The sequence below is a fragment of the Priestia sp. YIM B13486 genome (assembly GCF_042787865.1).
Lineage (GTDB): Bacteria > Bacillota > Bacilli > Bacillales > Bacillaceae_H > Priestia > Priestia megaterium.
In genome coordinates this window covers 172,241-229,095 of record NZ_JBHZOZ010000006.1, presented here as the reverse complement: position 1 = coordinate 229,095, position 56,855 = coordinate 172,241, and the positions used below count along the sequence as shown (strand labels likewise).

Below are 56,855 nucleotides of genomic sequence, written 5' to 3'. Positions count from 1 at the left end.
TACCAGCTCTCCAATGAAGTCCCACTGAGAGCTTTTAAAAGCAATATTAGGTGTAAATCCATTTTTTAAACATTCGTTATAGACCATTTCATGCATGGTGAAGTCTTCATGAAAGGAAATAAGCGTTTCGTCTTTTAACTCTTTTAATGAAATCGTAGAATGCTGAGCCAACGGATGAGATTTATGAACAACAAGCTGTAGTGTTTCTCGGGCTAAAGGAGTCGTAAAAAACATGTTTTCATCAACTGGAAGTAAAACTACGCCCACATCCACTTCTCCTTGTTCCACAAATTTTTGCATTCTTTTAGCGCCATATTCCACTAATTGAATATGAATTTCAGGATATTGCTCTCGAAATGCTTTAATAATAGTAGGAAAAAACAATGTACCAACAATAGGGGGAATGCCTATTTTGATGGTTCCTCTTTTTAAATGCATTAAATCATAGAGGGAATCCGATAAATCTCGGAGAGAAGATAAAATACTTTCTGCTTGCTCGTACACAATTATTCCTGCATCGGTAAGCTGAACTTGTTTGCCAGCGCGATCAAACAAAGGTGTGCCGAGCTCTTCTTCTAATGATTTAACCATTTTACTGAGAGAAGGTTGCGAAATATGCAGCGCTTCAGAAGCTCTTGTGAAATTTTTATGTTTAGCCACTTCTGTTAAGTAATGCAAATGGCGAACATCCATTTTGTATACCTCCGTGTTCATACATGCTAATTAATAAGATACACACATTCTACCACATTCACAATCAGCTCTATACCTTTCTTTCCTATCAAATAAAATGATCAGTAGAAGAGGCAGTGAATACAAAAGAAATTGCCAACAATATATATTTACACATTGTTTATTTTAGAAGTATAATATATAAATCAGTAGAACGGTTACATATCGATCACAGAATCAATCAATAAGGTGGTTAGAACGGTTGAGTAAAGCAGATGAAATAAGAGATATCGTTTATATTAATGGCCATGTAAATAAAAAATGCTTTATTACATATGGAATTGAATTTAAAGAGTTTTATCATTCCCTTCCTACGCCGCTTGCAAATATATTATTGTTAAAGCACGGTTTTGAAGACAGTGATTACCATTACCAAACCCATATGGACTACGTAGAAGAAGAACAAATTCATCTTTTAGCAGAAGATGATGTTTATAATTATGGTGATTTTTGTTGGATTGATTTTGAGGATGTATCTTCGTTAGATTTGTTAGAACCTCAAGATATTGCAGCGCTGCTGTATTTAGGTCATTTAAAAAAACCGCTCAATTCGCCATTTAATAATAAACTCGGTAATCAATTTGTTTATTTAGCTCATGATGATGGATTTTATAACAAAATCTATTTTCGAGACGTATATGATATGAAGCATATTTTAAGCCGAATCATTCCGTTGAAAATGTCAGAAATTAAGCAAAAAAGATTTGTATTTAGAAGGAAGAAGTTAGAATATCCAATATTGCCGCTCGTGTTAGCAAATACGCTTCTTACTTTAACGAATGACGGTTTGTTTATTGATTTTGAACACATGGTGCAATCGCGTAGAGATATTAAAATTCCTTTGTATACAATCGGTGACTTTGACGACATGAATGAAATGTATAATGATCGGTTTGAGCACAAAGAGATGAGTAAATTGCAGGCGCATCTTGTTCTCACTCATAAAGAGCTAGAGTGGAGCATTGAAGAAGTTCAATAATCTAAAAAGAGGTTGAGACATAACTAAATGAATTCAACCTAAAGACGAACACATAAGATAGATGAGCTGGACTGCTAAAAGGAACGAAACAGATAAAACTATATTCACCATCACAAAAAAACGAACCACTAATCAAACGTGTTGATTAATGGTTCGTTTTTCACTTGGGCTAAAATATTTTTGTCCCAGCCTCTTTTTGAATAGCCGTATAAAATGGATTTTTCCATTCCATTAGTACAGCGTAGTTGTGTGAATCTTCATCTTCAATATAGTTTGCTGCGAGACCAATAGGCGATCTGCCACAGCGCATTAAAAAGGTCATAACCGGGTCGTAGAGAGTTCCGGCTGATACAAGGTTCATGTATTCAACGGGCGTGTACAAGGAAGACACTGATACGTATCCAGGGATGCGGCACCCGCCAAGCAGCCTTTCTAACTTGTAATGAATCACAACTTCATATAAAGACTGCAAAAGCAGCTTTCCAAGCCCCATCGATCGATGCGAAGGAGTGACGCATACGTCCACTACATAAAGCGTATTACCAGAAGGGTCGTGCGTATGAATATATCCGCTTCCTGTTACTTCATCCCATGTGTGAGCCTCATTTCCTTCCACTGAAACAATCGCGCTTGTGATAGATCCGCATATTGTCCCGTCTATCTCCACGCATAGCGCTCCATCCGGAAAAAGGGACACATGGTTATTTAACTGATCTTTGCTCCATAATAATTCAGAAGGGAAAGGAGGGGGAAAGCTTTCTTCTTGAATCCGAATCAACTCATCGAAGTCATTTGATGTATAGGATCGTACCGTACATGTTACAGGCTTATTTTGATGAAAGACAAAGCATTGCTTTTTATACACTGCTTTTTTGCCTCCTTTAAGTAATAATTTTCAGATAATTAAGTATACCATATGGAAAAAAGAAATTATTTCATATTTATTGAAGAATTTGACGAGAACGTGATAAAGTTAAAAAGATTCGAACTATTAGACGAGGTGAAAGAAATGGATGTTGAATTAAAAGGAAAAACAGCGCTTGTATTTGCGGCGAGCCAAGGGCTTGGCAAAGCGATTGCTGCCAGGCTCGCAGAAGAAGGCGCAAACGTTATGATTGCAAGTCGTTCAGAAGAGAAACTAATCCAAGTAGCGGAAGAGATTTCATACCTTGGAAGCGGACAAGTGTTACATAAAACGGCAGATGTCACGAAAACTCAAGATATTCAAGATGTTATTCAATATACAGTAGATACGTTTGGAACCATTGATATTTTAATTAATAATACAGGAGGTCCTAAAGCAGGGAACTTCCTTTCGTTAACAGATGATGATTGGAAGCATGCATTTGAGTTAAATCTCCTCAGTTATATTCGTATCATTCGTGAGGTAGTGCCCGTTATGAAAAAGAGCGGAGGACGTATTGTCAATATTGCTTCTTCTTCCATTAAAGAGCCAATTGCTGGACTTATTCTGTCAAATACCTTCCGTACAGGAATCGTGGGGCTTACCAAAACACTTGCTTCAGAACTAGCAGAGGACGGTATCTTAATTAACACGGTTGCGCCAGGAAGAATTGCAACAGACCGAGTGAAAGAGCTAGATACTACTCGTGCTGAAAAACTGGGAGTAGACGTTTCAGAAATTGAAGAAGAGATGAGAAACCAAATTCCTCTTAAACGCTACGGTCAGCCTGAAGAGTTTGCAAAAGCCGTTGCTTTCTTTGTCTCGGGAGCGAATTCATATATGACAGGCCAGTCGTTTCTAATCGACGGAGGCATGGTGAAATCCATTTAGTTACATAGAAAAACCCTGCAGCCGCAGGGTTTTTTGTTAAATCCAAGTTGTAACTTGATCCAATGGTAAACGGTCGCTAGCGTGTGCTTCTTTAGCCGCTTTTCCAACTGAGATAAGCATAACCGGAATGTATCGATCCTCAATTTTAAATTCTTCTACAAATTTTTGAGCGTTAAATCCGCCCATTGAGCAAGTGTCTAATCCTTTTGCTTTTGCTGCAAGCATGAATGTCATAGATGCAAGAGAAGCATTCGTAAACGCTGCATCGCGGGCGAAAGCACCGTTTTTATAAGCGCCGTTAATTTGTCCTGACAAAATATTTTTTACGTCTTCTGTCATGTGACCTGCTTCGACTAGTGGGTTGTACACGTCATCTACATTTTTATTGGCTTCTAAATCACCTAAGACAGCTACTACAGCGCCTGCTTCTGTAATTTGTTTTTGGTTGTAAGCAATTGGAAGTAGACGTTCTTTCGCATCTTGGTCTGTAATAACAACGAAATGCCAGTGCTGTAAGTTCCAAGCTGATGGTGACTTCACTGTTGCTTCTAAAAGTTCCGTTAATTCTTCTTTGCTTAATTTAGCTGAAGAGTCATATTCTCGAATCGATGTACGTTCATTTACCACATCAAAAAAATCTTTTGTCATAATAAAAACCTCCGTTAAAAGTATGTATTTCTTTAGTGAATCGATGCACATTTTATAATGATACACTATTGAAGTCAATTTATATGCTTCTAGTATACCCGCTCTTATGTGCTGTCACTCACAAAAAAATGCATACACTTCTTACCATCGGCTTAGCGTGATTGACGAGATGTAAGATAAGCTTCAATTCGATCACAGGCTTCACGCAGCGTGTTCATGGAATACGCATACGACAGGCGTACATATCCTTCACCGTGGGAAGAAAAAGCGCTGCCGGGTACTAGTGCAACACCTGCTTCTTTTACCAACTCCAGGGCAAAATCAAATGAATTGCTGTGGAAGTTCTGAATAGAAGGGAAGATATAAAAAGCACCCGTCGGCTTTTCTACGTCAAATCCCATGTTTACTAATCGGTCATACACATAATTCAACCTTTGTTCGTATTCTTTTTTCATATCCACCGCATCGTTTTTACCTGCTGTCAGTGCCTCGAGTGCAGCTGCTTGAGAGACAGAAGAAGCACAGCTCACGTTGTATTGATGAACTTTTAAAATATGTTTGGCTAAATAAGAAGGAGCAAATAAAAGGCCAATTCGCCAGCCTGTCATAGAATGAGACTTTGATACTCCGTTAATAACAATTGTTTTCTCTCTCATAGAGGAAATAGAGGCAATGGACTGATGTTTTTTATCAAAAACGAGCTCGCTGTATATTTCATCAGATAGTACAAAAATATTTTTATCGCTTAAAAGAGCGGCAATTTCTTCTAATTCTTGCTGTGACAACGTCACGCCTGTAGGGTTAGACGGATAAGGTAAGATGACGCATCTTGTTTTAGACGTCAGATGTTGTTGGATTAAATCCGCTGTTAGTCGAAATCCTGTTGCGGTTGTATCAATATGTACAGGTTTAGCGCCGTTTAACCGGATAAGCGGTTCGTACCCTGGGTAAACAGGTCCAGGTAAAATAACTTCAGAATCTTCTTCTAAAATGGTGCGAAGAGCAATGTCAATTGCTTGACTAGCTCCAATGGTCACAATCACTTCATCCGCTGGGTTATAGTGCAAGTCATATTTTTCTTTGACAAATTGAGCTGCTGCCTCGCGCAGTTCTATTGTTCCAGCATTGTGGGTATAAGAAGTTTGGTTACCATCAATTGCAGATTTTGCCGCTTCTTTTACATGCTGTGGTGTTAAGAAGTCAGGTTGTCCAATTGTGAGGGATAAAACATCTTGGTATTGTGAGACCATATTATAAAATGTACGTATTCCTGATAGTTCAATTTCTTTGACACGTTTATTGATTAAGTGCTCCATGGTTTCAAATCCTTCCGCGTATTTTCAACTCATTTTATCACAATGAAAATAGGTAAAAAACCACTATTTGCGCATTTTGCAAATAGTGGTTTTAAGTTAGGCGTTATATAGCTTATTATAAGCAGTTGTTAGTTCATAAAATTGTTCTTCGTCTCTGTTATCTAACGCATCGTCGATAAGAGATTTCAAATGCTGTTTATTAAAGTTTGTACTCATAGTCGTTAAAATACGATCAGCTTCTTTCGCGTAATAGTGTTGGTAAGGTGTGTACTGAGATGAGTGAGGATAGTGATTCATATTTTTTCGATAAGAACTCATAACATAAACCTCCTTTTTTAAAATAAAACGCAGCTTCTATTACTTGAAATGTACCCTTTCTATATAGTTGTTAACCCTGTTTTTAGCTGCGAATGTGCTGAGGTATGTGTTAGGAAATCAGAGATTCCTCGCTTCACGTTCAATTCTAGATTCAAAATAATAAGCGCATAAAAAGACCTGCATATATATGCAGGTCTTGTATATTAGTCAGTGTGTATTTGGCCTTCACGCCAATAAACGGGGGAAACGTAGCCAAAATCAACTTCATGATCGTCCAATGTTACAACGCAGTGATCAGAGCCTTCTTGTTCTTTAATATCTTGATATACAGCTTCTTCTACGTTTTCAATAATGGTCATTTCATTATCGTCATTAAAAAGAATGACGGAGCCTTTCATATTACGAACACCTTCTTTTAAGATTATTCATTCACTTTGTGTAGTATAAACCGTTTTGGCTGTAGAGTCCACAGCTATCTTCGATTTCTTGTTAAAAATTTGTGAACAGGCTTTTAGGAATGAATAAGAAACCCTCTAAATAGAAGAGTAACCGACTTGTCTATTCTTTCTTGAAGGGTAGCAGAGTCGGGTTGGTTGGTACACCAGTAAAGAAGTGTGCCAAAAAAATTAAGTATAGCAATAGAAGCCATTTCTTCGGCAGGGATATCGACTATAAGTTCACCTCGGTCTTGTCCTGTTTGAAAAACTTTTGTAAAATGAGCACGCATTTTTTCAATTTGAAGAATTTCGGATTGTTGAAAGGAACTGTTGGTAATAGCAATATGAAACCAAGAACGGATTAGGTGAGGGTTCGCTTCTTCGTTTGATTGTGCTAGTAATAAAAACAGTTGTTTAACAATGGCAGCAGTTGGTTCTTCTGTTTGAAGGAGCTGTTCTAATTTGTAGGAGATACGGTTTGTAAAATTAATTCCAAGGTAGTGAAGAACTTCTTCTTTTGTTTTGAAGTAATTAAAAAATGTTCCCTTTGCTACACCCGCTTCATGGGTAATTTGAGACACAGTCGTTTTTTGATATCCCTGCTGTTGGAATAAAGAGATAGCGGCTTTTTGGATGCGTTTTTTTGTTTCTTCTTTTTGTAAGCCTCTGTTCATAAATTACACCTCGTTCGAATAGGAGTAGTCGTTTGACTCAAGTTCATAAGCTAGTATAGAGAAGTAAAGTAGAGCAATTAAAAAACTGAGCAGAGGATGAGACAAAAGGGATCGATGCTCATGTTTTTATATAGTATATAATATTCTGTTAATTCATAAAACAATATTTTATGTATATGTTTTAGGGAAAAAGGATAACAAAATAAGAAAATTTTTCTTTACGGATATAAGAGCCGGTCACTATAATGGGAAATATGGACTATTAGATAAGCAGGTGAGATGAGAGGAGTAAGTATATGAATCCAGATAAAGGAATACTGTTGGAAAGTGGTACAAACGAACTGGAAATTGTCGAATTTGAGATAGGAAATGTTTGGTTTGGCATTAATGTAGTAAAAGTTAGAGAGATTATTAATCCCGTATCTATTACACCTGTTCCCAATGCGCATTCTTACATAGAAGGTATTATAGAGCTAAGAGGGGAAGTACTTCCTGTTGTTGACATAGCAAAAGCGTTAAAAATGGAACCTTCAAATACGCCTGAAAAAGATAAGTTAATTGTTACAGAGTTCAATCAGCAAAAAATTGTCTTTCATACCCATGCAGTGACGCAAATTCACCGTATTTCTTGGAAAGAAATTGAGAAGCCTTCAGATTTGTATCAAGGTTTGGAAACGCAGATTACTGGAGTGGTAAAATTAAACGGTCAAATGATTCTGCTGTTAGACTTTGAAAAGCTGATTTCTGACGTGAACCCTGATGCGGGTATTAATCAGTCGAAAATCAAAAAGCTAGGGGCTAGGGAACGCTCTAATAAAAAGATTGTCGTGGCTGAAGACTCACCGCTGCTGCGCCGAATGATTGAAGATACTCTTGCACAAGCAGGTTATGAGAACACGGAATTTTTTGAGAACGGTGAGGAAGCGTGGAACTATCTGAGCTCAGTGATCGATGAAGGTGTGGAAATCAGTGATCAAGTCCAGCTGCTTATTACAGATATAGAAATGCCGCAAATGGATGGGCATCATTTAACTAAAAAAGTGAAAGAAAATCCTCAGCTTTCTATACTTCCAGTCATTATCTTCTCTTCTCTTATCACAGAAGATTTACGTCACAAGGGAAAGATGGTAGGAGCGGAAGGACAAGTAAGTAAGCCGGAAATCGGAGAGCTTGTTGAGTTGATCGATCTCTATATTTTGTAGGATCACAAAAAAGTGCCTGAAAGCAGATTGCTCCACTTCAGGCACTTTTTTAAAAATAACTTTTACCCAGCGGTTTAAACACAGGTGCTTGCCGTTTTCTTGGAGTCGAAACAGGGCTTTTAGCCGGCTGTACGAGATGACCCGTATATTTAGATAATAAGCGCTTCGCATAAGATAATGACATAGTCGTTTTGGGATTTCGATACTGATGGTTTAAATGGCCGAGGTGTGATAACTCTTTGAAGTCTTCTTTCTTTGGAGGCATATGGAAAAAGTAGTCTCCAACTGATACAAGTACATCTGATTTTTGTTGACTTTTACCAGGGTTTGGCGAAAAGTGAAGTCCTTCTTTTTTGGCTTTTCCTTCTAAAATTAGTTGATCTAATGCAATTTTCTTTAACGTATATAACTGCTTAGGATCAGGAGCAGCTTTTGCGTGACGATTTACAGTGAAAATAGCTTGTGCAATCTCAGATACAGACGGGGTCAAAGAGCCTTGTCCATTTGCTTGAGACATACGTTCACTCCCTTTCTATCATATCAGCTGTTCAACCTATAAGGTGAAAGCTGATACGTTCATTATAGCGTGTCTTGTCCCATTTGAAAATAATTACACGAAGAAGTATTTTGGTAATTAATGAAATTTCCTATGTATAGGGTTTGTTTTGTTACGCTTCCTTATACAAGTAAAGTGGAACAGCACGCCATACTTTTTATTTTAAAAAAAATGCTGTTCCCACAGTTAAACCATCATTGATTAGTAAATCCCGAACTATTGAGCCATTCGTCGAGAAGGTCGAATATAAACACCAGTCCCATTTGGCACAATTTGAGCTAGCTCATTTACTTGGGCATTATACATGCGAATGCATCCTTTGGATACGGCTTTTCCAATAGAACTTGGATCATTTGTTCCGTGAATGCCATATGACTTTTTAGACAAGCTTAGCCACATTGTGCCAAAAGGCCCCTCGGGGTTTGGCTCCCGGTTAACGATAACAAAGTCTCCAGTAGGGGTTGCGCTCAGCATTTTTCCTGCTGCAATGGGATAGACTTTTTGTATGATATTATTTCTTCGTAATTCAAGCTGCTTTTCAGCAATAAACACGTGGATCGTGTAAGGAATGAGCTCTTTATCAGGGAGGTTTGGAATGATGATTACTTGCCCAGGCTTCAGCGTACTATGGCTTACAAAAGGATTAGCCATCCACAGATCTTCAACCGGAGTCCGGTAGTCACCTGAAACGCTTTGCCAGGTTTCACCGCGCTTTACTATATATCTCATTAACTTCGCTCCTTTGATATATGACTATGTTGTAACAGTATACGGTTGAAAAAAGTAAAAGTGACTTTTGTGAGCATAAAGTTATTTTGAAAAAGGTGTTGAAATTACATTGACTTATAAACATGGACTGATTGATATAGGTTCAAATACGATACGCCTTGTTATTTATGAATACAAAAAAGGCAGAGGATTTAAGCAAATTGAAAACGTGAAAGTAGCTGCACGGCTTCGAAATTATTTAAGTAAAGAAGGAGTGTTAACGGCTAAAGGAATATATACCTTGCTTGATACGCTTAAAACATTTGGAGTTATTATCAAGCATCAGCAGCTGCCGCACGTTACCTGTGTGGCCACAGCTACCATCCGTCAAGCGGCTAATGCAAAAGAAGTTCTAGCGCTTGTAAAAAAAGAAACGGGCTTTTCTATTCAACTATTGTCTGAAGATGAAGAAGCGTATTACGGCTTTGTTGCCGTTATTCATTCCACTTCGATCGAAGAAGCCATTACAATTGACATTGGCGGGGGAAGTACGGAAGTTACGTATTTTCGCAATCGGGAGTTAGTGCAGTACCACAGCTTTCCGTTCGGTGCCTTATCTCTGCGTCTGCAGTTCGTCAAAGGCAATATTCCCACTGCAGAAGAAAAAGTAAAAATCCGCGATTTCGTGATCCGGCATTTCCATACTGTTCCGTGGATTTTAAATCGCCAAGTTCCGATTGTAGCAATTGGAGGAAGTGCAAGAGGTATGGTGCAGGTGCATCAAGGTTTTATCCACTATCCTCTCGCCGGGCTGCATCAATATGAAATGAACTTAGCTGATATATTGCATGTGAAATCTGCTATAGGCTCATTGTCTTATCACAATCTTCAAAAGCTAGACCGCTTGTCAAAAGATCGTGCGGATACAATTTTGCCAGCGATTGAAGTATTTCAATTATTATATGAAACAGTCAACGCGACTCGCTTCATCTTAAGCCGCAAAGGCTTAAGAGAAGGGGTGTTATTTAAGGAAGCGTCTGATGCTAATATCCAGCCAATGTACCCCGATGTCATACAGCAAAGTTTTCAAGAAATAATGGAAGAGTTTGAAGTAAATAAAGATTATGTCAAACAGCTTACCCGCACAGCTATTATGATGTTTCAGCATCTTAAGGAGCAGGGAACGGTTGATTTAAAAGAGGATGACTTAGCGCTTCTTATAAAAGCTGCGCAAGTGTATGATATAGGAGAGTATATTGATGCCGAATCAAGCAGCCAGCATACGTTTTATGTGCTTGCTAATCGTACAATCGATGGAATTTCACATAGAGAACGTTTAAAGCTGGCACTTGTTTCTTCATATAAAGGAAAGTCTTCTTTTAGGCAATATGTTGCTCCTTTTAAAAAGTGGTTAACAAAAGAAGAACAAAAAAAAGTCCAGCTGCTCGGTGCGGTTTTAAAAATAGCTGACGGTTTACATGCAACAAAGCGAAATGTTATTCAACATATTGACATGAAAAGCGATGAAAACACAGTTACGATTAAACTATTATGTACAAAAAACTTTCGTCCTGAACAATATCAGGCTGAAAAACAGAAAAAGCATCTAGAAAAAGTAGTGAAAAAAAATATTGTTCTTGAATTTGCTAAGCTTTAGAATAACGCTGAATCGGTTAGAATATTCAGTATAGCTAACTAGATTAAATCCATTATCCTGGAAGGTGAGGCTAATGTTAGAAAGTAATCGCACTTATAGGCAAACCATACAAGTGGCTGATTCAGCTTATTACAATAATCGTGAATTGAGCTGGCTGGCTTTTAACAAGCGGGTGCTGGAAGAAGCAGTAGATACGAAAAACCCTTTGCTTGAGCGGTTTAAATTTCTAGGAATTTTCAGTTCAAATTTAGATGAGTTTTTTATGATTCGGGTAGCCGGATTAAAAGATCAAGTGAAAGCTGGATTTAGCAAACCTGAAAACAAAGCAGGCTTAACTCCTAAACAGCAGCTATTTTCTATCTCTAAACAAAACCACGATCTAGTCAAGCAGCAGTATGATACGTATATTCATACACTTCTTCCCGAATTACAGAAATACGGCGTGGAAATCATTGCGGTTGAAAAGTTGGAGAAATCAAATCTAGATACGCTTGAACAGTATTTTGACGAGCAAATCTTTCCCGTATTAACTCCTATGGCTATTGATACCTACCGGCCGTTTCCTATGTTGATGAATAAAAGCTTGAACTTAGCAGTCGTCCTTTCAGAAAATTTAAATGATGAGCAGCAAATTGCTGAAATAAAAGGAAGGCTAGCTATCGTTCAAGTACCTTCGATGCTAATGCGCTACATTGAAATAGCCACATCAGATTCTACCCGTCTATTTGTATTGCTAGAGGATGTGATTGCCTATTTTATTAAGAAGTTGTTTAAGGGATATCGCGTTTCTTCCGTTTCTCAATTTCGAATTACCCGCAACGCAGATATGACTATTCACGAAGAAGACGCTCAAGATTTACTAAAAGAAATTGAAGAAGAGTTACAGAAGCGAAAATGGGGAGCGGCTGTTCGTCTTGAGATTAAGAGTCCATATGATCAGGGTGTACTAGCGTATTTAGAGTCAGTACTTGAAATTGACGATGAAGATGTGTATGAGATCGAAGGACAGCTGGATTTAACCAGTTTATTTTCGTTTTATAGATTACTTAAATCTACGCATGAAGAGTTGGCTGAAAAAGCCTTTATTCCTAAGCTTACAACAGAGTTACACCCGGATCAAAATATTTTCGATCAAATGATTCAAAGAGATATTTTGCTTCACCATCCTTATGAATCGTTTAAGCCGGTACTCGATTTTGTTAACGGTGCAGCAGCCGATGAAAATGTGCTTGCTATTAAGCAAACGTTATACAGGGTAAGCGGAGATTCTCCCGTTATTAAAGCATTAAAACGAGCGGCTGCAAAAGGTAAGCAAGTGACGGTACTAGTTGAACTAAAAGCGAGGTTTGATGAAGAGAATAATGTGCAATGGGCTAAAGAGCTAGAGCGGGCAGGGTGTCACGTGATATATGGAATGACGCATTTAAAAACGCATGGTAAAATTACGCTCGTGGTGAGAAGAGAAGGAGAGCATATTAAACGGTTTGTTCATCTTGGTACTGGGAATTACAACGATGCCACAGCAAAGATCTATACGGATATAAGTCTTTTTACTGTCAACCGAAACATCGGGATAGATGCGGCCAATTTTTTTAATTACTTAAGTGGCTATACGCAAAAACCAGTATATCATCATTTATCCGTTGCACCATTTGATATAAGAAATGATTTTTTGCATCTCATTGATCAGGAAATCCATTATCATAGACGGTATGGCAATGGAAAAATCATTGGGAAAATGAACTCATTGACGGATAAAATTTTAATTATGAAGCTATATGAAGCTTCTATAGCTGGTGTGACAATCGAACTCATTGTTAGAGGAGCGTGCTGCTTGCGCCCTCAAATTCAAGGCGTTAGCGAGAATATAAGAGTAAGAAGCATTGTCGGACGATTTTTAGAGCATAGCCGAATCTATTATTTTCATCATAATAAACAGGAAAAGTTTTTCTTTTCATCTGCAGATATGATGACAAGAAATATGGTGAAACGAGTAGAAATTTTATTTCCTATCTTGGATACATATTTGAAAAAAAAAGTGTGGAAGTGGCTTGAAGTTATGCTTGCTGATAATGTAAAAGCACGAGAACAAGACCAAGAAGGGAATTATCATTACGCCATAAAAAAAGACCATGAGCTCTCTATTAATAGTCAAGAGATTTTTTGTCAATATGCTCTTTGCGACAATCAAGAATAACATGACTAAAAAGCCGAGTGCTCGGCTTTTTAGTCATGTTATTATCTAGGAATGGGACCAACAGGACCGTATCCAGGTCCGTAGTATGTGTTATAAACAGGAGCACCGCCTCCATAGCCGGCACCAGGGAAGCCTCCTCCAGGAAATCCACCGCCGTAAAACGGAACTGGATAAGGATAAGGTGGTGGACAGCACCCAGGTCTGCCTCCAAAACCGCCAACAGCTAGTCCGCCAAGCAGCCCACCAGCTAAGCCAGCAACAAAAGGAAATCCAAAAAAGCGCTCGTCACCATTTGGAATATTACGATATCCTGTATAGGGATATTGATAGTACATAATTTAACCTCCTTGTCAGTTGTCTTTGTAGTGTATGGCTGAACGGAAGTTTTTGAGCCTGGTTTATTTCTTTAAGACTAGAATTAGGCGGTCATGATCAGCTAAAAAAAGACAATCAACATAAAAACGCCCCGTAAGGGCGTTTTTATGTTGATTGCAGGGTGAAAAGCGTAATTTCAGGCGTAGCTAAAAAACGAAAAGGAATGCGAGTGGTTCCTAAGCCTCTATTCACATAAAGCTTCATTTTAGAATCTCCAACTTCGTACATTCCTTCAGGGTAAACCGTCCCAAAGGGCGGTGTAATCAAAGGACCGTAAAAAGGAATTTGAATTTGGCCTCCATGACTATGGCCGGAGAGCTGAAGATCTACTGGAAAAGGAGCTGCTTTGACAGCAACGTCCGGTTCATGAATCATAGCAATAGAAAAAATATCCGGCTGTAATTGCCCTAGCGTTCCTTCATATTGTGGATTCCCAAGCATGATATCATCGAGTCCACAAATATGAATGTAGCTTTTATCAGGCATGGATACCGTGTCAACTTCATTTACTAAAAGTCTAAATCCTGCGTCTTCAATGGCTTGTTTATAGATATTTGTTCCATATCCTCCGTGATCATGGTTACCATATATAGCATATTTTCCAAGAGGAGCCTGAAGCCTCTGTAAAATCGGGGGAATTCTTTCTGGATGCGGGTATTCATTAGGTACATCCATTAAATCTCCGGTAAATAATATAATAGTAGGCTTCAAATTATTTATGGTCACCATAAGCTGTTCTAGTTGTAATAAATCATAAGAGAGTCCAAGATGAATATCACTAAATTGTAAAATTTTTATTCCGTTAAAGCTTTTCGGAATATTTTTAGAAGTAATTGTATGACGAACAATTTGCAGACGTCTAGGCTCAATATATTTGGCATATGTATACCCAAAAGACGTGGTGAGCAAAGACCCTAACGAAATAGACGCTAGTCCTTTCAAAAAAGATCGTCTTGTATACGTCTTTTTCATGCAAAATCAACCTATTCCTTATAGTTTTCAAGTTTTCATTATAGCATTGTTTTTTTTATCATCACAACGAGAAGCCTGCTTTTAAGTTAAATGGATAAAAATTTCACTTTATTCAGAAAAAATAGTAAAATGATAGTTGTAAAATACTTATGTTTTGGGGAGGAAGATACATTGAAGAACAAGGTCGTAATTGTTACTGGCGGTTCAAGTGGAATGGGAAAACATATGGCAAAGCGATTTGCAGAACAAGGTGCTCATGTGGTAATCACAGGTAGATCAGCCGATCGATTACAAGAGACAGAAAATGAAATTAAAACGTTTGATGGACAGGTACTTTCAGTGGTGATGGATGTACGCAATCCAGAAGATGTGGAACGAATGGTTCAAGAAACGGACAAGGCATTTGGCCAAATTGATTTTTTAGTTAATAATGCTGCAGGCAATTTTATATGTGCAGCTGAAGACTTATCCATTAACGGATGGAACAGCGTAATTAATATCGTATTAAATGGTACATTTTATTGCAGTTCCGCAGTAGGGAAATATTGGATCAATAAAGGCACAAAAGGGGCCATTACAAACATTGTGGCTACATATGCCTGGAACGCAGGAGCAGGTGTTATTCATTCAGCTTGTGCCAAGTCAGGAGTTTTAACCATGACGCGCACGCTCGCAGTAGAGTGGGGGAAGAAATATGGTATACGGGTAAATGCGATTGCACCAGGGCCGATCGAGCGAACAGGAGGAGCCGATAAATTATTTGAGTCAGAAAAAATGAAAGCGCGTACATTAAATTCTGTACCATTAGGACGCCTTGGAACTCCTGAGGAAATAGCAGGATTAGCTAGTTTCTTATTCTCCGATGAAGCGTCTTATATCAATGGGGAATGCATTACAATGGACGGGGGACAGTGGCTAAATCAGCATCCTTTTTAAGTTTGTATACGCACTAAAAAGTACAAAGCAATCCGAGAAGGACTAGCAAAATTATGCTATTCGTATTATACTAACGTAAAGTGAACAAGGAGAGGGGAGAGTTGAGTGGACCCGTTAGATGTATTAACAAACATAGAGAAAACTCTTCCGTATTATCAAGCAATTTTTAGTGCAGATGGACATAGAGTAATTGGCTATGAAGTGTTGGCGAGGTTTCAAAATGAAGGGGAAATTGAAAGTCTCGGCCCATTCTTTCATGATGATGCGATTCCGGATGAATATCGCATAGAAGTTGATTATGCTGTTTTAACACAAGCGCTCGAGCATATGTTGACCCAGGAAGAACAATTTTTAATTTTTATTAATCAGAACCCTAATTTATTAATGAACGATCATGGAGAATCCTTGCTAGAATTATTGCAACTTTTCGAAAATAAAGGATTATCGCTTGATCGAATTGTTCTCGAAATTACAGAACACAATTTTAGTGGAGATTTGGAATCACTTCAACACTTACTAAAGTATTATCAAACATATGGTATTAAGATTGCAATTGATAATATAGGAAAAGAAAGTAGTAATCTAGACAGGATTGGGTTGCTTTCACCAGATATCTTAAAAGTAGATTTACATATTCTGAGACAAACGGACATGGCGCAGTCGTATCAAGACGTATTGTATTCTTTATCTCTGTTAGCAAGAAAAATGGGTGCTACGCTTCTATACGAAGATATAGAAGCCTCCTATCAGCTGCAATATGCATGGAGAAACGGAGGCAGGTATTTTCAAGGTTATTATTTACATAAGCCGGCTGCTGAACTTGTCGATCCGAACATCTTAAAGGATAAACTAAAGGAACGTTTTGAAATGTATATCGCTCACGAAAAGAAAAAGCTGCTTGCTGTTTACCAGCTGACAGAACGCTTTCAAGATAAAATGCAGCAGGTAATGACAAAGTGCAGAAAGCTAGAAACGTATGACGATATGCTGCCTGTTATTGCAGAAGAACTATCCAACGTGTGTTTTCGCCTTTACATCTGCGATGAAAACGGATTTCAAAAGTCTTCTAACTATGTAAAGAAAAACGAGGATTGGATTCTTGAACCTGAATATGTAAAGAAAAATTGGAGCTGGCGCCCATATTTCCTTGAGAATATTATTCGAATGAGCTATGAAAAAAAAGGCATATTATCAGATTTGTATAATGATATTGAAACAGGTGAGAATATCCGGACTTTTTCGTATCCGATTGATAATATGCACTATATATTCCTTGATATTTCATATTCTTTTTTATACGAAAGAGACGTTTTGTAGAGAATAAATAAGTTGAAGTTAAACCGGCAACCAGCAAAAGTGGTTGCCGGTTTTTTATGTTTTTTTAGAGGAGAACGACAGTCGGTTGTAGGGATATGCATAGGCAGGGGAATTTTTGGAATTCTAATAAAAAAGAAGTTAAGGAGCTGATTTAATTTGAATAAAATATGCTTACTTGTCTTTTTGCTGATTGTCTTGTACTCAGGAAAATCTGTTCATGCAGAAGTATCAGGAGAGATTAGGCATGAAATCTTTATAAATTTGCAGGACGCTTATCAGGCTCAGCTAAGAGCTGCGTCTGCTCATACTAATCAAGACGCTGTTCGTGAGCTGAAATTGTTTTTAGATGATGAGTATGCATCTGTGTTTTTTAATGAGGCTCTCTTACAAAAAGCTCAAGGGTATGTCGGAGAGGGACCTGAATATTTAACACACTACATCCCTTTCTTTTCTTTTGATGAACAAACGAAGGTAGCTCTTCATTCCGACCAAAACAAAGCTTATGTCTATCAATTTTTTCCGGCTGTGCATAATGAACGGGTAAAATACCAAGATCATTACGAAATGATCACGTTAGTAAAAAAACAAGGGAAATGGAAAGTGCAAAAGTTTATATATAGTAAGTAACACTCAAAATAGCCGAGGAAAGCTTATTTTGAGTGTTTCTGTTACCCGATGTTAAGAAGCTTCTCAAGCGCTTGAAGGTCAAATCCTCTGATAATTTCCTGGTCAATACGAATGGTCGGAGTGGAATAAGACTCTAACTCAGTAGTCATTCGTTTTCGAGCAGAAGCATCTTTAGATACGTCAAATTCTTTATAGGAAACGTGATGATGCTGTAAAAACTGTTTAACAATTTCGCAAGGTGGGCAAGCTGGTTGTGTGTACAACTCTATAGATCTCAATGAAAGCACCTCCCTATATTAAAATGAATGGTGTTAAAGTAGAATGAAGTTTTGTATGATACATAGTATATCGCTATGTTATTATAATAAAAAACGACATATATCGCTATAATAAGGCATTTTCTTATGAAAAATCACGTAAAGTACTTGTGTTTTTTTAGTATGTGGCATATAGTGAAATGGTGTCTTTTAAGTATTAGTTTAGATAACGTATTTATTTGAATTGATATTGTAGAAAAGTCGAATGCGTAATGATGTAATAGGTGAAAGGAGAGATTATATGTCACAATTACAAGGTATTTTAACTCGTCTTGTGAATCTCCGTGAGCAAGCAAGTGGAAGTGAAGCGCCACAACGCTTCTTCGAAGTAGAGGGAAAAAGAATTTGCAGCGTGAAATATCATGCAAAAACTGAAACATACGAACTTGAAGTATATCAAGATGGTGAAAAGCCAGCCGTTTATCAATTTGATAACGTTGATATGATTGCAATTGAAATTTTTGAACTTATTCATTAAGGGATAAAGCAAAACGAATGCCGCAAAGGATTTTATACTTTGCGGTATTTTTTTGTTACTGCGTATGGAGTTTTTGCGGTGGCTTCCGCCCTATTTTCCCGAGAAATATCGACAAAGTGATAGCGGATTTTCTGATAAATAGAAGGAACGGGTCGAATGCTGTAAAAAAATCAAAATAAAAAATTCAGATAATTATGAACTTTCGTTGACACTTGTTTTAAAAAAATCTAGACTTAACATATAAGGGAGAACATCGAGTGTGTCTGCTTCTATTCCCTCTTAAAGGTTCGCATTTACGTAGCAAGCTATTTTCATTTTGTAGCTTGTTCTTTTTCTCTTTACACACGTGGAAGTTATGAGAAATGGAAGGAGAATGTATAAATGATTGATATTGATCACAATCAGTTAAATCAAATTGAACTTCGAGATTTGCTTGTCACTTCTGATAAAGTTGCTCATGTTCAAGTGGGAAATAATTTAGAACATGCTTTGCTTGTGTTAACAAAGACTGGCTATACGTCCATTCCCGTATTAAATCCAAGGTTTCAGCTGCAGGGGTTCGTGAGCATGACGCTTATTTTAGATTCGATTTTAGGATTAAAGCGCATTGAATTTGAGCGATTAGAAACCATGAAAGTAGAAGAAGTTATGAATCAAAATGTTCCTCGTGTCTCCATGAAAAAATCCGTATTAAAAGTCATAAATGCCATGATTAACCATCCTTTTTTGTGCGTAGAGAATGAAGATGGCATTTTTGAAGGGATTTTAACACGAAGAAATTTGTTAAAGTCATTAAGAAGGCAGTCCATCATTCTCCCGAAAGAGTCATTTCAATAATTTTTTTAAGAAATCGTGTTTCAGCCTATCTTTCTCCGTTTTTTTCTTATATGATAAAGGTAAAATGAAAGTAAAAAGAGGCTTGAAAGGAATAACTGAATGCAATTAATAGAATGTCGAATGCTCGTTGTATTAGCTCAAGAATTAAATATGAGAAAAGCTGCAGAGAGATTATTTGTATCGCAACCAGCTTTATCACAGAGGCTGCAAACCATTGAAAAAGCATGGGATACACAAATCTTCATTCGTTCGCAAAAAGGACTGTCATTAACGCCTGCTGGAGAAAAGATTGTTCAATTTGCAAAAGAAGTGGTAGAAAAAGAAGATCGGGTTCGTGAGGACCTGCATCATTTAGATAATGAAGTATATGGTACACTCAAATTAGCGGTGGCTTCGATTATTGGACAGCACTGGCTGCCGGCGGTTTTAAAACGCTATATGGATCGTTACCCACATGCTAAAATCTCTCTTGTAACCGGCTGGAGCAGTGAAATGCTTCGCTATCTGTACGAAGATGAGGTACATATTGGAATCATACGCGGAAATCCGGATTGGAAAGGTGTCAAAGAACATTTGTTTACAGATCCTCTTTACCTAGTCGATTCAGAAATTGAAAGGGCAGCGGAAGTAGTAAATACTCATCGACCATTTATTCAATTTAAAAGTGACTCAACGTATTATCAAGAAATTTTAGAATGGTGGCATCGAGAGTTTCATACTACACCGAAGCGTACGATTGTAGTGGATCAGATTGAGACGTGTAAGCAAATGGCTTTAAATGGTCTTGGCTTCGCTATTTTACCATCGATTGCTATTAAAGAAGCTGGAAGCCATATTCACCGGACGCCGCTTCTGAAAGCAAATGGAGAGCCAATTACGCGAGACACTTCTTTAGTTGGATACGAATCAGCGTTTAAACTGAAGCAAGTTCGAGCATTTGTTGATATTGTACGTGAATATGTAAGAGAAACGGTTTAAAGCGAGTCTAGATGCTCGCTTTTTTTATTTGCAATCGTTATCTTTTTATTAAAACGATAATGATGCTTGTCATTGTGAAAGCATTTTGTTACATTAAATGAGACATTGCTTACTTAGGAGGAATACATAATGAAAATGATGGATGCTAATGAGATTATCTCATTTATTCAAAACAGCACAAAATCAACACCGGTAAAAGTTTACGTAAAAGGTGAAGTAGAAGGAATTGACTTTGGTTCATCTTCTAAAACATTCGTAACGGGCAACACAGGTGTAGTATTTGGTGAATGGAAAGAAATCAAAGCTGCTATTGAAGCAAACGAAGGAAAAATTGAAGACTACGTAATTGAAAATGATCGCCGTAACTCTGCGATTCCTTTATTAGATATGAAAGGAATTAAAGCTCGTATTGAGCCAGGCGCTATTATTCGCGATCAAGTTGAAATCGGCGACAACGCTGTTATTATGATGGGTGCATCTATTAACATCGGCTCTGTGATCGGTGAAGGAACAATGATCGACATGAACGTAGTACTTGGTGGTCGTGCAACAGTAGGTAAAAACTGTCACATCGGCGCAGGTTCTGTATTAGCTGGTGTTATTGAGCCACCTTCTGCAAAACCAGTTGTAGTAGAAGATGATGTAGTAATCGGTGCTAATGCTGTTGTTCTTGAAGGTGTAACAGTAGGTAAAGGTGCCGTAGTTGCTGCAGGTGCAATTGTGGTAGAAGATGTAGCTCCTTACACAGTAGTAGCAGGTACGCCGGCTCGCGTTATTAAAGAAATTGACGAAAAAACAAAGTCTAAAACAGAAATCAAGCAAGAATTGCGTCAATTAAACGAAGAATAAGAAAAACGATCAGTTTGCGCTTTTTCTTTGTTGAATTAATAGGTTTTAGCGATTGGGATACTGAATCCTTGAACGTATCATATGGACAAGTTGGAAGCGTGGGCAACCACGCTTTCTTCTTTATTTCGTGAGGAGGACATACACATGGCTGAAAATGAATTTGTGAAAATAAGAAGAGAGCTACATAAAATTCCTGAATTAGGGTTTCAAGAGGTGAAAACACAGCGTTTTTTGCTTGATTATATTAACACTCTTCCGCAAGAGCGCTTAGAAGTAAAGACGTGGAAAACAGGACTCTTTGTTAAAGTACATGGTACAAATCCAACTAAAACAATAGGCTACCGAGCAGATATTGACGGGCTTCCTATCACGGAAGAAACGAATTATTCTTTTCAATCACAGCATGAAGGACTCATGCATGCCTGCGGACATGATATGCATATGGCCATTGGGCTAGGCGTACTGACTTACTTTGCTCAGCATGAAATTAAAGATAATGTACTGTTTATCTTTCAACCTGCAGAAGAAGGTCCAGGAGGAGCACAGCCAATGCTCCAAAGCGACATCATGAAAGAATGGCTTCCAGATTTCATCTTCGCCCTTCACGTAGCGCCTGAATATCCGGTTGGATCAATTGCGCTGAAGGAAGGGTTACTATTTGCTAACACGTCTGAGCTATTTATTGATTTAAAAGGAAAAGGCGGCCATGCTGCTTATCCACACACAACAAATGATATGGTAGTTGCGGCATGTCAGCTCGTTTCACAGCTTCAAACTATTGTTGCTCGCAACGTTGATCCGCTAGACAGCGCTGTAATTACAGTAGGAAAAATTCAAGGCGGGACGGTTCAAAATATTATTGCGGAGCGAGCTCGCATAGAAGGAACCATTCGCACGCTATCTCCTGAATCAATGATGCGTGTTAAAGAACGAATTGAAGCGATTGTTAAAGGAGTAGAAGTAGGGTATCAGTGTGAAACAGCCATTGATTATGGTTGTATGTATCATCAAGTATATAATCACCATGAAGTCACGCGAGAGTTTATGGAATTTGCCAAAGCGCAAACGGATGTGGATGTGATTGAATGCAAAGAAGCAATGACAGGAGAAGATTTTGGCTATATGCTAAAAGATATTCCTGGATTTATGTTTTGGCTTGGCGTTCAGTCTGAATATGGGCTTCATCATGCAAAGCTGCAGCCTCATGAAGGCGCAATAGATACTGCGATTTCACTTATTACAAAATATTTTGAACATAAAGGCAATCAATAAATCGTATAATCATTTTTCCTTATGGCTAAATTAATACCATGAGGAGGTGGGCAACGATGGCACGAATTGGTGTAGAATACGGTTTAACAGATGTACAGGCTGCACTTCAGCAGCTCGGACATGAAGTGGTACAATTACGCAACGAAAGTGATGCACAAGGGTGCGATTGCTGTGTTGTAACAGGACAGGATTCAAACGTAATGGGGATTTCTGATGCAGTAACGCAAGGCTCAGTTATTACAGCTAGCGGATTAACGGCAGAAGAAATTTGTCAGCAAGTAGGCAACAAGGTACAAGGATAAAAGAAAGCCGAAGGAATAAATCCTTCGGCTATTTTTTATGCATGCTGAGGCTGCTTGGCATCTTCAGGCTGCTTTTTATCAATATTTACTTGATGAGGGAACGGAATATCAATACCGTTTGCGTCAAACGCTTCTTTAAACTCTTTGCGAAGCTGACGTTCAACCCCCCACTGTTCACCGTTTTTAGCTTTGCCAACTACACGAAGCACAACGTCCGATGCGCCTAAACCTTGAACTCCTATCACGCTTGGTCCTTCTACAATGTTTTCATTTGTTGCAGCAACGCGCTCGCATACTTTTTCTAGTACGGAAATTGCTTTGTCAATATCATCATCATACGAAATGCCAATATCAATCAACGCGCGCATATTGCCTCGGGAATGATTGCTTAAGCTTGTAATTTCACGGTTAGGCACATAGTGCAAAGTTCCATCAAATCCGCGAATTTGAGTAGTACGAAGACCTACTGATTCGACAATTCCTGAAAAATTTCCGGTTGTTACATAGTCGTCAACATCAAGCTGTTTTTCAAGAAGTAAAAAGAAACCTGTTACAACGTCGCTAACCAGTCCTTGAGCACCGAACCCGATTGCTAGACCCACAACTCCGGCACCAGCTAATAGAGCTGTGGCATGGATATTTACTGCTTCAAGCAGCATAACGACAAAAATAAAAATAAGTACATATGAAAACACATTAACGGTTAAACTTTTGAGTGTGAGCATGCGTCCGCGCGTAGTATTTTCGCGCTCACTCATTTTTTCAAAGGAACGCTCAATAACTTTTTTACCAATTGCTCGTACAAGTAAAAATACAATGGTGATGGCAATGAGTTTTAACACAATAACTCCAGCATTGGTAAGAAGCTGTTCCCAGTTGATATCTTGCATCTTAAACATTCGTTGTTCATCCTTCCTATGTTCTGTTTCAATATTAATAAGTGGGAATGTATTCTGTGGAAAAGATTTTGTAAGAGTATGAGCACATTTGTTTATTCCCGATATTAGACATGCTAAACTGAGAAGGTAAATAAATGCAACCCTTTTATAGCATTTTTTTGCTGAAGTCAGGGTTTAATTTGCCCTAAAGGCGGGCATAACAACTATGTTACCATTATAAGATGTTGTTTAAATTCATTCTTAATTAATATTGACTAAAAAAACAATATCCATTATAATGAAAACCGTTATAACAGTACATAAGTGAGAATGTTTTATACATTTTCTCATTTAATAATTATTTGGAGGGATCATGTATGCCAGAACGTATGGTAGGTAAACAAGCTCCACGCTTTGAAATGGAAGCTGTATTATCAAACAAAGAATTCGGTAAAGTTAGCTTAGAAGAAAATATTAAAAATGACAAATGGACAGTATTATTCTTCTATCCAATGGACTTTACATTTGTATGTCCAACAGAAATCACTGCACTTTCTGACCGTTATGATGAGTTTGAAGATCTTGACGCAGAAGTAATCGGTGTTTCTACAGACACAATCCATACACACTTAGCTTGGATCAACACTGATCGTAAAGATAATGGTTTAGGTGATCTTAAATATCCATTAGCAGCTGATACAAATCACGTTGTTTCTCGTGAGTACGGCGTTTTAATTGAAGAAGAAGGTGTAGCACTTCGCGGTTTATTCATCATCAGCCCAGAAGGCGAATTACAATATTCAGTTGTAAACCACAACAATATTGGCCGTGACGTTGATGAAACTTTACGTGTTCTTCAAGCGTTACAAACTGGCGGACTTTGCCCAGCTAACTGGAAACCAGGTCAAGCTACTTTAAACGCGTAAGCACAACGTTTAAAAGGTCTAACGTCCACGTTAGGCCTTTTTTTCATCGGATAATAAAGAACATATAGTCAATAATAGTGAAAATAAGGGAGGCTTTTATTCATGAAATTACGTCAGCCAATGCCTCAGTTAACGGGCGCTACAGAATGGTTAAACGGAGAGGTTACAAAAGAGCAGCTAATCGGCGAAAAGCCAACGCTTATTCATTTTTGGTCAGTAAGCTGTCATTTATGTAAAGAAGCAATGCCTCAAGTAAATGAATTTCGCGACCAATACAAAGATCAATTAAACGTAGTAGCAGTTCATATGCCGCGCTCTGAAGATGATTTAGACTTATCAAAAATTAAAGAAGTAGCAGCAGAACATGATATTACGCAGCCAATTTTTGTAGACAGTGAGCATAAATTAACGGATGCATTTGAAAATCAATATGTACCGGCATATTATGTATTTGACAAAACAGGTCAGCTACGCCACTTCCAAGCTGGTGGAAGCGGTATGAAAATGCTTGAAAAGCGCGTGAATCGTGTATTAGGCGAGAACGAATAAATACAGGCAGTTGTAACAGGTGAAAAGCATTCGATGCTTAGTAGAACTTGCATCGAATGTTTTTCTTTTTTGTGTGTAGGAAGTAACTGATAAAGGAAATATAAAAATGTGGATTTTTTCTTGTGAGTTTACACCATACTAACACTAACAACATGATACGAAACTTACTATTGGAGGTAATTTACATATGAAATTAGGTATGATTGGCTTAGGGAAAATGGGAGCAAACTTAGTATTGAATTTACTAGATCATAACCATTCTGTAGTAGCATTCGATGTGAACAACGAAGCCGTACAGAAAGTATCAGAAAAGGGAGCAGAAGGCGCTTCTTCCATTAAAGAATTAGTGAGCAAATTAGAAAAACCACGCATTGCTTGGGTCATGGTTCCGGCTGGAGAGCTCACAGAAAAAGTAATTTCTGAGCTCCAAGAACTGCTTGAAGAAGGAGATATGATTATTGAAGGCGGTAATTCCAAGTATAAAGATTCTGTACGACGTGCTGCAGCTTCTGCTGAAAAAGGAATTCACTACTTTGATGTTGGAACAAGCGGCGGAATGGAAGGTGCCCGAAACGGTGCTTGTATGATGATTGGGGGAGATAAAGAAGCATTTGCTACAATCGAACCTATTTTCCGCGACATTAACGTAGAAAACGGCTATCTCTATTCAGGTGTAGCAGGAAGCGGCCACTTCTTGAAAATGGTTCATAACGGAATTGAGTACGGCATGATGCAAGCAATTGCTGAAGGTTTTGATGTGTTAGAGAAAAGTGAATTTGACTATGACTATGAAGCTGTAGCCCGCGTATGGAATAATGGCTCTGTTATTCGCTCATGGTTAATCGAATTAATGGAACGTGCATTTTCAAAAGATGCAAAACTTGACAGTATTAAAGGAGTTATGCATTCTTCCGGTGAAGGAAAATGGACGGTTGAATCCGCTCTAGATTTACAAGTGCCAACGCCAGTTATTGCTCTATCGTTAATGATGCGCTATCGCTCACTTGAAGACGATACGTTTACAGGTAAAGTAGTTGCCGCTCTTCGCAATGAGTTCGGCGGACATGCAGTAGAAAAACAATAAAAAAAGAGGCTGGAACAAACGTATTTTAGACGAATCGAAAAATGAACCATTGATCAACATGTTTGATTAGTGGTTCATTTTTTTGTTATGGTGAATAATTTCGTCAGTGTAGATCTTTCTAGCAGTTCAACTCATGTATTCCATTTGTTCGTCTTTAGATTGAATTCATTTAGTTATATCCCACCCTCTTTTTTATGACTATTTACCTTTTTTTGAAAAAATATCTAAAAATTATGGTAAATTATTTCGGGAACCGATATATTTAAATATGTGTGCCGCATTTTAGCTAAAGGAAGGACGGGGTATATGGAAACGTTTAAAAAACTAAAAGATTTTTATTTACCGTACCGAATGTACTTTTTTTATTCTGCTATTTGCTTGTTGTTTGTAACCTCCATCACTGTGATTTACCCTATTGTGCTGCAATATACGATTGATCATATTGTGTTAGGAAAACAATATCAGCTAGTCGATAATGTAGCATTTATTTTTATTGGGCTAATGATTGTCAAAGGAATCTTTACATATATTCAGCAATATTACGGCGACTTATTTGGAATTAAGTCCGTGTATACTCTTCGCAATAAACTTTACCGCAAACTTCAGTATTTACCGTTTTCTTACTATGACAATGCTAAAACAGGGGACTTGATGTCCAGGTTGACAGCTGATGTAGAAGGATTTCGTTTTTTTCTATCTTTTGGCTTCTCAGAATTAATTCGCTTCGTTATTTTACTTACTGCCAGCTTTTCCGTTATGTTCTATTACTCTATTTCACTAACTCTTGTCACAATCTGTCTGCTGCCTTTTTTAGGGGTAGCTGTTTATCGTTTTGATAAACGCGTTCATCCAGCGTTTCGCTTAATTCGCCAATCGTTTGGGGAGCTCAATACAAATGTCCAAGAAAATATAAGCGGTATACAAACGGTCAAGTCATTATCAAGAGAAAAATTTCAAACATCTAAATTTAACGACTCCAACGGAGTTTATAAAAATCGAAACATTGAAACCGCGAATGTGTGGTCAACTTATTTCCCCTTAATGGAGTTTATAGGAAACTTATCTATTGTTGGTCTCCTTGCGTACGGAGGAGCGCTTGTTATGAACGGAAGTGTACGTCCGGGAGAGCTTGTTGCTTTCTTTAGCTTAACCTCTTATTTAATGTGGCCTATTATGAATTTAGGGTTTGTTATCAATATGTTTTCACAGTCTAAAGCTTCAGGTGAAAGGCTGCTGGAAATTTTAGAAGAAGAAGAAAAAGTCCATGAGCATGCCGGAAGTTTCTCTATTAATGGAACCGTCGAGTTTCAACATGTTAGCTTATCCTATCCAAACGAAGAAAAAAAGTCGCTTGAGAACATATCTTTTTCTGCTTCTAAAGGAAAAGTAGTAGGTTTAATCGGAGCAACTGGAGCCGGAAAAACAAGCTTAACCCAGCTGCTCACGAGGTTTTACGAACCGACTTCAGGACAAATCTTAGTTAACCATCGTCCGATTAAAGAGTATCCGCTCTCCGTTCTTCGGAAAGAAATTGGTTTTGTACTTCAAGAAACCTTTTTGTTCTCAAGCAGTATAGGAACCAACATTTCCTATGGTGTGCCGGGTATTTCTAGAGAAGACATTATTGATGCTGCAAAACGAGCGCAGGCGCATGACTTTATTATGGAGCTTCCGGATGGGTATGACACGATGCTGGGAGAGAGAGGACTGGGGTTATCAGGCGGACAAAAGCAGCGCATCGCGATTGCACGAGCGCTTATCTTAAACCCTAGCATCTTAGTATTAGATGATGCCACGAGTGCTGTTGATATGAAAACAGAAAGAGAAATTCAATTGGCTTTAAAAGAAGTGATGAAAAATCGTACTACGTTTATTATCGCACACCGCCTTTCTTCTTTGCGACATGCCGATGAAATCTTAGTCTTGCATGAAGGTCAAATAAAAGAGAGAGGAAGCCATAAAACGCTCATTCAAAAGGAAGGGATTTATAAAAATATTTATGACATTCAATATGAAAGCAATACGTCAGTGATGAACGTATAACAAGGGAGGAATAGAATGGAAGCCGAAAAAAATAAAGTTGTGCGAGAGCGCTTTTATTATCAAACAGATCAAATCATTGATAAGATGTTTAACTGGAAGCAAATGGCCCGCTTGTTTCGTTATCTTCATCCATATCGAAAAAACTTGCTTCCTTTCTCGTTTCTTATGGTCATTATCACAACGGTCATTAGACTCGCTATTCCTATTTTGATAGGTGTATATACGCTTGATCATGCTGTAAAAGATAAAAATAGCACGCTGCTCATGCAGTTAGTTTTCATAATCTTTAGCTTGTATGTACTATCTTATATTTCGAATATCTTTCGAATTAAATGGATGAACCAACTCGGGCAGCACGTTATATATGATTTAAGAAAACATTTATTTACGCATATTCAAGGGCTGTCGCACCGGTTTTTTGATACGCGTTCAGGAGGCTCTATTCTTGTAAGGATCATGAACGATATTAACTCTCTTCAAGATTTATTTACCAACGGGGTAGTTAACCTGTTTATGGATCTCTTATTGTTAGTGGGGATTGTAGTTATATTATTTTCTCTCAGTCCTGCTTTGACATGTGCTGTTTTAATCATTTTACCGGTTATGTTTTTGATTTCCACAAAGCTGAGAAGAAGAATTCGTCGGTCGTGGCAAGTTGTTCGTATGAAGCAGTCAGTATTAAATTCACATTTAAATGAGAGTATTCAAGGCATTCGCGTCACTCAATCATTTGCTCAAGAACAAGAAAATATGCTGTTTTTTGAGCGCATAAACAGTGAAAATTACGAGAGCTGGAGGCAAGCTACTCGAAAAAATGCCATGTTTCGACCGTTTGTAGAACTCACAAATGCTGTCGGAACGGCTATTTTAATTTGGTTCGGTGCTGTACTTATTCAAGATGAACGGCTAACAATTGGTATTTTTGTATCATTTGCTTTTTATCTTGGAATGTTTTGGGAACCGATTTCTCGTTTAGGGCAAGTGTATAATCAATTATTAATGGGAATGGCTTCATCCGAGCGTATTTTTGAATTTCTAGATGAAAAACCTATCGTCGCAGATTTGGAAACCGCTACGTCTTTAGAGGATATGAAAGGAAAAGTTGAGTTCAAACACGTCTCATTTTCCTATGATGGGAAGCGGAAAGCTTTAAACAACGTATCAATTGACATAAAAGAAGGCCAGACGGTTGCTTTAGTGGGGCATACTGGATCCGGAAAAACGTCCATTGCTAATTTAATCACACGTTTTTATGATGTGAACGAAGGGCAGATTTTAATTGATAATATGCCTATTCAAGATATTACGTTAGCGAGTTTACGAGCGCAAATTAGTATTGTGCTGCAAGAAACCTTTATTTTTTCAGGAACTATTATGGAAAACATTCGGTTTGGAAAACCGGATGCTACTGATGATGAAGTGATTAAGGCCGCGGAAGCGGTAGGGGCTGCAGATTTTATAAAGCGTCTGAAAAAAGGCTATGATACGGAAGTAGAAGAGCGAGGAAATGTCTTATCCGTGGGAGAGCGTCAATTGATTTCATTTGCTCGAACGCTGTTGGCTAATCCTCGTATTATCATTTTAGATGAAGCGACAGCAAGCATCGATACAGAAACAGAAGTGAAGATTCAACAGGCGCTTAAAACGCTGTTAAAAAACAGAACTGCCATCATGATTGCTCATCGGTTATCTACTATACGAGAGGCAGATAACATCATTGTATTAGATCACGGAAGCATTATTGAAACAGGGAATCACGGGGAACTAATGCAGCAAAAAGGCGTATATTATGACCTTGTTCAAACCCATGCTACAGCTTAAAAAAACAGAGGGAGCTCATCCTTCTGTTTTCTATGAGTGTGAGAAATAGTAAAGAGATATAAGTGTTAACGGGAAAATGAGGTTGATACAAAAGAATTGTGGTAAAATAACGGTAGTTCAGATTTTTTCCTGTACATAATGGAGGAATTCAAATGAAAAAAGAATTTGCAGTCATCGGATTAGGTAGATTCGGAGGAAGTATTTGTAAAACATTAAGCGATCAAGGAATGGAAGTTCTGGCGATTGATATTGATGAAGAAAAGGTAAATGAGTATGCTAACGTTGCTTCGCATGCAGTAGTAGGCGATTCAATGGATGAAGGGGTTCTAAAAAGTTTAGGAATTCGTAATTTTGATCATGTTATCGTAGCTATTGGTGACAATATTCAGGCAAGTATTTTGACGACCCTTATTTTAAAAGAGCTGGGCGTTGAAAAAATAACGGTAAAAGCGCAAAATGATTATCATGCCAAAGTATTATCAAAAATTGGCGCTAATTTTATCGTGCATCCCGAACGAGATATGGGCCGAAGAATTGCCAATAACATGATTTCAAACAGCGTGCTAGATTATTTAGAGCTATCTGAAGAACACAGCATTGTCGAATTAGTAGCGAGCAAAAGAATGGCTGGCAATACGCTGATTGAGTTAGACATTCGTGCAAAATATGGCATTAACATTGTAGCCATTAAGCGTGATCGAGATATCATCGTTTCTCCTCAGGCGTCCGAAACGATTCAAGAAGGGGACGTGTTGATTGTTATTGGAGCAGATGCAGATATCAACCGCTTCGAAAATAAATTTGCCAGTGCCTAATAAAAAAAGAGCAGATGCAATTGCATCTGCTCTTTTTCTTTTATTAAACCTCCATAATGATTGGTAAAATCATTGGACGGCGCTTTGTTTTTTCGTAAAGGAATGGAGCCAATGTATCTGTGATTTCATTTTTAATCTCAGACCATTGTGACGTACGACGTTCCATCACTTTGTTCAAGTGTTTTGTAATGAGGGACTGTGCATCATTAATTAAGTCGCCAGATTCGCGCATATAAACAAAACCACGAGAGATAATGTCTGGACCAGCAGCGATCTTGAAGTCTTTCATATTGATGCTTACAACCACAATAACAAGACCTTCTTCAGATAAAATGCGGCGGTCACGAAGTACGATATTTCCAATGTCACCAATTCCGCTTCCGTCAATATATACAGAGCCTGAAGGGATTTTGCCAGCTACTGAAGCTTCGCTGTCGCTTAAAGCTAGCACTTCTCCATTATCCATAATGAAGCAGTTTTCTTCAGGAACTCCACAGTCTGTTGCAAGTTTGATGTGCATCTTCTGCATGCGATACTCACCGTGAATTGGCATAAAGTATTTTGGTTTCATCAAACGAAGCATTAATTTTTGCTCTTCCTGTCCGCCGTGTCCAGAAGTATGGATATCGTTTAGAGCACCGTGAATAACCTCTGCTCCTGCACGGAATAGCATATCAATTGTTTTGCTAACACTTACTGTATTTCCTGGAATAGGTGAAGATGAGAATACAACCGTATCTCCAGGGATAATTTGAATTTGGCGGTGAGTACCGTTTGCAATTCTAGATAGCGCTGCCATCGGTTCACCTTGGCTGCCTGTACATAAAATAGTCACGCGGTTAGCTGGAATTCGGTTAATTTGAGAAGGCTCAATGAACGTATCTTTTGGACATGAAATATATCCAAGCTGTTGGCCAATCTCAATAGCTGCTTCCATACTGCGTCCGAATACAGCAACTTTACGGTTATGCAATACGGCTGCTTCCACTACTTGCTGTAAGCGGTGAATATTTGAAGCAAACGTTGCAAAAATAATACGGCCGTCTACTTTACGGAAAATGTCATGAATGCTGTCACCTACGCGGCGCTCAGACATCGTAAAGTTAGGAATTTCACTGTTTGTACTGTCTGAAAGCAAGCATAGAACGCCTTCTTTGCCGATTTCAGCCATTTTTGTTAAGTTAGCCGGTTCGCCCACTGGTGTAAAATCAAACTTGAAATCTCCTGTATGTACGATTTGTCCGTTTGGTGTTTTTACCACAATTCCGTAAGAATCAGGAATACTGTGAGTTGTGCGGAAGAACGTTACCGATGTTTTACGGAATTTAATTACGTCATCTTCAGTAATTTCATGAAGCTGAGCTGTACGAAGCAACCCATGCTCGTCTAATTTGTTGCGAAGAAGTCCAAGGGCTAATTTCCCTGCATAAATAGGAATGTTTAATTCTCTTAATAAGTAAGGAATTCCGCCGATGTGATCTTCATGACCATGTGTAACGAAAAGGCCACGGATTTTATCTGCATTTTTTACTAAATAACTGTAGTCAGGAATAACGTAGTCAATTCCTAAAAGCTCATCTTCAGGGAATTTAATTCCTGCATCAATAAGAATAATTTCATCTTGAAACTGTACGGCATACGTATTTTTACCGATTTCACCTAGTCCACCCAGGGCGAAAACTGCCGTTTGATTATTTTTTACAAATTTCATTTTCATCATATCTCCAATACTTTAAAATCTTCATGCTGTTGTTCATATTCTAGATAGTCTCCAGTCACTGCTTGAACAAACTCAATATTAATTGAACGCGCTTTTAACTTTTTACGAACGTCACGCTCAGAATCTGCGTTCACATACACCGTTTTTGTATTTTCACGTACAGCTACTTCATTCATTTTTTCTTGAAAATAAACTTTAAAAATCATAACAAAAATCTCTCCTTAATTCCGAAATTCAAATAACTTATTTTATTATATTATAAAATGTGTATGTATTTCATGTATTTTCTAAAGAAACTTGCTTTCACTACATTTTAGTCATCTAAATATAACAAGTCAATTAATTATAGAATAATATTAATAGGAAACGGATACAAGACTATATTTTCCGGGCGTATAAAAAATAAGGGCTATTCCATTGTACGATGCAGACACACACTCTGCAAATTTTACAACAGAAAGCCCTAAAAAAATCGATTATGCCATCGTTTTTTTACGCAATAATTCATTCCAGCGTTTTAGCAGCCTTTTTCGAAAATCTTTTAACATGATTTTTCAGCTCCTTTGTTTTTTGCAATACCTGCCTGTCTCTCTCTGTACTTTTATTATATGATGAAAAGGGAGAGGTTTCTCGTGGTTAAATATGGAAATAATGTAAATAGGACCGCCCATTTATAGAGAAACCAGCGCTTGTTTGATATAATTGGAAAGGCTTAACAAAGAGATAAAAAATTATAAAAAATAAGGTGATAAACGTGGAACAAAAGATTATTTTTTTTGATATTGATGGAACGTTATTGGATCATGATAAAAAACTGCCTGCTTCTACAAAAAAAGCTGTCCAGCTGTTAAAAGAGCAGGGGCATGAAGTGGCAATTGCAACTGGAAGGGCTCCTTTCATGTTTAAAGATCTGCGTGAAGAGTTGGATATTCAAACATATATTAGCTTTAATGGTCAGTATATTGTTTTAAATGGAGAAGTTCTTTACAAAAACCCGTTAAATAAAGAAGAGCTTCAAGATTTAACAGCTTTTGCTGTTGAGCATGATCACCCTGTCGTATACATGGATCATGAAGATATGAAATCAAACATTGAGTTTCATGACTATATCGAATCCAGCATCAGCACGCTGAAAATTGGATTTACCCACCCTCACCACGATCCTACTTATTTCAAAGGGCGTGAAATTTATCAATCCCTCTTATTCTGTACAGCGGGAGAAGAAGCTCCTTATGAAGAAAAATTTAAGAAATTTGACTTTATTCGCTGGCATGAATTTTCAACTGATGTTTTGCCAAAAGGTGGATCAAAAGCGCGAGGAATTGAGACCATGATTGAAAAGCTTGGCTTTGACAAAAAAGATGTATATGCATTCGGAGACGGCTTAAACGATATCGAAATGCTGGAATTTGTGGGAAATGGCGTAGCGATGGGAAATGCGGAAGAAGTCGTGAAAGAAGTTGCTAATCTTGTTACAAAAGATGTAGCAGAAGATGGTATTCTCCACGGATTAGAGCTAGTAGGATTATTAAAGTAAGAAAAACGCGAGCTCTAGCTCGCGTTTTTCAGCGTTCATATGGAAAAGCATTTTCAGGTTCTTGAAATGGATTTTCTTTATTAATGTAATCATAAAACATAATTCCGTCTAAATGATCAATTTCGTGCTGAAAGACAACAGCAGGAAGACCTTTCAAACGAATTTTCACTTCTTCGCCTTCAAGCGTTGTGCCTTTTACTGTGATACGTGCATATCGAGGAACAAATCCTGGGATATCTTGATCGACAGACAAGCAGCCTTCACCGCCTGTAAGGTAGGTCTTTTCAACTGAGTGGCTAATGATCTTAGGGTTAAATAATGCATAGCTGTATAGCTTGCCTTTTTCATCCGTAACGTGTACCCCAATCATTCGTTTTGATACATTAATTTGAGGAGCGGCAAGCCCGATACCAGATCGCAGTCCATATTTAGCAGCAATTTCAGGATCTTGGCTGTTTTTTACATATTCTAATAAGCTATGTAAAATCTTTTTGTCTTCTTCAGAAGCAGGTAACGGTACTTCTTTTGCTACTTCTCGCAGCGTTGGGTGTCCGTCTTGAATAATATCGTTCATTGTAATCAACTTTCACATCTCCCTAGGCTATTTTATAGGTATAAAGTGTACCAAATCCGTATAAAAAAGTCATTACCTCGACCTTGACCACATACATGTTTCTACTAATTATATGTATCAAACATATGGAAAAACATGCATAAGAAAAAATAAAAGCGACCGTTAGCCGCTTTTATTGTATAATTACCAGCCGCCACAGCTGCAGCCGATAATAACTAATAAAATGAACAGTACGATTAATAACACGAAACCTTTATTAGAACCGCCACAGCCATATCCACCATAACCCAACATAATGTAACCTCCCGTAGTTATCAATCCCAAGGTAAAAAGTAATAAACTCCCTTTTTTTCACGATTGGGTTAGTATAATATATTAAAAGGTGGAAAAAGGGTGTAGATAAATTGCTAATTTCCTACAAAAATTGTATAATGACCCATGAATAAGGGAGGATTTACCAGATATGAAGTGCGTCGGAAGATATATAGTTATCGGCATTGCTGCTATGTCACTAGCAGGATGTGCAGAGGGCTCATCGCCTGAGCTTGAGGTATATAATGGATTAGAAAAAGTGGTAGCACAAGAAAAGCAATTTGCTGATCAGCAAAAACCGTTAGCTGATTTAGAACAGCAAGAAAATGCGATATACGACCAAATTATTGAGCTAGGGATTAAAGATAAAAAGAAAATAAAAAATAAAGCACAAAAAGCGCAGCAGTTATTAGATGAGCGTGAAAGTAAATTACAAAAAGAAGAAAAAAGCATCAGCGCTTCGCAAAAACAATTTGAAGCGACAGAGCCGAAGATCCAAAAACTAGAGGATGGCAAAGCAAAAGAAGAGGCGCTTGAACTATCTTCGTTAATGAAGAAGCGTTATAAGGCTTACCAGTCCTTACATGATGCCTATCTTCATTCCATTGAATTAGATCGTCAGCTATATACGCTCTTTGAAAAAGACAATGTGAAATTAGAGAATCTTGAAACACAAATCGCTTCGATCAATGCTACTTATAAAGAAGTTGAAAAGAAAAAAGAAGCGTTTAACACATTAACAGCTGACTATAACAAAGCCAAAGAGGATTTTTATAACAAAACGAAGTTAAAGGTGAAAAATAGCGAGGATAAATAAGAAGGCCTGTGAAGTTTACAGGTCTTTTTTTTTGGCTGAAAAGGAAGGTTTTCTGAAATAAAGAAAGAGTTTCGACATGATTCAAGTAAAAATTACAAAAGGTTATTGTTTTAAAAAATCGTTTATTTGTGGCAAGATAGGAGATGTGCAGACGTAAAAAAAGAAAAGGTTATTATAAAACATATAATACAGTTTACATCTGTGTAATAGTACAGCATGTCTTTTTTATGTGTTTTATTTCACAAACTAAAAAAGCGTAATTTCTTGATGTAAATGCATTGACGAACTGTTTTAGTGTATTGTAAACTAGGTAGCGTAGTAAGTGTTGTATTAATCATTTTTGCAAAATAATTAATACAGTTTAACGAAACGTTCGTTTCGCTTAAACTTTCCTTTTACGTAAATGTTTGCACAGAATTCGCTGGGGAATACATAGAAATGTTAAGGATTAGCGAATTCAAAAAGCTACTCGACAAAATATGACTTTTACTTGTCCATTTGGGACATTCTAAAAGCGTGTATGTTTGTTTGATTAGTAAAATGAATTTATACGGCTTAAATGAAAGGAAGAGGTGACTTAGATGGCTGCTAAAACTAAAAAGGCTATTATTGATGTATCAAAGCAACTTGATAAAATCGCTGAGCAGTACCAAACGTTCCAAATTCTTAATGAAGAGGGCGAAGTAGTAAATAAATCAGCATTGCCAGATTTATCTGACGAAAAATTAAAAGAGTTAATGACTCGCATGGTATACACTCGTATTCTTGATCAACGTTCAATTTCATTGAACCGTCAAGGTCGTTTAGGTTTCTATGCACCAACTGCTGGGCAAGAAGCTTCTCAAATCGCTTCACATTTCGCATTAGAAAAAGAAGACTTCATTTTACCTGGGTACCGTGATGTGCCTCAGTTAATTTGGCATGGTCTTCCACTATATCAAGCGTTTTTATTCTCTCGTGGTCATTTCCACGGTAACCAAGCGCCAGAAGGTGTAGATATACTTTCTCCACAAATCATCATCGGTGCACAAATCGTGCAAACTGCTGGTGTGGCACTAGGTCTTAAAAAGCGCGGTAAAAAAGCAGTAGCGATCACTTATACAGGTGACGGCGGAGCTTCACAAGGTGACTTCTACGAAGGTATGAACTTCGCAGGTGCATTCAAAGCTCCGGCAATCTTTGTTGTACAAAACAACCGCTTTGCAATTTCAACACCAGTTGAAAAGCAATCTGCAGCACGTACAATCGCTCAAAAAGCAGCGGCTGTTGGTATCCCAGGCGTTCAAGTAGACGGTATGGATGCACTAGCAGTATACGTTGCAGTAAGCGAAGCTCGTGAGCGTGCAGTAAACGGTGAAGGTCCAACTTTAATTGAAACATTAACTTACCGTTATGGTCCACATACAATGGCTGGTGACGATCCAACTCGTTATCGTACAGCTGAGCTTGACACTGAGTGGGAAAAGAAAGATCCACTTGTTCGCTTCCGTAAATTCTTAGAAGCTAAAGGCATCTGGAATGAAGAAGAAGAAAACAAAGTAATCGAGCAAGCTAAAGAAGATATCAAACAAGCTATTAAGAAGGCTGACGATTATCCAAAACAAAAAGTTACAGATTTAATGGAAATCATGTACGAAACTATGCCTTCAAACTTACAAGAGCAATATGAAATCTACAAAGAGAAGGAGTCGAAGTAAGCCATGGCGCAAATGACAATGATTCAAGCGATTACTGATGCGTTACGCACAGAAATGAAAAACGACGAAAACGTATTAGTTTTTGGTGAAGACGTTGGCGTAAACGGTGGAGTATTCCGTGCGACTGAAGGTCTTCAACAAGAATTCGGCGAAGATCGCGTATTCGATACGCCATTAGCTGAATCTGGTATCGGTGGTCTTGCTGTGGGTCTATCGACTCAAGGTTTCCGTCCGGTTCCTGAAATTCAATTCTTTGGTTTCGTATACGAAGTACTTGATTCTGTATCAGGTCAAGCTGCACGTATGCGCTACCGTTCTGGCGGTCGCTGGAATGCACCAATTACATTCCGTTCACCATTCGGTGGAGGCGTTCATACACCAGAACTTCACGCTGATAGCTTAGAAGGTATCGTAGCATCTCAACCTGGTTTAAAAGTTGTAATTCCTTCAACTCCATACGATGCAAAAGGTCTTTTAATTTCATCAATTCGTGATAACGATCCGGTTGTATACTTAGAGCACATGAAGCTTTACCGTTCATTCCGTCAAGAAGTACCTGAAGAATCATACACAATTGATTTAGGTACAGCTGATGTGAAACGTGAAGGTACAGACGTAACGCTTATCGCTTACGGTGCAATGGTACACTCATCATTAAAAGCAGCTGAAGAACTAGAAAAAGAAGGTATCTCTGCTGAAGTAGTGGACTTACGTACAGTTCAACCTTTAGATATCGATACAATTCTTGCATCAGTTGAAAAAACTGGTCGCGTAGTAGTAGTTCAAGAAGCTCAAAAACAAGCTGGTATCGCAGCTAACGTTGTAGCTGAAATTAACGATCGTGCAATCTTAAGCTTAGAAGCACCAGTATTACGTGTAACAGCACCGGATACTGTGTTCCCATTCTCTCAAGCTGAGGGCGTATGGTTACCAGACCACAAAGATATCGTTGAAACAGCTAAGAAAGTACTTGAATTTTAATTAGCATTTTACTGTGATAGAAATCAGCTTTGTGCTGATTTCTGTCTTAGATAAAATAAACACTAACAAATTGAACGCAACTAACTAGGAGGGTGAAGACACGTGGCATTTGAATTTAAACTGCCGGATATCGGTGAAGGTATCCACGAAGGTGAAATTGTAAAATGGTTCGTAAAAGCTGGAGATGAAATTGATGAGGATGATGTACTAGCAGAAGTACAAAATGACAAAGCTGTTGTTGAAATCCCATCTCCTGTAAAAGGTAAAGTATTAGAAGTAAAAGTTGACGAAGGTACAGTAGCTACTGTAGGACAAGTTATCGTTACTTTTGATGCTCCTGGATACGAAGACTTAAAATTCAAAGGTGACGATCATGATGATGCACCAGCAGAAGAAGCTAAAGAAGAAGCTTCAACTGAAGAAGTGACTGAAGAAGCAACAGCTCCTGCAGCACAAGCTGATGTTGATCCTAACCGTAAAGTAATTGCTATGCCTTCAGTGCGCAAATATGCTCGTGAAAAAGGTGTAGACATTAAAGCTGTTCCTGGTTCAGGTAAAAACGGACGTATTGTTAAAGATGACATCGATGGCTTCCTATCTGGTGGTTCTACAGCTACAGCAACTGCTGAAGCTCCAGCTAAAGAGGAAACTGCTTCAGCTGAACCAAAAGCAGCAGCAGCACAAGCTATTCCTGAAGGCGACCTACCAGAAACTCGCGAGAAAATGAGCGGTATCCGTCGTGCAATCGCAAAAGCTATGGTTAACTCTAAACACACTGCTCCACACGTAACATTAATGGATGAAATCGATGTAACAGCTCTTGTTGCTCATCGTAAAAAATTCAAAACAGTTGCAGCAGATCAAGGTATTAAATTAACATTCTTACCTTACGTGGTAAAAGCGTTAACTTCAGCACTTAAGAAGTTCCCAGCTCTTAACACTTCAATCGATGACTCTACTGATGAAGTAATTCAAAAACATTACTACAACATCGGTATCGCTGCTGACACTGAAAAAGGTCTTTTAGTACCAGTTGTGAAAAATGCTGATCGTAAATCTGTGTTCGAAATTTCTGATCAAATTAACGACCTTGCTGGAAAAGCACGTGATGGTAAATTAGCTCCTGCTGAAATGAAAGGCGCTTCTTGTACAATCACAAATATCGGTTCTGCTGGTGGACAATGGTTTACTCCTGTTATCAACCACCCAGAAGTTGCAATTCTAGGTATCGGACGTATCGCTGAAAAACCAGTTGTACGCGACGGTGAAATTGTAATTGCTCCAGTATTAGCATTATCACTAAGCTTTGACCACCGTATTATCGATGGCGCAACAGCTCAAAACGCTCTTAACCAAATCAAGCGTTTATTAAATGATCCAGAATTATTATTAATGGAGGCGTAATAAATGGTAGTAGGAGATTTCCCAATCGAAACTGATACTCTTGTCATTGGTGCTGGCCCTGGTGGCTACGTTGCAGCAATTCGTGCAGCTCAATTAGGTCAAAAAGTTACAATCGTAGAAAAAGGTAACCTTGGAGGCGTATGCTTAAACGTTGGTTGTATTCCTTCAAAAGCATTAATCGCTGCAGGTCACCGTTTTGAACACGCTAAACATTCTGAAGACATGGGGATTATCGCTGAGAACGTAACAGTTGATTTCTCTAAAGTTCAAGAATTCAAAAACGGCGTTGTAAACAAACTTACTGGCGGTGTTGAAGGCCTTCTTAAAGGTAACAAAGTTGACATCGTAAAAGGTGAAGCTTACTTCGTTGACAGCGAAACTGTACGTGTAATGGATGAAAATTCTGCACAAACGTACAAATTCAAAAATGCTATCCTTGCAACTGGTTCTCGCCCAATCGAGATCCCTGGATTCAAATTCTCTGAGCGCGTAATCAACTCTACAGGTGCATTAGCGCTTAAAGAAGTTCCTAAAAAATTAGTTGTAATCGGTGGAGGTTACATCGGTACTGAGCTTGGTACTGCTTTTGCTAACTTCGGTACAGAAGTTACATTTGTAGAAGCTGCTGATGAAATCTTAGCTGGTTTTGAAAAACAAATGAGTTCACTTGTTAAACGTAACCTTAAGAAAAAAGGAAACGTTGAAATCTATACAAAAGCAATGGCTAAAGGTGTTGAAGAAACTGCTGACGGCGTACAAGTTACGTTTGAAGTAGGCGGAGAGTCAAAAGTAATCGATGCTGACTACGTATTAGTTACTGTAGGTCGTCGTCCTAATACTGATGAGCTTGGTCTTGAGCAAGTTGGCGTTAAAATGACTGACCGTGGTCTTATCGAAATCGATAACCAAACTCGTACATCTGTAAGCAATATCTTTGCAATTGGTGATATCGTAACTGGACCACCACTTGCACACAAAGCTTCTTACGAAGGTAAAATCGCAGCTGAAGTAATCGCTGGCGAACCTGCTGAAATTGACTACTTAGGAATTCCAGCAGTTGTATTCTCTGAGCCTGAGCTTGCATCTGTAGGTTATACTGAAGCACAAGCGAAAGAAGAAGGATTAGCTGTTAAAGCTTCTAAATTCCCATTTGCTGCTAACGGACGTGCGCTTGCACTTAACGCTGCAGAAGGCTTCTTAAAGCTTATCACTCGTAAAGAAGACGGAGTAGTTGTTGGTGCTCAAATCGCTGGACCTAGCGCATCTGATATGATCGCTGAGCTTGGTCTTGCTATCGAAGCTGGCGTAACAGCTGAAGATATCGCATTAACAATTCACGCTCACCCAACATTAGGTGAAATCACAATGGAAGCTGCTGAAGTAGCTATTGGAAGCCCAATTCACATTGTAAAATAATGTTTTTAAAAAGCTGATGCGTAGGCATCAGCTTTTTTTTTGAAGAAAACGGTTTTCATAAAGTATCAGATGCTTGTCAGACAGTTTTTGTTGATGATGAGTATCTCCTTTAGAGGAAACGTGTAAAAAGCGCTGAGGCAGTCTTAAATGAGCTCTAGATGCATACATATGAAGTGGGACGTGCTTTCCTTATAGGTAAATAAAAAAATTGCTCTTTTGGATAACGAATGAAAAGGCGGCGAAGGAGCTATGAAGACGTATTTCGTTTGGAGCTTACACATTGTTATTTGGGTGGGTTATTCACTGGTTGAATTGCTATCAAAACGTGATCAGTTGACATCTAAAATTATTTTATTTTTAGTATTTGCTTATTTAGCTTACGGCATAGCAGAAATGAACGTCAAATCTAAAAGACTGGCGCTTATGATGACGGGTACGACTTCAGCTGTCTGCTTGACATGTTATCAACTAATTTTATTTTGCACAGCGTAAGATTGCATAAAAAAAGCGTTAGCTTATATAAGCTAACGCTTTTTTTGTCTTACACAGATTTCTTTTCTCTTTTCAATGCGCCTTCTTCTTTAAATGCTTTCATTAATGAGAAGACGGTTAGCACCAGCACAATTGAGAATGGAAGTGCTGCTATAATCGCAGCTGTTTGGAGCGCGTCCAAACCACCTGTCCAAAGCAGAATGATTGCTGTTAACGATTGAATTAATCCCCACGTAAGTTTAATAGAGCCTGAAGGATTTAGATCACCATTTGTTGTCTGCATTCCTAAAACAAATGTAGCTGAGTCAGCTGATGTAATAAAGAACGTAGCAATTAAGCAAATAGCGACAATGGACATGAACGTACCAAATGGAAACTGTTCAAGTACATAGAATAAAGCAACTTCTGTTCCTTTATTGTTGATAACATCCATAACAGGAAGATCCTTAAAAAAGTCTAAGTAGACCCCAGAACCTCCGAATACAGCAAACCATAATCCACCAAATACGGTCGGAACAGCTAGTACACCAATTAAAAATTCTCGAATGGTTCTGCCTCGTGAAATACGAGCAATGAACGTACCAACGAACGGTGCCCAAGCGATCCACCATGCCCAGTAGAAAATTGTCCAATCTTGAACCCAGGTGCTGTTATCAAACGGGCTCAATCGAAAACTCATTGACGGCAAGTTTTGAATGTAGCTGCCAATGGTTGTAACGAATAAGTCCATAATAAAGTTGGTTGGACCTGCAAATAACAAGAACAGCATTAGCAGAATAGCTAAAACAATATTAATGTTACTCAAATACTTAATACCTTTGTTCAGCCCCGTCTGTGCTGACAGCATGAACAAGAACGTCACGATAATAATAACAATTAATTGAGTCGTAAAATTATTGTCAATACTTGGCGACAAGTAAGAGGCTCCACCGGTAATTTGAATAGCGCCCAGTCCTAGAGACGTTGCCACCCCAAAAATAGTTGCAAATACGGCGATGACGTTTATGATCGTTCCAAGAGGTCCATCAACACGTTTTCCTAATAGTGGACGTAAAATATTGCTGATGATGAACGGATAACCTTTTCTAAATTGAAAATATGCAAGGGCCAGTGCAAGAACGGAATAAATAGCCCAAGGATGTAAACCCCAGTGGAAAAACGAATAACGTAGAGCTGCACGAGCTGATTCTGCTGTACCGCCTTCACCAGAAGGTGGAGTATGAAAATGATTGATTGGTTCTGAAACACCCCAGAATACAAGTCCAATCCCCATACCAGCACTAAATAACATGGCAAACCACGAGACATAACCATACTGAGGCTTTTCGTCAGGTTTACCTAATTTAATGTTTCCGTACTTTGAAAAAATTAAGTACAGCGTAAAAACCAAGAATAATGTAGCCGCTAATAAATAATACCAGCCAAATTTCTCGATGATAAAACTATGTATTGCCGATGTAACAGGTGTGAGCGCTGCGCTTCCTAGCGTAGATTCCGGAATAACACCCCATACGATAAATACTGCAGCAATAATAACCGAAATGATAAAAACGGGAGTCAGTTTTTTCATCGATTAACACTCCTTTCCTATTCTATTTTACATAACATAGTGTTTCATATAGCCTTTTCAGCTATACATGAAACCACATGGTTATACATTTTAGTGAAGTTTGTATGAAATGTCTACCCTATTAGTAAGAAAAAGCAGAAAGAGAACAAATTCTTATTTTTCTTAATTATTTTAAAGTGCTGAAATAGATGTGAAATTAGACATTGTTTTTTCATATAAATAGAGATGATGCTAAGCGTTCAGCTTTTTGAAAACAAATATAACATTTATGTGAAAAATATTTTTAATGTGACATACTAATTAGTTGTTGACATATTTAATGTGACATAATAATATAATATCAAGAGTTGTAAAACGCTTACAAAAAAGACGGTTAAAGGGGAGTTTACAAAATGGGAACAATCGTATGTCAAACATGTAACTGCACAATTGATCATTTCGAAGATGAGAAAGTGACGCGATTATACTCAACATGTAAAAGCGGAGAATGTCAAAAGGCAGATGAAGATTTAGATTAATTCAATAAAAAAAGGTGCGGATTTCCGCACCTTTTTTATTGAATTGCTTTATGTTCTTTAATGACACGAAATGTTTTTAATTCAAAATCTTCCGGACCCTGCACAGGTAAACCTGCCTCTAAGTTTGTTTCAATGTAGGTTAAATTTTCCTCAGTGATGATTTCCCCAGGAATAAAAATAGGAATACCAGGAGGGTAGACCATCACAAATTCCGCAATAATACGGCCTGCCGATTCATGAAAAGGTACCACTTCGGTTTCAGCGTAAAAAGCATCGCGAGGTGTTAAAGCCAATACAGGAATATCAGGCAATAAAATAGCCGGTTTTGCCGTTGTCTCAGAAAGATTATGGAATTTTGCAGATAACTCACGCAGAGCCATGATCAGACGTGAAAGGTCTTCTTCTGTATCTCCAGGCGTGATAATACATAGAATATTATAAAGGTCAGACATTTCAACTTCGATATTATGAGCTTCACGCATCCATTTTTCTACGTCATAGCCCGTAATTCCTAAATCTGAAACAGAAATAATTAATTTAGTAGGGTCTAAATCATACGTAGCTTTTGTCCCTAAAATTTCTCTGCCTATACATCGGATATGCTCAATGGTATTAATTTCTCTTCGTGCTTTTTCAGCAAGAGAAATTGCACGTTCAGCCAGCTCTTTTCCTTCTGTAGCTAATCGTTTTCGTGCAACATCTAAAGAAGCCAGCAGCAGATAAGATGTTGATGTTGTTGTCAGCATGCTTAAAATAGACTGTACACGTTTTGGAGAAATTAAGCCTTCGCGTATGTTTAGAATTGAACTTTGCGTCATAGAGCCGCCTAATTTATGCACGCTTGTTGCTGCCATATCTGCGCCGGCCTGCATAGCAGACAAAGGCAAATCATCATGGAAGTGAATATGAACGCCGTGAGCTTCATCAACAAGTACAGGAACTTGATACGAGTGGGCAATTTCTACGATTTTACGAAGGTCTCCGGAAATTCCAAAATAAGTTGGATTGATAACAAGCACTGCTTTTGCTTCAGGGTGCTGCTTTAAGGCTTTTTCTACAGAGTCCGATGTAATACCGTGAGAAATGCCAAGATTTTCGTCAATTTCAGGGTGAATAAAAATAGGCGTAGCTCCTGAAAAAACAATCGCACTCATAACAGATTTATGCACGTTTCTAGGAACGATAATTTTATCTCCAGGCCCACATGTCGCCATGACCATTGCCATAATTGCTCCGCTCGTTCCTTGAACAGAGAAAAAAGTATGGTCAGCACCGAATGCTTCTGCAGCTAAATCCTGCGCTTGTTTGATAATGCCTTTTGGCTGGTGAAGGTCATCAAGAGGACCGATATTAATTAAATCAATGGATAAAGCATCATCGCCAATAAATGAGCGGAATTCAGGATCCATTCCATTTCCTTTTTTATGTCCAGGGATATGGAATTGTGTTGGGTTTTTCTTAGCGTGATTAACCAATCCAGTAAATAATGGAGTTGAAAATTGAGAAGACAACTTTGCTATACACCTCTTTTATCATAAATTGTCAGTCCCTCTAAGCAAAGCTTAGAGGGACTTTGATTGTTTTTTTATCAAATTACAGCATTCAATTTTATATACCAAAAACTAGTGGCTGTTGAATTCTACATATTAAAATATCACATCTTTTTTCTATAAAAGAAATTCAACAGAAATGCTATTCGGCAGTTTTCTTGATTTTAACCATTATATAAATGAATGAAACGTGTATGTTTACTACTGTTTGATAATATAAATACAATTTTTAGTTAAAAAAATACAAGTAATTGTAAACTGCTTATTACTCATGATTTTATAGTTCTTTATGTTTTGAAAATCCCCATAAAACAAAAGAATTATAGCACTTATTAACCCATTTGCAAAGATATTTTAAAGAGAAAATAAAAAGAAAAAAAAGGAGAAATTCTTTTGTGTGAAAAGAGAATAAATTTTGTGTACATTATAGATTGTGATAGAGTTAAGAATATAGATATACATAGATTGAAGAAATAAATGGAGTGATGAGAAGTGGAATATCAATACCCTATCTCCCTTGATTGGAGTACAGAAGAAATTATTGATGTAGTGAAGTTTTTTGAAAGCATTGAACGAGCTTATGAAAAAGGTATTGAGCGTGATCACCTAATGGCAGTCTATCGCCGATTTAAAGAAATTGTGCCAAGTAAAGCAGAAGAAAAAACAATCTGTAACGATTTTGAAGATCAAAGCAAATACTCTTCTTATCGAACGATTCAAAAAGCAAAGGCTGCTTCTTCTGGAGACATCATAAAAATGTAAAAAATGGAGCCAAGCTTGGCTCCATTTTTTTTATATCAATTCGTTAAAATTATGCATATGCTTTTTTAGTTAGTTCATATAATGGAGTTACCGTATGAAATGTTTGTTCAATACGAGCTATCCATTCTTCGCCGTTCATTGCAATCGCTTCTTCTTTTGGAATTGTAATACCGCATAGGATCTCAGCTTTTTTAACCGTCTCTAGACGTTCAAACAAACTCTCTAAGTCTTCAGAAGATAAGTCGCCCATTTTGTCACTATCAGGTTTTGTATGATCTTTTGACCAAACAAACGAGGCTGGGATATTTTGACGAATCTCCTCAATGTTTTGTTTTAGCAGCTTTCCAAATTGTTCTTTAATAGGTGATTCGTAAATGACGGCGAACCACACAAAGACATGTGTTTCCCAAAGGCCAATTTGAAAATGAGGGAGCTTTTTATACCCGCGTTTACTGTTAGCAAAGGCTACCCACGTATCTGCTGGCGGGTTAACTGTTCTTCGTGCATGTTTGGCAATGTGTACGAACATTTCATCTCCACACAGTGAAGAAAGAGTAGGAGCAAAATGATTGCTCAATTGTTCGAATTTTGGGCGTATCGTTGTCTTGATGGCTTCCATACGTGCATCAAGTCCCTCGATACGGAATACGTTAAAGTCATCTTGTGAAAATCCTGAGAATGCCATGTGAAACCTCCGTTTTTTAGTGAATATGTATAGCTGCTGTGCATCTATGCAAGTAAGTATGATTTACGCGAAGATTCTACCACATGAAAAGCATAAACACCAATTAATTCGCATATGCTTGTCAAAACGTGTCTATCATTTTTTTATAGGTAATCACACAATTTAGTTACATGAGATTAGGTTTCGACATAGACTATATCAATCAAAATATCTGAAAATTTAGTTTTCTATAAGCGGGTTCAATAATTTGAGAGGGGTGTTTGAAACATGAAACAAGTGGTGAATATGTATAAGAAGAATGATGGACAAAAAAGATTAGGTGTAATTCGTTTGGAGTTAGATTACGAGTTAGCGACGTTATATGAAGCCATGATGGAGAATAATGAGGAACAAAAACAAAAATGTAAGCGAAAGCTCGAGAAACTTCGTGAAGAAATGATATCTCTTCAGTAGCAGATACGGGAATAAAATAGAACAAATAAGGGTAAACTGTAAAAAAGGATTAAACTGAATGAGCAGATTCATAAGTGGTAACAGAGCACGTGGGAGAAGAAGCGGCAGTTCTTCTCCCACGTGCTCTGTTAATTGACATCTTGCAGAGGTTTTTTTAAGCTTAAATAAGAGACGTATTTTTGAGGGGGAATTGAGATGACGCAACGCTGGAAAGAAATCGATACATACGTTAAAGAGTGGCTAAAAGAAGCTGGACAAAAAATTCAACAGTCGTTTAGTAAAGAACTTCTCATTCAAACGAAATCGAATCCAAATGATTTAGTAACAAATATGGATAAAGAAATCGAACAGTTTTTTATCTCAAAAATCAATGAAACCTTTCCGGAACATCATATTCTCGGAGAAGAAGGATATGGAGAAGAGCTTGAATCAGAAGAAGGAACGATTTGGATTATCGATCCAATCGACGGGACGATGAACTTTGTTCATCAGCAGCGGAATTTTGCTATTTCTATCGGTATATTTGAAAATGGTGTAGGACAAGCAGGCTATATTTATGATGTTATTCATAATGAGCTGTATCATGCTTTAAAAGGACAGGGCGCGTTTATGAATGACATCCAATTGCCGAAACTTGAACCTGTACCAGTTGAACAAGCTATTATTAGCCTAAATGCAACATGGGTAACTGAGAACCGCCGTATTGATCCTTCCGTATTAAGTCCGCTTGTGCGTAAAGTAAGAGGGACCCGTTCATATGGATCCGCAGCTATTGAGCTTGCTTACGTAGCGGCTGGACGCTTGGATGGATACATTACTCTACGTTTGGCTCCATGGGACTTTGCTGCCGGTAAAGTATTGATTGAAGAAGTTGGAGGAGTTATGACGGATTTAGAAGGAAAGCCGTTAGAAATTCTTGAAAAAAGCAGTGTATTTGTAAGCAAACCAACATTACATGACGAAATCTTTCGTACGTACCTTGAAGGAAAGTGGAATAAATAAAATAGAAGTGAAGACTTACGTGTAGTCAAAGAATTTTGTGATGAAAAAACGTCATGAACCATTTTGATGTTGCAAATGGCCATGACGCTTTCAATCATCGCAAAAAAATTACAGCTGCCCTTTTTCTCGCATTTTTTTCTTAGTCGTAAAGCCAAGGCCCATTACAACAATTAAAGCTGCGATAGCTAAAATGACCCCGAGAGCGCTTCCTTCTCCGATAAATATGCCGATTGACATAATTGCCGCAGTTGCGATAAATGCATATAAAACAAATACCCACTTAATGTTTCTCATGTTGATTCCTCCCATTTATAACGGATATTTATAGTGTACAACAAAATCATTCTGCAATTCTAGAGTTAGTGTGATATAATAGCTTAGTTATTACAAGCATAGGAGTGAAATGCGTGAACATTCGTAAAGATTTACGTAATATTGCCATTATTGCCCATGTAGACCATGGGAAAACAACGTTAGTAGATAAATTATTACATCAGTCCGGAACATTCCGTACTAATGAGCATGTTGAAGAACGTGCGATGGATTCAAATGACCTTGAGCGTGAGCGTGGAATTACAATTTTAGCGAAAAACACAGCTATTAATTATAAAGATACGCGTATCAACATTATGGATACGCCGGGACATGCTGACTTCGGTGGAGAAGTTGAGCGTATTATGAAAATGGTAGACGGTGTTCTACTTGTAGTAGACGCATATGAAGGATGTATGCCTCAAACTCGCTTTGTATTGAAAAAAGCATTAGAGCAAAACTTAACGCCGATTGTTGTTGTTAACAAAATTGACCGTGACTTTGCTCGTCCAACTGAAGTAGTGGATGAAGTAATTGACTTATTTATTGAACTAGGTGCAAGCGAGGAACAAATTGAGTTCCCTGTTGTTTATGCTTCAGCAATCAACGGAACGGCTAGCACGAATCCTGAAAAGCAAGATGAGAACATGTCATCTCTATTTGACTCAATCATCGAGCACATTCCAGCACCGGTAGACAACAGCGACGAACCACTTCAATTCCAAGTGGCAATGCTTGACTACAATGACTATCTTGGTCGTATCGGTGTAGGTCGCGTATTCCGCGGAACAATGAAAGTAGGCCAGCAAGTTGCATTAATGAAGCTTGACGGTACGGTAAAACAATTCCGTGTAACAAAATTATTCGGTTTCCTAGGCTTAAAGCGTGTTGAAATCGAAGAAGCAAAAGCAGGAGACCTGATCGCTGTATCAGGAATGGAAGACATCAACGTAGGTGAAACCGTATGTCCGTTTGACCACCAAGATGCACTGCCAATTTTACGTATTGATGAACCTACTTTACAAATGACGTTCTTAGTAAACAATTCACCGTTTGCTGGTCGTGAAGGTAAATTTGTTACATCTCGTAAAATTGAAGAGCGCTTAATGTCTGAACTTGAGACGGATGTAAGTTTACGCGTGGAAAATACTGATTCACCGGATGTATGGGTTGTTTCAGGACGTGGAGAACTTCATTTATCTATTTTAATTGAAAATATGCGTCGTGAAGGATATGAGATTCAGGTATCAAAACCTGAAGTAATCGTTCGTGAAATTGATGGCGTTCGCTGTGAGCCAGTTGAACGTGTGCAAATCGACGTACCTGAAGAACATACGGGTTCTATTATGGAATCAATGGGTGCTCGTAAAGGTGAAATGGTTGATATGATTAACAACGGCAGCGGTCAAGTTCGTCTGATCTTTATGGTTCCTGCACGTGGTTTAATCGGTTATACAACTGAGTTCTTATCGTTAACTCGTGGATTTGGTATCATTAACCATTCATTTGATAGCTACCAACCAATGCAGCAAGGTCAAGTTGGAGGTCGCCGTCAAGGTGTGCTTGTTTCTATGGAAAGCGGTAAATCATCTACTTATGGAATCCAAGGCGTAGAAGACCGCGGTACAATTTTCGTTGAGCCAGGTACAGAAGTATACGAAGGTATGATCGTAGGAGAACACACTCGTGAAAATGATATCGTTGTTAACATCTGTAAAATGAAGCAAATGACGAATATGCGTTCTGCGAATAAAGATCAAACAACAGGTATGAAAAAACCTCGTATTATGTCTCTAGAGCAATCACTTGAATATTTAAACGAAGATGAATATTGTGAAATCACACCAGAATCTATTCGTCTACGTAAAAAAGTTCTTGATAAAAATGAACGTGAAAAAGCAGCGAAAAAGAAAAAATACGCTGACACGAAATAATAAAAAAAGTAAGTCGTTAGCTCTATCTGCTAGCGGCTTGTTTTTTATCTATTATATCAGAATTTTCTATTTTTTGAAAGCGTTTTATAAAAGAGGGATTTGGAAAGGAAAAAGGTGGCTTATATCGAATAATGTAAAGTAAGGAATAGGGGGAAGAAATATGGATGTAAAAGAACACCTTTCATTTTTTGCAGCTCTGTATCAAGTAGATGAACATGCAAAAATAGGAATGTGGCTGTTATACTTTACCATTTTAGGGCTATCTGTTCTCGTGTACAAACTCGGGTTTGCAAAGAAGCTACCGCTTTTAAAATCTATGGTTATTTATCTATTTTTAGCTTTTGGATGCACGATCTTAACGTTTTTAGGCATTTTTTTACCTGTAGCTGAAGGGCTTGTGGTTGCAGCGTTTGTATTAATTATTTATAAAATACGGCTGTATCAGGCTAAGAAGCAAAACTCCACGTTGGGTTCATAAAAGACTACATAAAAAGACGCTTGTAGCTACAAGCGTCTTTTTAGTATGATATAGCCGAAGACAAGAGCGGCTGCGAAAATTAAATGGCCAGCTGTCCAATAAAAAATCGCTACTGCATCATCCACCGCAGGCGTAGGCTTGAGCGCAAGCAGCGTCAATGGAAAATACAAAGGAATGGTTGGAAGTGTTAATAAAAAGGAACACAATACGATTTTTCGAATAGACATATTATTTAATTTACCTACTATGTAAACAAAAACGATCCCAATTGCAGCGGCAATGAATAAATGAAAAACAAACTCTACCCATTCAGGCCATTGAATAGGGCCAATGATAGGAATAAAATCAACATTTAATAAAAGGGTATAAACTTGTTTGCCGGTTAGCCATTCTATCCATTTTAAACATAACCCAAGGATAATCCCGCTTAACATGCCAATACTTATTCCTAATCGGAGCACCTTACCAATCCTCCTCTGTCTTTTTCGACTCATATAGTTTAAAGTTTCCAGTAGCTATGCGTTCTTTTGTTCGTTTTTCAATCCGTTCAGAACATTCATTGCACATATATGTATGGATAGGACGGTTGCGCAGTCGTTTTGCTACGAGCGTTTCATCCTCAATTGTTTCAATTTTATCGCACATGACACATTGTACTCTCATTTCTATCACCTCAACTTCTCTATACATCATTCTAGCCGAAAATTCTTGTTTTATAAAGTTTTTTTACGGCGCTGTCTCTCAGTAGAAAAGGAACGATAGGAAAACATTCCGAAAGAAGCAGGTAATTTTGCTTGTTAGCTCGAAGATAGTAACTAGTAAGTACATAAACAGTAGGAGGGATGAAAATGGCCAACGAAGTCGAGACTCAACTAGTAGATGCATTATACGATGAGCTACAGACAGAGAGATTTGCAACCATTTCAACTATTGATTTTGAAACAAACGGTCCAAATGTTAGTGCCATTTCGTGGTTAGTAGCTCCGACTAAACAAAAAATTCGATTTGCCGTAGATGTCAAATCGAGGATTGTAGAAAACATTAAACATACGAATAAAGCAGTGGTAAATATTCTTGCTAATGAATCATGTTACTCAATCAGCGGAATAGCTGAGGTAGTGCAAGAAAAATTAGAAGGAGTAGCTTTAAAGCTGACGCTAATTGAACTAGATATTAATGAAGTAAGAGATGTCATGTTCTATGGTTCTAAGATTTCAGTAAACCCTTCATATGAAAAGACCTATGATCCAGTAGCAGCTGCTAAACTCGATAAGCAAGTAATTGAAGCGATAAAAAAAGCTTAGCAGCAGCCTGCCGCTAAGCGACTTTCTTATTTATTTTTTTGAAGATGATTATTAGATTGTTTTTCCTGCTCATTCTTTAAATTTTGCTCTTGTTTATTATTTAATTTTTGATTGTTTGTATCTGTTGAGCTAGGATTTCGGCGAATTTCTTCTGCAAATTCAGGCATCACTCGGTTTACAATGGCTGCTAATTCATCTAAAAATCCTGTAACCGGCCGACCTTTGCGAATTTCATTTCCAATTTGTTTTAGCCGAGCGACCGTATCAGGATCTGCAATAACAACAGAATTAGCACCGTACGGATCAGCTTTCAGACCTTCGGCAACTGTATATTTGATTGAACTTACTTCTGAACGATCAATATCTTTGCCAACGTCAATGCCTACGATTGCATACTTACCGAGCACAATGGCAGTAGCATCATTTACATTCGGAACGCTTGAAGCCAGTTCAACTAAATGAGCTGATATTTCATTAGCAGTACGCTTGTGAGAGCGTTCAGGAGATGAATTTTTGACCTGTACAATTCGATCTGTTTTTTGCCCTTCTTCAACGTCTGCTTGGTTATTGTTGCAGCCGGTTAGTGTAATAAAACATAAGCTAATGGATAGAAAAAATTTGTTCATGTGGGAGACTCCTCCTTATGAATGACTCATTTTTTGTAGTAATTTGTATTTAGTTTCTAATAGTTCTTCTATCTTTATACACGTGTTCATATATTTAAAGAAAATGGTCCGTCCATTTAAGGTCACTTCACACATGTGCGTTACATAGTATATAAATGGATGGGTGCCTTGTTTCACTCCTTACAGGAAAAACAATCGGAGTAGGAGGCTGAATTATTGGGAAAAATTTATGTATTAGATACGAATGTTTTATTACAAGATCCGCATTCAATTTTTTCATTTGATGATAACGAAGTAGTGATTCCGGCCGTTGTACTAGAAGAAGTTGATTCGAAAAAAAGAAATATGGATGAAGTCGGACGAAATGCAAGGCAGGTATCCAAACTCATTGATAACTTGAGACAACATGGAAAGTTATATGAGAAAATCCCTTTAGAAAATGGGGGCCATTTGCGAATTGAACTCAATCATCGCTCTTTTCAACAGCTTCAAGAAATCTTTGTGGAAAAAACAAATGATAATCGAATTTTAGCTGTTGCTAAAAATCTATCTCTTGAAGAGGAAACAAAAGAAGATGGACGTGAAGTGATACTAGTGAGTAAAGATGTGTTGGTACGTGTGAAGGCTGACGCAATCGGCTTAAGAGCAGAAGATTTTTTAAGTGATCGAGTAGTGGAATTCAATAGTATTTATACTGGCTTTTCGGAAGTCTATATTGCAAAAGAACTGCTGAGTCAATTTTACGAAAAAGGAGAGCTGCTAACGTCTCAAATTGCGAACCACTCCTTTTTTGCAAATCAATTCTTAGTGATGAAAGATGCATTTGGGGGATCCGGATCAGCCATCGGCATTGTCGATCAAACAACAACGAAAGTAAAAAAGCTTTTATTTGAATATGATCATATCTGGGGAATCAAACCTCGAAATGTTCAGCAAATTATGGCTTTAGAACTTCTTCTTAGAGACGACGTTCAACTGGTCACGTTAATTGGAAAGGCAGGTACGGGTAAAACGCTGCTTGCTTTAGCTTCAGGACTTATGCAGACGGAAGATCTAGGATGTTTTAAAAAGCTACTTGTAGCTCGTCCAATTGTTCCTTTAGGGAAAGATATTGGATTCTTGCCAGGAGAAAAGCAGGAGAAGCTTCGTCCATGGATGCAACCAATTTATGATAACCTAGAGTACTTATTCAACACTAAAAAACCTGGAGAACTGGATGCGATTCTAGCGGGGCTCAGTTCAATAGAAGTGGAAGCCTTGACGTATATAAGAGGCCGAAGCATTCCGGAGCAGTTCATTATTATTGATGAAGCGCAAAATTTAACGAAGCATGAAATTAAAACAATTTTAACAAGGGTAGGGGAAAAGAGTAAAATTGTCCTTATGGGAGATCCGGCTCAAATTGATCATCCTTATTTAGATGAGTATAACAACGGATTAACGTACGTAGTTGAAAAGTTTAAAGAGCAAAAAGTATCGGGCCACGTCCGGTTAATCAAAGGAGAGCGCTCCGGGCTAGCACAATTAGCAGCTGATATTCTTTAAAAGAAGCGGGGTTCCTTTTGGAACCCCGCTTTTTTTGTTATGTAACGATGATTTCTTCCACATATTTAATAGGGTTATTTCGGTTGGATCCGTCAGGTAAATAGACATAGATAGGCCCATCTTCTCTAAGAGGCTTTCCATCTTGGCTGAAACCAAAGATTAGTTTTTGTGCTTCTTCTAATGAAAAAGAAATCAGTGCGTCTTTTGTTTTAAATGAAACGTTGGTAGCTTCTTCAGTAGGTGAAGCGTTAGCTAGAAAAGGTGCAAATAAAATGCCGAATGTTCCATTTACTAGCTCCTGTTTTTTGAATTTCTTTTCAGTTTTTAACGTAGGAGGAAAGACGGCTCCCTCTTGAATTTCACGGTCCCAATGCTTCGAAACAGCCTTTGTGTACGCTTCTGTTTCGTCTTTTTGCTCCGGTGGATGTTCAAAGAAAACCTCCATATCGAGCTTGCGGTCATCGAAAATCCACACGCTTGGGTCGAGTGTCAGCGTATATTTTACTTTTCCTTTTAACATAATAATTGAATTCATCATAAATGCCCCCTTGCTAAAAGTATAAGCGCTTTCTACTTATTTGTCACTTTGATGAAAAAATTTAGTTGAGAGTGATTCTCGTATGATATAATGTAAAGGTCAACGAAAGTGCGAAATTTCCTACATCTATGGTAACGGTTTTGAGAAAGTAACAGTATAAAAAAGACGGCCAGCCTCACGGACATGTTTATCCTTGCTTTTTTGGAGCATAGCCTTTAAAATTGAGAGATAGATTAGGTAATCGCTCGCGAACGGAGGGATTGAGTTTGACGCCTGAGACAATGATAGATCATCGTGAAAAAGCGTATGCGTTGTTAAAAGCTGATGCAGATAAGATTTTGCAATTAATTCAAGTTCAAATGGATAACTTAACAATGCCACAATGTCCTCTTTATGAAGAGGTTTTAGATACACAAATGTTTGGTTTATCAAGAGAAATTGATTTTGCAGTTCGTCTTGGTTTAATTGATGAACGTGTTGGAAAAACATTGCTAGACCGCCTCGAGCGTGAACTTTCTGCACTGCATGAAGCGTTTACAAAAAAATAAAAATCACGCGATCGAAACTCAAACTATATACAAACGTAGTTTGAGTTTTTTATTACAGGTGGTTGAAATTTCCTAATTTACTCAAATTTGTACATAAAAAATGAAACGAAACAGAAACACGTCATTTTTAAAGGAAGAGGGTTATGGTAAAAAAAATATTTAGGCATTTTGACTATTCAATTGTAATTCCAGTGCTGCTTCTTTGTGCGGTTGGACTAGTTATGGTTTACAGTTCAAGTATGATTGTAAGTATTACAAGATATCATACGTCAAGCGATTTCTTTTACAACAGACAAAAAATGTGGCTTGCTTTTACGCTTGTATTGTTCATTTTAACAATGCTAACACCTTACAAGCTGTATCCTAAAATACTGCCTTATGCGATTCTAGGCATTTTTGTACTGCTTTTGCTTGTGTTTGTAATGGGACATACGAGTAACAATGCGCAAAGTTGGCTGCAGCTTGGCGGGGCAAACATGCAGCCGGCTGAGTATGCCAAGCTCGTTGTCATTTTATACTTATCGTATGTTTTGTCTAAAAGGCAAGAGTATATTGACAACATCAAAAAAGCTTTTTTTGGACCTATGGGTCTTGTATTTCTAATATTAGGCTTTGTAGCTATTCAGCCTGACCTTGGAACGGGATCAATTATTTTTGCTATTGCTGTTACCATTATGCTATGTTCGGGAATCTCTAAAAAAACCTTTTTCCGCATGCTAGCACTAGGTATCATTTTGCTTACGGTAATTATTACGATTGGTTTTTTTACAGGTCAGTTTACTGCCAATCGAATTGGCCGTTTTACCGGTGCATCAGATCCGTTTACCAATGCTCAAGGAACCGGTTATCAGCTGGTTAATTCATATTTAGCAATAGGTACAGGAGGCTTAAAAGGCCTTGGTTTAGGAGAAAGTGTACAAAAGTATGGTTATCTTCCGGAGCCCCATACCGATTTCATTATGGCTATTATTGCAGAAGAATTAGGGTTCTTTGGAGTTATGCTCGTGCTGGGCCTTTTAGGCTTCTTAATTTTCAGGATTTTAATGCTGGCTAAAAAATCTCAGGATCCGTTTGCTAGCATGATTTGTATTGGAGTAGCCAGTATGATTGGTATTCAAACAGGCATTAACCTTGGAGGACTTACGGGACTCATTCCGATTACCGGCGTCACGCTTCCGTTTATCAGTTATGGAGGGTCTTCGCTGCTAACACTGATGGTATCTATGGGAATTATTGTAAATATTTCGTTTTTCGTAAATTATCAAAATAAAAAACAGAAAGATACGGAAAATATTGTGCTACATCCGAACAATACATCAACAACAAGCGATTGATTTTCGTGAAAAAATTGTGTAAAAAAAGCAAAAATTTATTGGAATTTTATCATTTTCCATTGATTTTTGCTTTTCTTTTATCCAATTTTGCTATATATTGAAGTTTATACGAAATTGAGAGGAGATTAGCAACATGAGTTTTGTAACTAAA

At 37.9% G+C, this 56,855-nt stretch carries 63 protein-coding genes (2 of these 63 running past the window's edge); 38 read left to right on the top strand and 25 right to left on the bottom strand.

What is annotated here, in order from left to right; translation table 11 throughout:
- On the bottom strand, nt 1-693 hold the 5' portion of the coding sequence (locus tag ACFX4G_RS17730; protein WP_043979592.1) for a LysR family transcriptional regulator. 183 nt of this gene lie to the left of the window's left edge; 693 of the gene's 876 nt are visible here — the first part of the coding sequence; the start codon lies at nt 691-693; its stop codon lies beyond the left edge, outside the window.
- Between the two features lie 241 nt (nt 694-934).
- Here ACFX4G_RS17730 and ACFX4G_RS17725 point away from each other — a divergent pair, with 241 nt between their 5' ends.
- A complete protein-coding gene (locus ACFX4G_RS17725; RefSeq protein WP_013056016.1) occupies nt 935-1,711 on the top strand; it encodes a hypothetical protein in 777 nt (258 codons plus the stop codon).
- Nucleotides 1,712-1,880: 169 nt separating this feature from the next.
- On the opposite strand, the gene ACFX4G_RS17720 is transcribed toward ACFX4G_RS17725, so the two are convergent.
- The gene (locus ACFX4G_RS17720) at nt 1,881-2,576 is read right to left on the bottom strand and encodes a GNAT family N-acetyltransferase (RefSeq protein WP_043979589.1); all 696 of its coding nucleotides are present in this window, start codon (nt 2,574-2,576) and stop codon (nt 1,881-1,883) included.
- 144 nt (nt 2,577-2,720) lie between these two features.
- On the opposite strand from ACFX4G_RS17720, the gene ACFX4G_RS17715 reads away from it, so the two are divergent.
- Nucleotides 2,721-3,506 (top strand): SDR family oxidoreductase, encoded by a 786-nt coding sequence (locus ACFX4G_RS17715; RefSeq protein ID WP_043979586.1) that lies wholly within the window; start codon nt 2,721-2,723, stop codon nt 3,504-3,506.
- Between the two features lie 36 nt (nt 3,507-3,542).
- On the opposite strand, the gene ACFX4G_RS17710 is transcribed toward ACFX4G_RS17715, so the two are convergent.
- The 5 genes from ACFX4G_RS17710 to ACFX4G_RS17690 form a co-directional block, all read right to left on the bottom strand.
- Nucleotides 3,543-4,154 carry a nitroreductase family protein gene (locus ACFX4G_RS17710; RefSeq protein WP_025749407.1) on the bottom strand — a complete coding sequence of 204 codons (612 nt, stop codon included), beginning with the start codon at nt 4,152-4,154 and terminating at the stop codon, nt 3,543-3,545.
- Between the two features lie 152 nt (nt 4,155-4,306).
- Nucleotides 4,307-5,470 carry an aminotransferase A gene (locus ACFX4G_RS17705; RefSeq protein WP_043979583.1) on the bottom strand — a complete coding sequence of 388 codons (1,164 nt, stop codon included), beginning with the start codon at nt 5,468-5,470 and terminating at the stop codon, nt 4,307-4,309.
- Nucleotides 5,471-5,566: 96 nt separating this feature from the next.
- On the bottom strand, nt 5,567-5,788 hold the full coding sequence (locus ACFX4G_RS17700) for an IDEAL domain-containing protein (protein ID WP_013082268.1): 222 nt from the start codon (nt 5,786-5,788) through the stop codon (nt 5,567-5,569).
- 203 nt (nt 5,789-5,991) lie between these two features.
- Complete coding sequence (locus tag ACFX4G_RS17695; RefSeq protein WP_013056022.1) at nt 5,992-6,186, bottom strand: hypothetical protein; 195 nt, start codon at nt 6,184-6,186, stop codon at nt 5,992-5,994.
- A 113-nt stretch (nt 6,187-6,299) separates the two neighbouring features.
- Nucleotides 6,300-6,899, bottom strand: a complete 600-nt coding sequence (locus ACFX4G_RS17690; protein WP_043979581.1) for a TetR/AcrR family transcriptional regulator — start codon at nt 6,897-6,899, stop codon at nt 6,300-6,302.
- Nucleotides 6,900-7,195: 296 nt separating this feature from the next.
- Here ACFX4G_RS17690 and ACFX4G_RS17685 point away from each other — a divergent pair, with 296 nt between their 5' ends.
- Nucleotides 7,196-8,101, top strand: coding sequence for a chemotaxis protein (locus tag ACFX4G_RS17685; RefSeq protein WP_013082270.1), 906 nt, complete (start codon nt 7,196-7,198; stop codon nt 8,099-8,101).
- A gap of 49 nt (nt 8,102-8,150) precedes the next feature.
- Here the strand turns inward: ACFX4G_RS17685 and ACFX4G_RS17680 are convergent, their stop codons facing one another.
- Both ACFX4G_RS17680 and ACFX4G_RS17675 read right to left on the bottom strand, forming a co-directional pair.
- Nucleotides 8,151-8,618, bottom strand: coding sequence for a YkyB family protein (locus ACFX4G_RS17680; protein ID WP_013056025.1), 468 nt, complete (start codon nt 8,616-8,618; stop codon nt 8,151-8,153).
- Between the two features lie 255 nt (nt 8,619-8,873).
- Entirely contained in the window at nt 8,874-9,386 is a 513-nt protein-coding gene (locus tag ACFX4G_RS17675) for a L,D-transpeptidase family protein (protein WP_377575939.1), read from the bottom strand.
- Between the two features lie 109 nt (nt 9,387-9,495).
- Here ACFX4G_RS17675 and ACFX4G_RS17670 point away from each other — a divergent pair, with 109 nt between their 5' ends.
- Nucleotides 9,496-11,022: a Ppx/GppA family phosphatase gene (locus tag ACFX4G_RS17670; protein WP_097823998.1), complete on the top strand. Its 1,527-nt coding sequence runs from the start codon at nt 9,496-9,498 to the stop codon at nt 11,020-11,022.
- Between the two features lie 73 nt (nt 11,023-11,095).
- Nucleotides 11,096-13,219: an RNA degradosome polyphosphate kinase gene (locus ACFX4G_RS17665; RefSeq protein WP_377575936.1), complete on the top strand. Its 2,124-nt coding sequence runs from the start codon at nt 11,096-11,098 to the stop codon at nt 13,217-13,219.
- Between the two features lie 41 nt (nt 13,220-13,260).
- On the opposite strand, the gene ACFX4G_RS17660 is transcribed toward ACFX4G_RS17665, so the two are convergent.
- Nucleotides 13,261-13,554 carry a hypothetical protein gene (locus ACFX4G_RS17660; RefSeq protein ID WP_043979576.1) on the bottom strand — a complete coding sequence of 98 codons (294 nt, stop codon included), beginning with the start codon at nt 13,552-13,554 and terminating at the stop codon, nt 13,261-13,263.
- Between the two features lie 145 nt (nt 13,555-13,699).
- Nucleotides 13,700-14,566, bottom strand: coding sequence for a metallophosphoesterase (locus ACFX4G_RS17655; protein WP_013082275.1), 867 nt, complete (start codon nt 14,564-14,566; stop codon nt 13,700-13,702).
- 171 nt (nt 14,567-14,737) lie between these two features.
- On the opposite strand from ACFX4G_RS17655, the gene fadH reads away from it, so the two are divergent.
- The 3 genes from fadH to ACFX4G_RS17640 all read left to right on the top strand — a co-directional run bounded on the left by fadH (nt 14,738) and on the right by ACFX4G_RS17640 (nt 17,446).
- A complete protein-coding gene (fadH, locus tag ACFX4G_RS17650; RefSeq protein WP_043979573.1) occupies nt 14,738-15,502 on the top strand; it encodes a 2,4-dienoyl-CoA reductase in 765 nt (254 codons plus the stop codon).
- Nucleotides 15,503-15,607: 105 nt separating this feature from the next.
- A complete protein-coding gene (locus ACFX4G_RS17645; RefSeq protein ID WP_013056032.1) occupies nt 15,608-16,819 on the top strand; it encodes an EAL domain-containing protein in 1,212 nt (403 codons plus the stop codon).
- A 156-nt stretch (nt 16,820-16,975) separates the two neighbouring features.
- A complete protein-coding gene (locus tag ACFX4G_RS17640) occupies nt 16,976-17,446 on the top strand; it encodes a DUF3993 domain-containing protein (protein ID WP_097823996.1) in 471 nt (156 codons plus the stop codon).
- Nucleotides 17,447-17,487: 41 nt separating this feature from the next.
- On the opposite strand, the gene ACFX4G_RS17635 is transcribed toward ACFX4G_RS17640, so the two are convergent.
- Complete coding sequence (locus tag ACFX4G_RS17635) at nt 17,488-17,724, bottom strand: glutaredoxin domain-containing protein (RefSeq protein WP_013082278.1); 237 nt, start codon at nt 17,722-17,724, stop codon at nt 17,488-17,490.
- 280 nt (nt 17,725-18,004) lie between these two features.
- On the opposite strand from ACFX4G_RS17635, the gene ACFX4G_RS17630 reads away from it, so the two are divergent.
- From ACFX4G_RS17630 to ACFX4G_RS17605, 6 genes are all read left to right on the top strand, one after another.
- Entirely contained in the window at nt 18,005-18,241 is a 237-nt protein-coding gene (locus tag ACFX4G_RS17630) for a YkuJ family protein (RefSeq protein ID WP_013056035.1), read from the top strand.
- Nucleotides 18,242-18,622: 381 nt separating this feature from the next.
- The gene (gene cbpB, locus ACFX4G_RS17625; protein WP_013056036.1) at nt 18,623-19,078 is read left to right on the top strand and encodes a cyclic-di-AMP-binding protein CbpB; all 456 of its coding nucleotides are present in this window, start codon (nt 18,623-18,625) and stop codon (nt 19,076-19,078) included.
- Nucleotides 19,079-19,177: 99 nt separating this feature from the next.
- Nucleotides 19,178-20,056, top strand: coding sequence for a transcriptional regulator CcpC (locus ACFX4G_RS17620; RefSeq protein WP_013056037.1), 879 nt, complete (start codon nt 19,178-19,180; stop codon nt 20,054-20,056).
- 129 nt (nt 20,057-20,185) lie between these two features.
- Entirely contained in the window at nt 20,186-20,905 is a 720-nt protein-coding gene (gene dapD, locus ACFX4G_RS17615; protein WP_013082280.1) for a 2,3,4,5-tetrahydropyridine-2,6-dicarboxylate N-acetyltransferase, read from the top strand.
- A 144-nt stretch (nt 20,906-21,049) separates the two neighbouring features.
- A complete protein-coding gene (locus ACFX4G_RS17610; protein ID WP_045292731.1) occupies nt 21,050-22,177 on the top strand; it encodes an N-acetyldiaminopimelate deacetylase in 1,128 nt (375 codons plus the stop codon).
- A gap of 56 nt (nt 22,178-22,233) precedes the next feature.
- Nucleotides 22,234-22,479, top strand: coding sequence for a YkuS family protein (locus tag ACFX4G_RS17605; RefSeq protein ID WP_013056040.1), 246 nt, complete (start codon nt 22,234-22,236; stop codon nt 22,477-22,479).
- A 35-nt stretch (nt 22,480-22,514) separates the two neighbouring features.
- Here the strand turns inward: ACFX4G_RS17605 and ACFX4G_RS17600 are convergent, their stop codons facing one another.
- Nucleotides 22,515-23,378, bottom strand: coding sequence for a mechanosensitive ion channel family protein (locus tag ACFX4G_RS17600; RefSeq protein WP_377575931.1), 864 nt, complete (start codon nt 23,376-23,378; stop codon nt 22,515-22,517).
- Nucleotides 23,379-23,734: 356 nt separating this feature from the next.
- On the opposite strand from ACFX4G_RS17600, the gene ACFX4G_RS17595 reads away from it, so the two are divergent.
- From ACFX4G_RS17595 to ACFX4G_RS17570, 6 genes are all read left to right on the top strand, one after another.
- Nucleotides 23,735-24,283, top strand: coding sequence for a peroxiredoxin (locus ACFX4G_RS17595; protein WP_014461006.1), 549 nt, complete (start codon nt 23,735-23,737; stop codon nt 24,281-24,283).
- Between the two features lie 102 nt (nt 24,284-24,385).
- The gene (locus tag ACFX4G_RS17590) at nt 24,386-24,832 is read left to right on the top strand and encodes a TlpA family protein disulfide reductase (RefSeq protein ID WP_377575928.1); all 447 of its coding nucleotides are present in this window, start codon (nt 24,386-24,388) and stop codon (nt 24,830-24,832) included.
- Between the two features lie 187 nt (nt 24,833-25,019).
- Nucleotides 25,020-25,916, top strand: coding sequence for a phosphogluconate dehydrogenase (NAD(+)-dependent, decarboxylating) (gene gnd, locus ACFX4G_RS17585; RefSeq protein ID WP_043979562.1), 897 nt, complete (start codon nt 25,020-25,022; stop codon nt 25,914-25,916).
- A gap of 306 nt (nt 25,917-26,222) precedes the next feature.
- Nucleotides 26,223-27,959: an ABC transporter ATP-binding protein gene (locus ACFX4G_RS17580; protein WP_377575926.1), complete on the top strand. Its 1,737-nt coding sequence runs from the start codon at nt 26,223-26,225 to the stop codon at nt 27,957-27,959.
- A 15-nt stretch (nt 27,960-27,974) separates the two neighbouring features.
- Nucleotides 27,975-29,780 (top strand): ABC transporter ATP-binding protein, encoded by a 1,806-nt coding sequence (locus tag ACFX4G_RS17575; protein WP_043979555.1) that lies wholly within the window; start codon nt 27,975-27,977, stop codon nt 29,778-29,780.
- Nucleotides 29,781-29,932: 152 nt separating this feature from the next.
- Nucleotides 29,933-30,595 carry a potassium channel family protein gene (locus tag ACFX4G_RS17570; protein ID WP_013056047.1) on the top strand — a complete coding sequence of 221 codons (663 nt, stop codon included), beginning with the start codon at nt 29,933-29,935 and terminating at the stop codon, nt 30,593-30,595.
- Between the two features lie 43 nt (nt 30,596-30,638).
- Here the strand turns inward: ACFX4G_RS17570 and rnjA are convergent, their stop codons facing one another.
- Entirely contained in the window at nt 30,639-32,306 is a 1,668-nt protein-coding gene (gene rnjA / locus ACFX4G_RS17565) for a ribonuclease J1 (RefSeq protein WP_013056048.1), read from the bottom strand.
- Nucleotides 32,307-32,311: 5 nt separating this feature from the next.
- The gene (locus tag ACFX4G_RS17560; protein WP_057238645.1) at nt 32,312-32,521 is read right to left on the bottom strand and encodes a DNA-dependent RNA polymerase subunit epsilon; all 210 of its coding nucleotides are present in this window, start codon (nt 32,519-32,521) and stop codon (nt 32,312-32,314) included.
- 548 nt (nt 32,522-33,069) lie between these two features.
- Between ACFX4G_RS17560 and ACFX4G_RS17555 the strand changes: the two genes are divergently transcribed.
- Complete coding sequence (locus tag ACFX4G_RS17555; RefSeq protein ID WP_097823991.1) at nt 33,070-33,852, top strand: Cof-type HAD-IIB family hydrolase; 783 nt, start codon at nt 33,070-33,072, stop codon at nt 33,850-33,852.
- 28 nt (nt 33,853-33,880) lie between these two features.
- Here the strand turns inward: ACFX4G_RS17555 and def are convergent, their stop codons facing one another.
- Entirely contained in the window at nt 33,881-34,435 is a 555-nt protein-coding gene (gene def, locus ACFX4G_RS17550) for a peptide deformylase (protein WP_013056051.1), read from the bottom strand.
- 174 nt (nt 34,436-34,609) lie between these two features.
- Complete coding sequence (locus tag ACFX4G_RS17545; RefSeq protein ID WP_016763434.1) at nt 34,610-34,720, bottom strand: YjcZ family sporulation protein; 111 nt, start codon at nt 34,718-34,720, stop codon at nt 34,610-34,612.
- A 169-nt stretch (nt 34,721-34,889) separates the two neighbouring features.
- Between ACFX4G_RS17545 and ACFX4G_RS17540 the strand changes: the two genes are divergently transcribed.
- From ACFX4G_RS17540 to ACFX4G_RS17515, 6 genes are all read left to right on the top strand, one after another.
- Nucleotides 34,890-35,555, top strand: a complete 666-nt coding sequence (locus ACFX4G_RS17540) for a YkyA family protein (RefSeq protein ID WP_097823990.1) — start codon at nt 34,890-34,892, stop codon at nt 35,553-35,555.
- A 581-nt stretch (nt 35,556-36,136) separates the two neighbouring features.
- Nucleotides 36,137-37,252, top strand: a complete 1,116-nt coding sequence (gene pdhA / locus ACFX4G_RS17535; RefSeq protein WP_013082293.1) for a pyruvate dehydrogenase (acetyl-transferring) E1 component subunit alpha — start codon at nt 36,137-36,139, stop codon at nt 37,250-37,252.
- Nucleotides 37,253-37,255: 3 nt separating this feature from the next.
- Entirely contained in the window at nt 37,256-38,233 is a 978-nt protein-coding gene (locus tag ACFX4G_RS17530; protein ID WP_013056055.1) for an alpha-ketoacid dehydrogenase subunit beta, read from the top strand.
- Nucleotides 38,234-38,335: 102 nt separating this feature from the next.
- A complete protein-coding gene (locus ACFX4G_RS17525; RefSeq protein WP_013082294.1) occupies nt 38,336-39,637 on the top strand; it encodes a dihydrolipoamide acetyltransferase family protein in 1,302 nt (433 codons plus the stop codon).
- Between the two features lie 3 nt (nt 39,638-39,640).
- Nucleotides 39,641-41,053 (top strand): dihydrolipoyl dehydrogenase, encoded by a 1,413-nt coding sequence (gene lpdA, locus ACFX4G_RS17520; protein WP_013082295.1) that lies wholly within the window; start codon nt 39,641-39,643, stop codon nt 41,051-41,053.
- 249 nt (nt 41,054-41,302) lie between these two features.
- Complete coding sequence (locus ACFX4G_RS17515) at nt 41,303-41,545, top strand: hypothetical protein (protein WP_043979546.1); 243 nt, start codon at nt 41,303-41,305, stop codon at nt 41,543-41,545.
- 49 nt (nt 41,546-41,594) lie between these two features.
- Here the strand turns inward: ACFX4G_RS17515 and ACFX4G_RS17510 are convergent, their stop codons facing one another.
- Nucleotides 41,595-43,115, bottom strand: coding sequence for a glycine betaine uptake BCCT transporter (locus ACFX4G_RS17510; RefSeq protein WP_057241788.1), 1,521 nt, complete (start codon nt 43,113-43,115; stop codon nt 41,595-41,597).
- A 392-nt stretch (nt 43,116-43,507) separates the two neighbouring features.
- Between ACFX4G_RS17510 and ACFX4G_RS17505 the strand changes: the two genes are divergently transcribed.
- Nucleotides 43,508-43,633 carry a GapA-binding peptide SR1P gene (locus ACFX4G_RS17505; protein ID WP_013056059.1) on the top strand — a complete coding sequence of 42 codons (126 nt, stop codon included), beginning with the start codon at nt 43,508-43,510 and terminating at the stop codon, nt 43,631-43,633.
- Nucleotides 43,634-43,668: 35 nt separating this feature from the next.
- Here ACFX4G_RS17505 and ACFX4G_RS17500 read toward each other — a convergent pair whose 3' ends face one another.
- Nucleotides 43,669-45,144, bottom strand: coding sequence for an aminotransferase class I/II-fold pyridoxal phosphate-dependent enzyme (locus tag ACFX4G_RS17500; RefSeq protein ID WP_043979540.1), 1,476 nt, complete (start codon nt 45,142-45,144; stop codon nt 43,669-43,671).
- Nucleotides 45,145-45,675: 531 nt separating this feature from the next.
- On the opposite strand from ACFX4G_RS17500, the gene ACFX4G_RS17495 reads away from it, so the two are divergent.
- Nucleotides 45,676-45,945, top strand: coding sequence for a UPF0223 family protein (locus ACFX4G_RS17495; protein WP_013056061.1), 270 nt, complete (start codon nt 45,676-45,678; stop codon nt 45,943-45,945).
- 49 nt (nt 45,946-45,994) lie between these two features.
- Here the strand turns inward: ACFX4G_RS17495 and ACFX4G_RS17490 are convergent, their stop codons facing one another.
- On the bottom strand, nt 45,995-46,630 hold the full coding sequence (locus ACFX4G_RS17490) for a YktB family protein (protein ID WP_013056062.1): 636 nt from the start codon (nt 46,628-46,630) through the stop codon (nt 45,995-45,997).
- Nucleotides 46,631-46,897: 267 nt separating this feature from the next.
- Between ACFX4G_RS17490 and ACFX4G_RS17485 the strand changes: the two genes are divergently transcribed.
- Both ACFX4G_RS17485 and ACFX4G_RS17480 read left to right on the top strand, forming a co-directional pair.
- Nucleotides 46,898-47,083: a hypothetical protein gene (locus ACFX4G_RS17485; protein WP_013056063.1), complete on the top strand. Its 186-nt coding sequence runs from the start codon at nt 46,898-46,900 to the stop codon at nt 47,081-47,083.
- A 195-nt stretch (nt 47,084-47,278) separates the two neighbouring features.
- Entirely contained in the window at nt 47,279-48,085 is an 807-nt protein-coding gene (locus ACFX4G_RS17480) for an inositol monophosphatase family protein (protein ID WP_016763440.1), read from the top strand.
- Between the two features lie 108 nt (nt 48,086-48,193).
- Here the strand turns inward: ACFX4G_RS17480 and ACFX4G_RS17475 are convergent, their stop codons facing one another.
- Nucleotides 48,194-48,379 (bottom strand): YlaF family protein, encoded by a 186-nt coding sequence (locus tag ACFX4G_RS17475; protein ID WP_016763441.1) that lies wholly within the window; start codon nt 48,377-48,379, stop codon nt 48,194-48,196.
- A gap of 113 nt (nt 48,380-48,492) precedes the next feature.
- Between ACFX4G_RS17475 and typA the strand changes: the two genes are divergently transcribed.
- Together typA and ACFX4G_RS17465 are read left to right on the top strand one after the other, a co-directional pair.
- On the top strand, nt 48,493-50,331 hold the full coding sequence (typA, locus tag ACFX4G_RS17470; protein WP_028407947.1) for a translational GTPase TypA: 1,839 nt from the start codon (nt 48,493-48,495) through the stop codon (nt 50,329-50,331).
- A gap of 160 nt (nt 50,332-50,491) precedes the next feature.
- Nucleotides 50,492-50,809 carry a YlaH-like family protein gene (locus ACFX4G_RS17465; RefSeq protein WP_377575921.1) on the top strand — a complete coding sequence of 106 codons (318 nt, stop codon included), beginning with the start codon at nt 50,492-50,494 and terminating at the stop codon, nt 50,807-50,809.
- Between the two features lie 26 nt (nt 50,810-50,835).
- On the opposite strand, the gene ACFX4G_RS17460 is transcribed toward ACFX4G_RS17465, so the two are convergent.
- Nucleotides 50,836-51,270, bottom strand: coding sequence for a hypothetical protein (locus ACFX4G_RS17460; protein ID WP_097823987.1), 435 nt, complete (start codon nt 51,268-51,270; stop codon nt 50,836-50,838).
- Between the two features lies 1 nt (nt 51,271).
- Nucleotides 51,272-51,472 (bottom strand): YlaI family protein, encoded by a 201-nt coding sequence (locus ACFX4G_RS17455; protein ID WP_013056069.1) that lies wholly within the window; start codon nt 51,470-51,472, stop codon nt 51,272-51,274.
- A gap of 185 nt (nt 51,473-51,657) precedes the next feature.
- On the opposite strand from ACFX4G_RS17455, the gene ACFX4G_RS17450 reads away from it, so the two are divergent.
- On the top strand, nt 51,658-52,113 hold the full coding sequence (locus tag ACFX4G_RS17450; RefSeq protein ID WP_013082304.1) for a pyridoxamine 5'-phosphate oxidase family protein: 456 nt from the start codon (nt 51,658-51,660) through the stop codon (nt 52,111-52,113).
- Between the two features lie 26 nt (nt 52,114-52,139).
- On the opposite strand, the gene ACFX4G_RS17445 is transcribed toward ACFX4G_RS17450, so the two are convergent.
- A complete protein-coding gene (locus ACFX4G_RS17445) occupies nt 52,140-52,739 on the bottom strand; it encodes a YhcN/YlaJ family sporulation lipoprotein (RefSeq protein WP_377575916.1) in 600 nt (199 codons plus the stop codon).
- A gap of 216 nt (nt 52,740-52,955) precedes the next feature.
- On the opposite strand from ACFX4G_RS17445, the gene ACFX4G_RS17440 reads away from it, so the two are divergent.
- Complete coding sequence (locus ACFX4G_RS17440) at nt 52,956-54,284, top strand: PhoH family protein (protein ID WP_013056072.1); 1,329 nt, start codon at nt 52,956-52,958, stop codon at nt 54,282-54,284.
- Nucleotides 54,285-54,321: 37 nt separating this feature from the next.
- Here ACFX4G_RS17440 and ACFX4G_RS17435 read toward each other — a convergent pair whose 3' ends face one another.
- Nucleotides 54,322-54,822: a hypothetical protein gene (locus ACFX4G_RS17435; protein ID WP_013082306.1), complete on the bottom strand. Its 501-nt coding sequence runs from the start codon at nt 54,820-54,822 to the stop codon at nt 54,322-54,324.
- 281 nt (nt 54,823-55,103) lie between these two features.
- Here ACFX4G_RS17435 and ACFX4G_RS17430 point away from each other — a divergent pair, with 281 nt between their 5' ends.
- The 3 genes from ACFX4G_RS17430 to pyc all read left to right on the top strand — a co-directional run.
- Nucleotides 55,104-55,370 carry an Fpa/YlaN family protein gene (locus ACFX4G_RS17430; RefSeq protein WP_370506486.1) on the top strand — a complete coding sequence of 89 codons (267 nt, stop codon included), beginning with the start codon at nt 55,104-55,106 and terminating at the stop codon, nt 55,368-55,370.
- Nucleotides 55,371-55,513: 143 nt separating this feature from the next.
- On the top strand, nt 55,514-56,704 hold the full coding sequence (locus tag ACFX4G_RS17425; protein WP_377575913.1) for an FtsW/RodA/SpoVE family cell cycle protein: 1,191 nt from the start codon (nt 55,514-55,516) through the stop codon (nt 56,702-56,704).
- A gap of 133 nt (nt 56,705-56,837) precedes the next feature.
- Nucleotides 56,838-56,855 carry the 5' end (the start) of a pyruvate carboxylase gene (gene pyc, locus ACFX4G_RS17420; RefSeq protein ID WP_377575910.1) on the top strand. 3,432 nt of this gene lie beyond the right edge of the window, so 18 of the gene's 3,450 nt are visible here — the first part of the coding sequence; it begins with the start codon at nt 56,838-56,840; the stop codon falls past the right edge of the window.

Bases quoted from the DNA above. Each gene is read 5' to 3' on its own strand.
- ACFX4G_RS17715 (WP_043979586.1), top strand. From the start codon at position 2,721: ATGGATGTTGAATTAAAAGGAAAAACAGCGCTTGTATTTGCGGCGAGC.
- ACFX4G_RS17710 (WP_025749407.1), bottom strand. From the start codon at position 4,154: ATGACAAAAGATTTTTTTGATGTGGTAAATGAACGTACATCGATTCGA.
- ACFX4G_RS17705 (WP_043979583.1), bottom strand. From the start codon at position 5,470: ATGGAGCACTTAATCAATAAACGTGTCAAAGAAATTGAACTATCAGGA.
- ACFX4G_RS17700 (WP_013082268.1), bottom strand. From the start codon at position 5,788: ATGAGTTCTTATCGAAAAAATATGAATCACTATCCTCACTCATCTCAG.
- ACFX4G_RS17695 (WP_013056022.1), bottom strand. From the start codon at position 6,186: ATGAAAGGCTCCGTCATTCTTTTTAATGACGATAATGAAATGACCATT.
- ACFX4G_RS17690 (WP_043979581.1), bottom strand. From the start codon at position 6,899: ATGAACAGAGGCTTACAAAAAGAAGAAACAAAAAAACGCATCCAAAAA.
- ACFX4G_RS17685 (WP_013082270.1), top strand. From the start codon at position 7,196: ATGAATCCAGATAAAGGAATACTGTTGGAAAGTGGTACAAACGAACTG.
- ACFX4G_RS17680 (WP_013056025.1), bottom strand. From the start codon at position 8,618: ATGTCTCAAGCAAATGGACAAGGCTCTTTGACCCCGTCTGTATCTGAG.
- ACFX4G_RS17675 (WP_377575939.1), bottom strand. From the start codon at position 9,386: ATGAGATATATAGTAAAGCGCGGTGAAACCTGGCAAAGCGTTTCAGGT.
- ACFX4G_RS17665 (WP_377575936.1), top strand. From the start codon at position 11,096: ATGTTAGAAAGTAATCGCACTTATAGGCAAACCATACAAGTGGCTGAT.
- ACFX4G_RS17660 (WP_043979576.1), bottom strand. From the start codon at position 13,554: ATGTACTATCAATATCCCTATACAGGATATCGTAATATTCCAAATGGT.
- ACFX4G_RS17655 (WP_013082275.1), bottom strand. From the start codon at position 14,566: ATGAAAAAGACGTATACAAGACGATCTTTTTTGAAAGGACTAGCGTCT.
- ACFX4G_RS17630 (WP_013056035.1), top strand. From the start codon at position 18,005: ATGTCACAATTACAAGGTATTTTAACTCGTCTTGTGAATCTCCGTGAG.
- cbpB (WP_013056036.1), top strand. From the start codon at position 18,623: ATGATTGATATTGATCACAATCAGTTAAATCAAATTGAACTTCGAGAT.
- ACFX4G_RS17620 (WP_013056037.1), top strand. From the start codon at position 19,178: ATGCAATTAATAGAATGTCGAATGCTCGTTGTATTAGCTCAAGAATTA.
- dapD (WP_013082280.1), top strand. From the start codon at position 20,186: ATGAAAATGATGGATGCTAATGAGATTATCTCATTTATTCAAAACAGC.
- ACFX4G_RS17610 (WP_045292731.1), top strand. From the start codon at position 21,050: ATGGCTGAAAATGAATTTGTGAAAATAAGAAGAGAGCTACATAAAATT.
- ACFX4G_RS17605 (WP_013056040.1), top strand. From the start codon at position 22,234: ATGGCACGAATTGGTGTAGAATACGGTTTAACAGATGTACAGGCTGCA.
- ACFX4G_RS17600 (WP_377575931.1), bottom strand. From the start codon at position 23,378: ATGTTTAAGATGCAAGATATCAACTGGGAACAGCTTCTTACCAATGCT.
- ACFX4G_RS17595 (WP_014461006.1), top strand. From the start codon at position 23,735: ATGCCAGAACGTATGGTAGGTAAACAAGCTCCACGCTTTGAAATGGAA.
- ACFX4G_RS17590 (WP_377575928.1), top strand. From the start codon at position 24,386: ATGAAATTACGTCAGCCAATGCCTCAGTTAACGGGCGCTACAGAATGG.
- gnd (WP_043979562.1), top strand. From the start codon at position 25,020: ATGAAATTAGGTATGATTGGCTTAGGGAAAATGGGAGCAAACTTAGTA.
- ACFX4G_RS17580 (WP_377575926.1), top strand. From the start codon at position 26,223: ATGGAAACGTTTAAAAAACTAAAAGATTTTTATTTACCGTACCGAATG.
- ACFX4G_RS17575 (WP_043979555.1), top strand. From the start codon at position 27,975: ATGGAAGCCGAAAAAAATAAAGTTGTGCGAGAGCGCTTTTATTATCAA.
- ACFX4G_RS17570 (WP_013056047.1), top strand. From the start codon at position 29,933: ATGAAAAAAGAATTTGCAGTCATCGGATTAGGTAGATTCGGAGGAAGT.
- rnjA (WP_013056048.1), bottom strand. From the start codon at position 32,306: ATGAAATTTGTAAAAAATAATCAAACGGCAGTTTTCGCCCTGGGTGGA.
- ACFX4G_RS17560 (WP_057238645.1), bottom strand. From the start codon at position 32,521: ATGATTTTTAAAGTTTATTTTCAAGAAAAAATGAATGAAGTAGCTGTA.
- ACFX4G_RS17545 (WP_016763434.1), bottom strand. From the start codon at position 34,720: ATGTTGGGTTATGGTGGATATGGCTGTGGCGGTTCTAATAAAGGTTTC.
- ACFX4G_RS17540 (WP_097823990.1), top strand. From the start codon at position 34,890: ATGAAGTGCGTCGGAAGATATATAGTTATCGGCATTGCTGCTATGTCA.
- pdhA (WP_013082293.1), top strand. From the start codon at position 36,137: ATGGCTGCTAAAACTAAAAAGGCTATTATTGATGTATCAAAGCAACTT.
- ACFX4G_RS17530 (WP_013056055.1), top strand. From the start codon at position 37,256: ATGGCGCAAATGACAATGATTCAAGCGATTACTGATGCGTTACGCACA.
- lpdA (WP_013082295.1), top strand. From the start codon at position 39,641: ATGGTAGTAGGAGATTTCCCAATCGAAACTGATACTCTTGTCATTGGT.
- ACFX4G_RS17515 (WP_043979546.1), top strand. From the start codon at position 41,303: ATGAAGACGTATTTCGTTTGGAGCTTACACATTGTTATTTGGGTGGGT.
- ACFX4G_RS17510 (WP_057241788.1), bottom strand. From the start codon at position 43,115: ATGAAAAAACTGACTCCCGTTTTTATCATTTCGGTTATTATTGCTGCA.
- ACFX4G_RS17505 (WP_013056059.1), top strand. From the start codon at position 43,508: ATGGGAACAATCGTATGTCAAACATGTAACTGCACAATTGATCATTTC.
- ACFX4G_RS17490 (WP_013056062.1), bottom strand. From the start codon at position 46,630: ATGGCATTCTCAGGATTTTCACAAGATGACTTTAACGTATTCCGTATC.
- ACFX4G_RS17485 (WP_013056063.1), top strand. From the start codon at position 46,898: ATGAAACAAGTGGTGAATATGTATAAGAAGAATGATGGACAAAAAAGA.
- ACFX4G_RS17480 (WP_016763440.1), top strand. From the start codon at position 47,279: ATGACGCAACGCTGGAAAGAAATCGATACATACGTTAAAGAGTGGCTA.
- ACFX4G_RS17475 (WP_016763441.1), bottom strand. From the start codon at position 48,379: ATGAGAAACATTAAGTGGGTATTTGTTTTATATGCATTTATCGCAACT.
- ACFX4G_RS17465 (WP_377575921.1), top strand. From the start codon at position 50,492: ATGGATGTAAAAGAACACCTTTCATTTTTTGCAGCTCTGTATCAAGTA.
- ACFX4G_RS17455 (WP_013056069.1), bottom strand. From the start codon at position 51,472: ATGAGAGTACAATGTGTCATGTGCGATAAAATTGAAACAATTGAGGAT.
- ACFX4G_RS17450 (WP_013082304.1), top strand. From the start codon at position 51,658: ATGGCCAACGAAGTCGAGACTCAACTAGTAGATGCATTATACGATGAG.
- ACFX4G_RS17445 (WP_377575916.1), bottom strand. From the start codon at position 52,739: ATGAACAAATTTTTTCTATCCATTAGCTTATGTTTTATTACACTAACC.
- ACFX4G_RS17435 (WP_013082306.1), bottom strand. From the start codon at position 54,822: ATGATGAATTCAATTATTATGTTAAAAGGAAAAGTAAAATATACGCTG.
- ACFX4G_RS17430 (WP_370506486.1), top strand. From the start codon at position 55,104: ATGATAGATCATCGTGAAAAAGCGTATGCGTTGTTAAAAGCTGATGCA.
- ACFX4G_RS17425 (WP_377575913.1), top strand. From the start codon at position 55,514: ATGGTAAAAAAAATATTTAGGCATTTTGACTATTCAATTGTAATTCCA.